Origin of the sequence: Cellulomonas algicola (assembly GCF_019024305.1) — a bacterium.
GTDB classification, from domain to species: Bacteria; Actinomycetota; Actinomycetes; order Actinomycetales; family Cellulomonadaceae; genus Cellulomonas; species Cellulomonas algicola.
In genome coordinates, this window is the sequence record NZ_JAHKSJ010000018.1 from 1 (window position 1) to 57,671 (window position 57,671).

Annotated in this window: 52 protein-coding genes (1 of these 52 running past the window's edge); 32 read left to right on the forward strand and 20 right to left on the reverse strand. The window is 74.4% G+C overall.

Annotated elements, in window-relative coordinates:
* Nucleotides 1–1,642 precede the first annotated feature (1,642 nt).
* From KOV94_RS14605 to KOV94_RS14660, 12 genes are all read left to right on the forward strand, one after another.
* Nucleotides 1,643–2,878 (forward strand): tetratricopeptide repeat protein, encoded by a 1,236-nt coding sequence (locus tag KOV94_RS14605; protein WP_218052446.1) that lies wholly within the window; start codon nucleotides 1,643–1,645, stop codon nucleotides 2,876–2,878.
* A complete protein-coding gene (locus tag KOV94_RS14610) occupies nucleotides 2,875–3,915 on the forward strand; it encodes an HAD-IIA family hydrolase (RefSeq protein WP_218052447.1) in 1,041 nt (346 codons plus the stop codon). The genes KOV94_RS14605 and KOV94_RS14610 overlap by 4 nt, the downstream gene beginning before the upstream one ends.
* A gap of 336 nt (nucleotides 3,916–4,251) precedes the next feature.
* Complete coding sequence (locus KOV94_RS14615; RefSeq protein WP_200829843.1) at nucleotides 4,252–4,428, forward strand: hypothetical protein; 177 nt, start codon at nucleotides 4,252–4,254, stop codon at nucleotides 4,426–4,428.
* Nucleotides 4,429–4,434: 6 nt separating this feature from the next.
* Nucleotides 4,435–5,289 (forward strand): TlyA family RNA methyltransferase, encoded by an 855-nt coding sequence (locus KOV94_RS14620; protein ID WP_218052448.1) that lies wholly within the window; start codon nucleotides 4,435–4,437, stop codon nucleotides 5,287–5,289.
* Nucleotides 5,286–6,164 carry an NAD kinase gene (locus tag KOV94_RS14625; RefSeq protein ID WP_218052449.1) on the forward strand — a complete coding sequence of 293 codons (879 nt, stop codon included), beginning with the start codon at nucleotides 5,286–5,288 and terminating at the stop codon, nucleotides 6,162–6,164. Before KOV94_RS14620 ends, KOV94_RS14625 begins: the two co-directional genes overlap by 4 nt.
* Nucleotide 6,165: 1 nt before the next feature.
* Nucleotides 6,166–7,902: a DNA repair protein RecN gene (gene recN, locus KOV94_RS14630; RefSeq protein WP_124344519.1), complete on the forward strand. Its 1,737-nt coding sequence runs from the start codon at nucleotides 6,166–6,168 to the stop codon at nucleotides 7,900–7,902.
* A gap of 6 nt (nucleotides 7,903–7,908) precedes the next feature.
* Entirely contained in the window at nucleotides 7,909–9,096 is a 1,188-nt protein-coding gene (steA, locus tag KOV94_RS14635; protein ID WP_124344518.1) for a putative cytokinetic ring protein SteA, read from the forward strand.
* A gap of 118 nt (nucleotides 9,097–9,214) precedes the next feature.
* Entirely contained in the window at nucleotides 9,215–10,246 is a 1,032-nt protein-coding gene (locus tag KOV94_RS14640) for a copper transporter (RefSeq protein WP_218052450.1), read from the forward strand.
* Entirely contained in the window at nucleotides 10,243–11,247 is a 1,005-nt protein-coding gene (locus KOV94_RS14645; RefSeq protein ID WP_225916749.1) for a hypothetical protein, read from the forward strand. The genes KOV94_RS14640 and KOV94_RS14645 overlap by 4 nt, the downstream gene beginning before the upstream one ends.
* A complete protein-coding gene (murJ, locus tag KOV94_RS14650) occupies nucleotides 11,244–12,911 on the forward strand; it encodes a murein biosynthesis integral membrane protein MurJ (protein WP_218052451.1) in 1,668 nt (555 codons plus the stop codon). Before KOV94_RS14645 ends, murJ begins: the two co-directional genes overlap by 4 nt.
* 79 nt (nucleotides 12,912–12,990) lie before the next feature.
* Entirely contained in the window at nucleotides 12,991–14,661 is a 1,671-nt protein-coding gene (pyrG, locus tag KOV94_RS14655) for a CTP synthase (RefSeq protein WP_124343651.1), read from the forward strand.
* Complete coding sequence (locus KOV94_RS14660; protein WP_218052452.1) at nucleotides 14,661–15,275, forward strand: NUDIX domain-containing protein; 615 nt, start codon at nucleotides 14,661–14,663, stop codon at nucleotides 15,273–15,275. The genes pyrG and KOV94_RS14660 overlap by 1 nt, the downstream gene beginning before the upstream one ends.
* Nucleotides 15,276–15,357: 82 nt before the next feature.
* Here the strand turns inward: KOV94_RS14660 and KOV94_RS14665 are convergent, their stop codons facing one another.
* Together KOV94_RS14665 and KOV94_RS14670 are read right to left on the reverse strand one after the other, a co-directional pair.
* Nucleotides 15,358–16,170, reverse strand: a complete 813-nt coding sequence (locus KOV94_RS14665) for an ABC transporter permease (protein ID WP_124343649.1) — start codon at nucleotides 16,168–16,170, stop codon at nucleotides 15,358–15,360.
* The gene (locus tag KOV94_RS14670) at nucleotides 16,170–17,192 is read right to left on the reverse strand and encodes an ATP-binding cassette domain-containing protein (RefSeq protein ID WP_124343648.1); all 1,023 of its coding nucleotides are present in this window, start codon (nucleotides 17,190–17,192) and stop codon (nucleotides 16,170–16,172) included. The genes KOV94_RS14665 and KOV94_RS14670 overlap by 1 nt, the downstream gene beginning before the upstream one ends.
* Nucleotides 17,193–17,396: 204 nt before the next feature.
* Here KOV94_RS14670 and KOV94_RS14675 point away from each other — a divergent pair, with 204 nt between their 5' ends.
* Nucleotides 17,397–20,768, forward strand: coding sequence for an AfsR/SARP family transcriptional regulator (locus KOV94_RS14675; protein ID WP_218052453.1), 3,372 nt, complete (start codon nucleotides 17,397–17,399; stop codon nucleotides 20,766–20,768).
* A gap of 58 nt (nucleotides 20,769–20,826) precedes the next feature.
* Here KOV94_RS14675 and KOV94_RS14680 read toward each other — a convergent pair whose 3' ends face one another.
* The 5 genes from KOV94_RS14680 to KOV94_RS14700 all read right to left on the reverse strand — a co-directional run bounded on the left by KOV94_RS14680 (nucleotide 20,827) and on the right by KOV94_RS14700 (nucleotide 25,556).
* Nucleotides 20,827–21,648 carry an ABC transporter permease gene (locus tag KOV94_RS14680; protein ID WP_124343627.1) on the reverse strand — a complete coding sequence of 274 codons (822 nt, stop codon included), beginning with the start codon at nucleotides 21,646–21,648 and terminating at the stop codon, nucleotides 20,827–20,829.
* Complete coding sequence (locus KOV94_RS14685; RefSeq protein WP_218052454.1) at nucleotides 21,645–22,661, reverse strand: ATP-binding cassette domain-containing protein; 1,017 nt, start codon at nucleotides 22,659–22,661, stop codon at nucleotides 21,645–21,647. Before KOV94_RS14685 ends, KOV94_RS14680 begins: the two co-directional genes overlap by 4 nt.
* A gap of 100 nt (nucleotides 22,662–22,761) precedes the next feature.
* Nucleotides 22,762–23,742, reverse strand: a complete 981-nt coding sequence (locus KOV94_RS14690; RefSeq protein WP_124343625.1) for a COX15/CtaA family protein — start codon at nucleotides 23,740–23,742, stop codon at nucleotides 22,762–22,764.
* A 114-nt stretch (nucleotides 23,743–23,856) separates the two neighbouring features.
* A complete protein-coding gene (locus KOV94_RS14695) occupies nucleotides 23,857–24,636 on the reverse strand; it encodes an ABC transporter permease (protein WP_124343624.1) in 780 nt (259 codons plus the stop codon).
* Entirely contained in the window at nucleotides 24,633–25,556 is a 924-nt protein-coding gene (locus KOV94_RS14700; RefSeq protein ID WP_124343623.1) for an ABC transporter ATP-binding protein, read from the reverse strand. The genes KOV94_RS14695 and KOV94_RS14700 overlap by 4 nt, the downstream gene beginning before the upstream one ends.
* Nucleotides 25,557–25,829: 273 nt before the next feature.
* Here KOV94_RS14700 and KOV94_RS14705 point away from each other — a divergent pair, with 273 nt between their 5' ends.
* From KOV94_RS14705 to KOV94_RS14740, 8 genes are all read left to right on the forward strand, one after another.
* Entirely contained in the window at nucleotides 25,830–26,567 is a 738-nt protein-coding gene (locus KOV94_RS14705; protein ID WP_124343622.1) for a helix-turn-helix transcriptional regulator, read from the forward strand.
* Complete coding sequence (gene sufB, locus KOV94_RS14710; RefSeq protein ID WP_124343621.1) at nucleotides 26,564–28,009, forward strand: Fe-S cluster assembly protein SufB; 1,446 nt, start codon at nucleotides 26,564–26,566, stop codon at nucleotides 28,007–28,009. The genes KOV94_RS14705 and sufB overlap by 4 nt, the downstream gene beginning before the upstream one ends.
* The gene (gene sufD, locus KOV94_RS14715) at nucleotides 28,009–29,310 is read left to right on the forward strand and encodes a Fe-S cluster assembly protein SufD (protein ID WP_124343620.1); all 1,302 of its coding nucleotides are present in this window, start codon (nucleotides 28,009–28,011) and stop codon (nucleotides 29,308–29,310) included. The genes sufB and sufD overlap by 1 nt, the downstream gene beginning before the upstream one ends.
* Nucleotides 29,307–29,639 (forward strand): non-heme iron oxygenase ferredoxin subunit, encoded by a 333-nt coding sequence (locus KOV94_RS14720; RefSeq protein WP_124343619.1) that lies wholly within the window; start codon nucleotides 29,307–29,309, stop codon nucleotides 29,637–29,639. The genes sufD and KOV94_RS14720 overlap by 4 nt, the downstream gene beginning before the upstream one ends.
* A gap of 16 nt (nucleotides 29,640–29,655) precedes the next feature.
* Nucleotides 29,656–30,414 (forward strand): Fe-S cluster assembly ATPase SufC, encoded by a 759-nt coding sequence (gene sufC / locus KOV94_RS14725; RefSeq protein WP_124343618.1) that lies wholly within the window; start codon nucleotides 29,656–29,658, stop codon nucleotides 30,412–30,414.
* 95 nt (nucleotides 30,415–30,509) lie between these two features.
* Nucleotides 30,510–31,856, forward strand: coding sequence for a SufS family cysteine desulfurase (locus tag KOV94_RS14730; RefSeq protein WP_218052455.1), 1,347 nt, complete (start codon nucleotides 30,510–30,512; stop codon nucleotides 31,854–31,856).
* Nucleotides 31,853–32,338, forward strand: a complete 486-nt coding sequence (gene sufU / locus KOV94_RS14735; RefSeq protein WP_124343616.1) for a Fe-S cluster assembly sulfur transfer protein SufU — start codon at nucleotides 31,853–31,855, stop codon at nucleotides 32,336–32,338. The genes KOV94_RS14730 and sufU overlap by 4 nt, the downstream gene beginning before the upstream one ends.
* Nucleotides 32,335–32,661, forward strand: a complete 327-nt coding sequence (locus KOV94_RS14740) for a metal-sulfur cluster assembly factor (RefSeq protein WP_124343615.1) — start codon at nucleotides 32,335–32,337, stop codon at nucleotides 32,659–32,661. The genes sufU and KOV94_RS14740 overlap by 4 nt, the downstream gene beginning before the upstream one ends.
* A gap of 89 nt (nucleotides 32,662–32,750) precedes the next feature.
* On the opposite strand, the gene KOV94_RS14745 is transcribed toward KOV94_RS14740, so the two are convergent.
* The gene (locus tag KOV94_RS14745) at nucleotides 32,751–33,290 is read right to left on the reverse strand and encodes a GNAT family N-acetyltransferase (protein ID WP_308160567.1); all 540 of its coding nucleotides are present in this window, start codon (nucleotides 33,288–33,290) and stop codon (nucleotides 32,751–32,753) included.
* 55 nt (nucleotides 33,291–33,345) lie between these two features.
* On the reverse strand, nucleotides 33,346–34,329 hold the full coding sequence (locus tag KOV94_RS14750; protein WP_235843496.1) for a LacI family DNA-binding transcriptional regulator: 984 nt from the start codon (nucleotides 34,327–34,329) through the stop codon (nucleotides 33,346–33,348).
* 388 nt (nucleotides 34,330–34,717) lie between these two features.
* Here KOV94_RS14750 and KOV94_RS14755 point away from each other — a divergent pair, with 388 nt between their 5' ends.
* Nucleotides 34,718–38,026 (forward strand): glycoside hydrolase family 9 protein, encoded by a 3,309-nt coding sequence (locus tag KOV94_RS14755; protein ID WP_218052457.1) that lies wholly within the window; start codon nucleotides 34,718–34,720, stop codon nucleotides 38,024–38,026.
* 232 nt (nucleotides 38,027–38,258) lie between these two features.
* Here the strand turns inward: KOV94_RS14755 and ypfJ are convergent, their stop codons facing one another.
* The 4 genes from ypfJ to KOV94_RS14775 form a co-directional block, all read right to left on the reverse strand.
* On the reverse strand, nucleotides 38,259–39,146 hold the full coding sequence (gene ypfJ, locus KOV94_RS14760) for a KPN_02809 family neutral zinc metallopeptidase (RefSeq protein WP_218052458.1): 888 nt from the start codon (nucleotides 39,144–39,146) through the stop codon (nucleotides 38,259–38,261).
* Between the two features lie 93 nt (nucleotides 39,147–39,239).
* Entirely contained in the window at nucleotides 39,240–39,884 is a 645-nt protein-coding gene (locus KOV94_RS14765; RefSeq protein ID WP_124343611.1) for an energy-coupling factor transporter transmembrane component T family protein, read from the reverse strand.
* Nucleotides 39,881–40,600: an energy-coupling factor ABC transporter ATP-binding protein gene (locus tag KOV94_RS14770; protein ID WP_218052459.1), complete on the reverse strand. Its 720-nt coding sequence runs from the start codon at nucleotides 40,598–40,600 to the stop codon at nucleotides 39,881–39,883. The genes KOV94_RS14765 and KOV94_RS14770 overlap by 4 nt, the downstream gene beginning before the upstream one ends.
* Before the next feature lie 13 nt (nucleotides 40,601–40,613).
* Nucleotides 40,614–41,252, reverse strand: a complete 639-nt coding sequence (locus tag KOV94_RS14775) for a biotin transporter BioY (protein ID WP_124343609.1) — start codon at nucleotides 41,250–41,252, stop codon at nucleotides 40,614–40,616.
* A 133-nt stretch (nucleotides 41,253–41,385) separates the two neighbouring features.
* On the opposite strand from KOV94_RS14775, the gene KOV94_RS14780 reads away from it, so the two are divergent.
* A complete protein-coding gene (locus KOV94_RS14780) occupies nucleotides 41,386–42,984 on the forward strand; it encodes an ABC-F family ATP-binding cassette domain-containing protein (RefSeq protein ID WP_124343608.1) in 1,599 nt (532 codons plus the stop codon).
* Here the strand turns inward: KOV94_RS14780 and KOV94_RS14785 are convergent.
* The 3 genes from KOV94_RS14785 to KOV94_RS14795 are packed head-to-tail and all read right to left on the reverse strand — an operon-like array spanning nucleotide 42,968 to nucleotide 44,570.
* Nucleotides 42,968–43,984, reverse strand: a complete 1,017-nt coding sequence (locus tag KOV94_RS14785; RefSeq protein WP_218052460.1) for an SURF1 family cytochrome oxidase biogenesis protein — start codon at nucleotides 43,982–43,984, stop codon at nucleotides 42,968–42,970. The two genes, KOV94_RS14780 and KOV94_RS14785, sit on opposite strands and share 17 nt — an antisense overlap.
* The gene (locus tag KOV94_RS14790) at nucleotides 43,981–44,223 is read right to left on the reverse strand and encodes a hypothetical protein (protein ID WP_218052461.1); all 243 of its coding nucleotides are present in this window, start codon (nucleotides 44,221–44,223) and stop codon (nucleotides 43,981–43,983) included. Before KOV94_RS14790 ends, KOV94_RS14785 begins: the two co-directional genes overlap by 4 nt.
* Nucleotides 44,220–44,570: a DUF3099 domain-containing protein gene (locus KOV94_RS14795; protein WP_218052462.1), complete on the reverse strand. Its 351-nt coding sequence runs from the start codon at nucleotides 44,568–44,570 to the stop codon at nucleotides 44,220–44,222. Before KOV94_RS14795 ends, KOV94_RS14790 begins: the two co-directional genes overlap by 4 nt.
* 134 nt (nucleotides 44,571–44,704) lie before the next feature.
* Between KOV94_RS14795 and KOV94_RS14800 the strand changes: the two genes are divergently transcribed.
* From KOV94_RS14800 to KOV94_RS14810, 3 genes are read left to right on the forward strand one after another with little or no spacing between them, the layout of a single operon-like run.
* A complete protein-coding gene (locus KOV94_RS14800; RefSeq protein WP_124343604.1) occupies nucleotides 44,705–45,457 on the forward strand; it encodes a beta-ketoacyl-ACP reductase in 753 nt (250 codons plus the stop codon).
* A 45-nt stretch (nucleotides 45,458–45,502) separates the two neighbouring features.
* Complete coding sequence (gene fabI, locus KOV94_RS14805) at nucleotides 45,503–46,273, forward strand: enoyl-ACP reductase FabI (protein ID WP_124343603.1); 771 nt, start codon at nucleotides 45,503–45,505, stop codon at nucleotides 46,271–46,273.
* Between the two features lie 15 nt (nucleotides 46,274–46,288).
* Nucleotides 46,289–46,807: a SixA phosphatase family protein gene (locus tag KOV94_RS14810; protein WP_218052463.1), complete on the forward strand. Its 519-nt coding sequence runs from the start codon at nucleotides 46,289–46,291 to the stop codon at nucleotides 46,805–46,807.
* Between the two features lie 48 nt (nucleotides 46,808–46,855).
* Here the strand turns inward: KOV94_RS14810 and KOV94_RS21325 are convergent, their stop codons facing one another.
* From KOV94_RS21325 to glgC, 3 genes are all read right to left on the reverse strand, one after another.
* On the reverse strand, nucleotides 46,856–47,941 hold the full coding sequence (locus KOV94_RS21325) for a DUF4037 domain-containing protein (RefSeq protein WP_218052464.1): 1,086 nt from the start codon (nucleotides 47,939–47,941) through the stop codon (nucleotides 46,856–46,858).
* The gene (gene serB, locus KOV94_RS14820; RefSeq protein WP_268904341.1) at nucleotides 47,938–48,612 is read right to left on the reverse strand and encodes a phosphoserine phosphatase SerB; all 675 of its coding nucleotides are present in this window, start codon (nucleotides 48,610–48,612) and stop codon (nucleotides 47,938–47,940) included. Before serB ends, KOV94_RS21325 begins: the two co-directional genes overlap by 4 nt.
* A gap of 149 nt (nucleotides 48,613–48,761) precedes the next feature.
* Nucleotides 48,762–50,003: a glucose-1-phosphate adenylyltransferase gene (gene glgC / locus KOV94_RS14825; RefSeq protein ID WP_124343600.1), complete on the reverse strand. Its 1,242-nt coding sequence runs from the start codon at nucleotides 50,001–50,003 to the stop codon at nucleotides 48,762–48,764.
* Between the two features lie 111 nt (nucleotides 50,004–50,114).
* Between glgC and glgA the strand changes: the two genes are divergently transcribed.
* Nucleotides 50,115–51,338, forward strand: a complete 1,224-nt coding sequence (gene glgA / locus KOV94_RS14830) for a glycogen synthase (protein WP_218052465.1) — start codon at nucleotides 50,115–50,117, stop codon at nucleotides 51,336–51,338.
* Between the two features lie 6 nt (nucleotides 51,339–51,344).
* On the opposite strand, the gene KOV94_RS14835 is transcribed toward glgA, so the two are convergent.
* Nucleotides 51,345–52,115, reverse strand: coding sequence for an Rv1486c family protein (locus KOV94_RS14835; protein ID WP_124343598.1), 771 nt, complete (start codon nucleotides 52,113–52,115; stop codon nucleotides 51,345–51,347).
* 112 nt (nucleotides 52,116–52,227) lie between these two features.
* Here KOV94_RS14835 and KOV94_RS14840 point away from each other — a divergent pair, with 112 nt between their 5' ends.
* From KOV94_RS14840 to KOV94_RS14860, 5 genes are all read left to right on the forward strand, one after another.
* Complete coding sequence (locus KOV94_RS14840) at nucleotides 52,228–53,013, forward strand: ABC transporter ATP-binding protein (protein WP_124343597.1); 786 nt, start codon at nucleotides 52,228–52,230, stop codon at nucleotides 53,011–53,013.
* Between the two features lie 120 nt (nucleotides 53,014–53,133).
* Nucleotides 53,134–53,604, forward strand: coding sequence for an NfeD family protein (locus KOV94_RS14845; RefSeq protein WP_124343596.1), 471 nt, complete (start codon nucleotides 53,134–53,136; stop codon nucleotides 53,602–53,604).
* A gap of 49 nt (nucleotides 53,605–53,653) precedes the next feature.
* Nucleotides 53,654–54,814 carry an SPFH domain-containing protein gene (locus KOV94_RS14850; protein WP_124343595.1) on the forward strand — a complete coding sequence of 387 codons (1,161 nt, stop codon included), beginning with the start codon at nucleotides 53,654–53,656 and terminating at the stop codon, nucleotides 54,812–54,814.
* Between the two features lie 214 nt (nucleotides 54,815–55,028).
* Nucleotides 55,029–56,774 (forward strand): ABC transporter ATP-binding protein, encoded by a 1,746-nt coding sequence (locus tag KOV94_RS14855; protein ID WP_124343594.1) that lies wholly within the window; start codon nucleotides 55,029–55,031, stop codon nucleotides 56,772–56,774.
* On the forward strand, nucleotides 56,771–57,671 hold the start of the coding sequence (locus KOV94_RS14860) for an ABC transporter ATP-binding protein (RefSeq protein WP_124343593.1). The gene runs 1,118 nt beyond the window's last position; the window shows 901 of its 2,019 coding nt (coding positions 1–901); its start codon is at nucleotides 56,771–56,773; its stop codon lies off the right edge, out of view. Before KOV94_RS14855 ends, KOV94_RS14860 begins: the two co-directional genes overlap by 4 nt.

Genomic DNA, 57,671 nt, shown 5'->3' on the forward strand with positions numbered 1-57,671 from the left:
AGAAAGAGCCACCCCAGCAATGGGGTGGCTCTTTCTGTTTCCGGCGGCATTCGTCCGCCCGTATCGCGTATACCCAGAGTGCAGCGTCGTGTGTCGACGTGCGTCCCGCTGCGGCGTGTTCCGCTACGGGCGGCGCTTGCGCGAGGCGTCTGGCCGCGATGTCGTGGGCGTCACGGCGCCGAGGGGATCCGGCGCCATCCGGGATGAGACCATGGTGCCGTCGTTTGCGACGAGGAGAGAGCCACACATGAACAGCGATCACCGGTCCGCTCAGCCCGAGCGTCGAGGACCGTCACGTCCAGGTCAGGAGACCTCGAGGGGCGGGCGGTCCGGCTCGACGTCCGGCGGGTCCGGCGACCGGCGGGGCGGTGGCTACCGCGGGTCGTCGGAGGGCTCGAGCCCTTCGGCCGGCGACCGCGGGCGTCGCGAGGGCGGCGACCGAGCGGCTCGCGGCTCGTCGTGGTCGGATCGCCAGTCCGGCGGTGCTCCTCGCGGCGGCGGGCGACCGGGATCGCGGGCGTTCGACGAGCGACCTGATCGCTCCGGCGGGTTCGCGGGCGGTGGCGCGCGCAGCTCGGCCGCCCGCGGTCAGGACCGCGGCGACGCACCGAGGGCGGGATCGGACCGTCCGAGTCGCGGGGGCTCTGGTGAGAGCTCGCGCGGTGGGTACTCGGCCGGTGGTTCGCGTGGTGGCTACCCCACCGGCGGCTCGCGGGCTGGCGGGTACTCCGGTGGCTTCCGCGGTTCCTCCACGGAGGGTTCGCGGGGTGCGTCCTTCGGCGAGCGGTCGCGGGGAGGGGTCTCCGGAGGAGGGGCGCGCGGCGGGTTCTCCGATGGAGCGGCGCGTCGTGAGTTCTCCGGCGGCGCCTCGCGGGGTGGCTTCGGTGGTGGTTCCGGCCGGCGGGACGACGACCGGCGCGGTGCTGGCGGCGATCGGTCGCCGCAGCGAGACGGCCGCCGTGCGGGAGACGCGCGCGACGGCGGTGCACGCAGTGGAGCTCGTGACGATCGGTCCGCCCGGTACGGGTCGGGTGCCGAGCGCAGCGGTTGGCGTGAGCGGGGCGAGGACGGTGGAGACCGTCGTCCGTACGGCGCGACCGAGCGTCGCACGTCCAGCGGTTCGCGTGCTGCGGACGAGCGTCCGGGCGGTCGCCCTGGTTCCGGTGGGCACGGTCGTCCGCGTGTCGCGGGTGAGCGCCCGGGGGACCGGGCAGGCCGTGGCGCGGGTCAGGCGCGCGGCTGGTCCGGACGGAGCGGTGAGCGTCCGGCCGAGCGATCCGGTGAGTCGCGCCGTGAGCCGTCCACGGGTGTCGGTGACCGGTCCGGTGGGTACTCGGAACGCTCCGGTGAGAGGACCGGCGGGTACTCGCAGCGTTCGACGGGTCGCTCGGAGCGGGCTGGGGGGTATTCGGGTGAGCGCACCGGTCAGCGTGCCGGTGGGCACTCGGGTGCACGTGCTGGTGGTCGCGACGAGGAGCGCTCGGGCGGCCGCGGCGGTGGCTCGTGGTCGCGGGACGGTGGTCCTCGGCACGGTGACGCCGGTCGTGGCGGTGACGCGCGGCGGCCCGGCGGGCCACCCCGCGGGCGGGACGACGTGCGTGGTGACGACCAGCGGGCCACGCGGCCCCCGCAGGACGAGCGTGTGCCCGCGCCGCCGGTGCCGGACGACGTCGTCTTCGGTGACCTCGACCGGTCGGTGCGCGCGCGGCTGCGGTCGCTGACCAAGGACAACGCGGAGCGCGTCGGTCGGCACCTGGTGGTCGTGGGACAGCTGCTCGACACCGACCCGGAGCTCGCGTACGAGCACGCCCAGGCCGCCGTCCGGCGTGCCGGGCGGATCGACGTCGTACGGGAGGCCGCGGGCCTCGCGGCGTACCGGACCGGGCGGTTCGCGGAGGCGCTGCGCGAGCTGCGCACCGTGCGACGGCTGAACGGCTCGTCGGAGCACCTGCCGATCATGGCGGACTGCGAGCGCGGGCTCGGGCGGCCTGAGCGCACGATCGCCCTCGCCAACGAGCCGGAGGCGGAGACGCTGGACGCCGACGCTCGCATCGAGCTGGCGATCGTCGTGTCCGGTGCCCGGCTCGACCTCGGTCAGTCGGAGGTGGCCGTCGCCGTGCTGTCGAGCCCTGCCGTGCAGCAGGCGACCGGCGTGCTGGCCGTCCGGGTCGCGCAGGCGCGAGCCACGGCTCTCGAGGCGGCGGGGCGGGCCGACGAGGCAGCGACGCTGCTCGCGCGGTACTCGGCCGCCGAGCTCGCCGAGGCCGCAGGGGAGGTCGACGAGGAGGTCGTCGTCTTCGACCTGGACGACGAGGACGACACGGACGACGAGGACGACACGGACGACGACGGCGCAGGGTCGCGCGTCGACGAGACGTCGACGGGCGTGGCTGGTGCAGGTCCCGACGCGTCCGGCGCGCTGGAGGCGGCTGACGACGGACCGGCAGGGGACGACGGCGACGACGGCCTCGACGGCGACGACGGCCTCGACGGGGACGACGAGCCTGCCGGGGACGAGCCCGACCGGGGCGATGTTCCGGTCGGCGACGGCGGGCTCGACGGCGACGACGAGCTCGACGAGGACGATGTCCTCGAAGACGACGACCTCGACGAGGACGATGCCCTCGACGGAGACGACGCGCTCTCCGGTGCCGATGACGTCGACGAGGCGCGCGACGAGCTCGAGCGGGTCGACGCGTCGGACGGCAACAGTCATCTCGACGATGCGGGCGACGCCGACCAGGTCGATTCCGACGCGGGCACGGACGAGCCCGCGCTCGGCGCAGGCGGGGCCGATGGCGGGCTCGACGCCGACGTCGTGGATCGCCAGGTCGCGGACCGCGAGGGCGTGGCACGCAGCGAGGAGGAGGAGGCGTGAGCGGAGGACTCATCGGGTCGGACGTGCCGCTCGCGGATCGGTTCGACCTCGCGCTCGTCGACCTCGACGGCGTCGCGTACCGAGGGCACGAGCCCATCGACGGTGCGGCCGACGGGCTGACGTCGGCGCGCGCCCGCGGGATGCGGCTGGTGTTCGTCACGAACAACGCGTCGCGGGAGCCGGAGTCCGTCGCGGACCAGCTGACGGAGCTCGGGATCCCGACCCGGTCCGGCGAGGTCATGACGGCGGCCCAGGCCGCGGCGCAGCTGCTGCGCACGCGGCTCGAACCGGGCGCGAAGGTGCTCGTCGTCGGTGGCGCGGGTCTCGTCACCGCCGTGCGGTCCGCCGGGTTCGTGGTCGTGGAGTCCGCGGACGACGAGCCCGCCGCGGTCGCGCAGGGCTTCGCGCCCGACGTCGGCTGGGCGCAGCTCGCGGAGGCGGCGTACGCGGTCGAGCGCGGGGCGTGGCACGTCGCGTCGAACCTCGACCTCAGCCTGCCGACGGCCCGCGGCTTCGCACCCGGCAACGGGTCGCTCGTGGGGGCGGTGCGCAACGCGTCGGGCGTCGTCCCGGACAGCGCGGGCAAGCCGTCGCCGACGATGTACCGGATGGCCGTCGACCGGGCGGGGGCGCGCGAGACGCTCGTCATCGGTGACCGGCTCGACACCGACCTCGCGGGCGCGCGCGCCGGTGGCTACGTCGGCCTGCACGTCCTGACCGGTGTGAGCACGGCGCGCGACGACGTCCTGGCGGCGCCGACCGAGCGACCGCACCTCATCGGTGCCGATCTGCTGTCCCTGCTCGAGCCGCACCCGGTGCCGCGTCGGGACGCCGACGGGTGGTGGGCGTGCCGGGAGGTCGCCGCGCGCGTCGTCGACGGCGCGCTGGACCTCGGACGGGCGACACCCGGCTCTCCTGCGGCCCAGCTCGACCTCGTGCGGGCCGCCTGCGCGGCTGCGTGGGACGCCGTCGACAGCGGCGGCTCGCTCGACCCGGCCACGGTGCCTGAGCTGCGCGTCGACGCACCGGCTCGCTGAGGGCACTCGCCCGTGTCGTGGCCGGTGCGGGCCCCGTGCGCCGGCCGGTGCGGGCCCCGTGCGTCGGCCGGTGCGGGCCCCGTGCGTCGGGCGGTGCGGGCCCCGTGCGTCGGGCGGTGCGGGCCCCGTGCGTCGGGCGGTGCGGGCCCCGTGCGTCGGGCGGTGCGGGACACGTGCGCCGGGCGGCTGCGACGCGACCGGATGTCCCGTGCCTGTGGGTGCGTCGGGACGCGCTGTGGGCCTCGGCAGGTACCGTGGGCGCGGTCGTCGGGGAGCACGGCGTGACCGTCGGGACCGTCAGCGTGCGGCGGTCGGAACGCACGAGGAGGTACACCGGTGAGCGAGACGTCCGCGGTCGGGTCGTACGACGGCCCGACGACGGGGGACGCGCAGGTCGACGAGGCGTTGACGCGTCTTGCCGGGCTCGACGACGCCCCGGTGCGTGACCACGTCGCCGTCTTCGAGGCGGTCCACGGGGCGCTGCAGGACCGGCTGGCGGACGCGGAGGGCTGAGAGGTCGTGACGACACGCCTCGACAGCGAGCTCGTGCGCCGCGGGCTGGCCCGGTCGCGCGGGCACGCGGGCGAGCTCATCGCCGCCGGGCGTGTCTCGGTCGGCGGCCGGGCGGTGGCTCGTGCGTCGGTGCAGGTGTCCGACGAGGACGCGGTCGACGTCGCGCTGGATCCCGACGACCCCGGGTACGCCTCGCGCGCCGCGCACAAGCTCGCGGGCGTGCTGGACCAGCTCGGGCCGGACGGCCCCCGCGTCGAGGGGGCGTTGTGCCTCGACGCGGGCGCGAGCACCGGCGGGTTCACGGACGTGCTGCTGCGTCGCGGCGCGCGACGCGTGGTCGCGGTCGACGTGGGCCACGACCAGCTCGTCCCGGCGCTGCGGGAGGACCCGCGGGTCGAGGTGCGCGAGGGCGTCAACGTCCGCTCGCTCGCGGTGGGCGACGTCGACCCGGCGCCGGGCGTCGTGGTCGCGGACCTGTCGTTCATCTCGCTGACGCTGGTGCTGCCGGCGCTCGCGTCGGTCGCGACGCCGGGCGCTGACCTGCTGGTGCTGGTGAAGCCGCAGTTCGAGGTCGGCCGGGAGCGACTCGGTTCGGGCGGCGTGGTGCGCGACGCCGGGCTGCGCGCACGGGCCGTGCGGGACGTCGCGCGGGCAGCGGGTGCCGCTGGGCTCGCGGTGCGCGCGGTCGCGCGCAGCGTCCTGCCCGGCCCGAGCGGGAACGTGGAGTACTTCCTGTGGCTCGTCGCGGGTGACGCGCCGCCGGAGCCGGACGGCGTCCCGCTCGACGACGCCGTGCGGGAGGTCGTCGAGGGCGGGATCGAGATGCGTCGCGTGCGCGCGGCGCTCGGAGGTGAGGCGTGACCAGACGAGCGCTCGTCGTGACCCACGGCGGTCGGGAGGAGGCGGTCGCAGCGACGCAGGAGGCCGTCCGTGAGCTGGAGGCAGCCGGTGTCGAGCCCGTGCTCGCGCCCGACGACTGCGGTCCCGACGACCTGCCGTCGTTCGAGCTCGCGATCGTGCTGGGCGGCGACGGGACGATCCTGCGTGCCGCCGAGCTCACGCGTGGCACGGACGTGCCCGTCCTCGGGGTGAACCTCGGGCACGTCGGCTTCCTCGCGGAGGCCGAGCGGGACGACGTCGGCGAGGCGGTGCGCCGGCTGACCGCGGGCGACTTCGAGGTCGAGGAGCGCGGGACGCTCGACGTGCGCGTCCTCCACCCGGACGGGACGGTCGGCACGGGCTGGGCGCTCAACGAGGCGGCGATCGAGAAGGCGGACCGGTCGCGCATGCTCGAGGTGATGCTCGAGGTCGACGGGCACCCGTTGTCGTCGTTCGGCTGCGACGGGGTCGTCGCGTCGACCGCGACCGGGTCGACCGCGCACGCGTTCTCGGCCGGAGGTCCGGTGGTCTGGCCGGACGTCGACGGGATGATCCTCGTGCCGATCTCGGCGCACGCGCTGTTCGCGCGGCCCCTCGTCGTCGGTCCGCGCAGCCGTCTCGCGGTGGAGGTGCTCGACCGGTCGTCGGCGCGCGGGCTCGTCACGTGCGACGGGCGGCGGCAGCTCGACGTACCGCGTGGCGCTCGCGTCGAGGTGACGCGCAGCGACGTCCCGGTCCGGCTCGCACGGCTGTCGCTCGCGCCGTTCACGACGCGGCTGGTGCACAAGTTCGGGCTCCCCGTGAGCGGCTGGCGCGGCCGGCCCGCGGGCGGCGGCTCGGCCAGGACGGGGGCGTGACGTGATCGAGGAGATCCGGATCGACAACCTGGGCGTCATCACGCGGGCGCACGTCGAGCTCGGGCCTGGCCTCACGGTCCTCACCGGCGAGACCGGTGCGGGCAAGACGATGGTGCTCACGGCACTGTCACTGCTGCTCGGCGGCAAGGCGGACCCCGCGACCGTACGGCGCGGAGCCGCGTCGGCTGCGGTCGAGGGTCGGGTGCTGCTCCCAGGCGACGCGCCGGCCGTCGCACGCGCGGCGGAGGCGGGCGCCGAGCTCGACGACGACGGCAGCCTGCTGCTGGTGCGGACGGTCGGCGCCGGGAGCGACGGTGTCGCCGGCCGGTCGCGCGCCTACGTCGGCGGTCGCTCGGTGCCGCAGGCCGTCCTCGCGGACCTCGCGGAGGCGCTCGTCACGGTGCACGGCCAGGCGGACCAGGCGCGGCTGCGGTCGCCGGCGCACCAGCGGGAGGCGCTCGACGCGTTCGTCGGCGAGGCGCACCGCGACACGCTGGCGCGGTACCGCGCGGCGTGGGCGGAGCGGGCCCGCGTCGTCGAGGAGCTCGACGACCTGGTCGCGCGCACGCAGGAGCGCGCGCGTGAGGCCGAACTCCTGCGGCTCGGGCTCGCGGAGGTGGAGCGGGTCGACCCGCAGCCGGGCGAGGACGTCGCGCTCGCCGAGGAGGCGGACCGGCTGTCGCACGCGGAGGACCTGCGGGCGGCCGCGTCGGGCGCGCACGAGGCGCTCGCCGGCGAGGCGGACGCGTCGGGTGACGCGCTCGCCGCGACCGAGGTCGTCGACCGCGCGAAGCGCCTGCTCGAGCAGGCGGGCGGGCACGACCAGGCGCTCGCCGCGCTCGCGACGCGCGTGGCGGAGGCGGGGTACCTGCTCGCGGACGTGGCCGCGGAGCTGTCGTCGTACATGGAGGACCTGCAGGCCGACCCGTTGCGGCTCGAGGCCGTGCAGCAGCGCCGCGCGGCGCTGGCGCAGCTCACGCGCAGCTACGGCTCCGACGTGGCGCAGGTGCTCGCGTGGGCGGAGGACGCCGGGCGACGGCTCCTCGACCTCGACGGCGGCGACCAGCGGCTCGACGACCTGCGGGCGCGGGTGCACGAGCTCGACGAGGCGGTGGCCGCGCTCGCCGCCGACCTCACGCAGGGCCGGACGGAGGCCGCGAGCCGGCTGGCGGCCGCGGTGTCCGCGGAGCTCTCGGGACTCGCGATGGCGGGGGCCGAGCTGCAGGTGACCGTCGAACCCGCCGAGCCCGGGCCGTACGGCGCGGACCGGGTCGAGATGCTGCTCGTCCCGCACGCGGGTGCGCCCGCGCGGCCGCTCGGCAAGGGCGCGTCCGGCGGTGAGCTCTCGCGCGTCATGCTCGCGATCGAGGTCACGCTCGCGACGGCCCCCGACTCGGGCGCCGCACGACCCGGGACGTTCGTGTTCGACGAGGTCGACGCGGGTGTCGGCGGGCGCGCGGCGATCGAGGTCGGCCGGCGGCTCGCGGACGTCGCGCGGTCCGCCCAGGTGCTCGTCGTCACGCACCTCGCGCAGGTCGCCGCGTTCGCGGACCGGCACCTCGTCGTCACCAAGTCGACCGCCGACGGCGTGGACGTCGTCACCGAGTCGGATGTGCGCCTGGTCACAGACGAGGCCCGCGTGCGCGAGCTCGCCCGCATGCTGTCCGGCCAGGACGACTCGGAGGCGGCGCGCACGCACGCAGCCGAGCTCCTGGAGCTCTCGACCGTGGGACGATGAGGCACGATGAGAGCTTCCCTGCGCAGACGGACCCCCGCGCCCGAGGCCGGCGTCATCGCCGGTCCGGCCCGGGTCGACCCTCGGACCAAGGCCCTCACCAAGCGCCTGCGGCCGGGTGACGTCGCCGTCATCGACCACCTCGACCTCGACCGCGTCTCCGCAGAGGCGCTCGTCGCGTGCCAGCCGGCGGCCGTGCTCAACGCCGCGCGGTCGACGTCAGGCCGGTACCCGAACCTCGGGCCCGAGATCCTCGTGTCCGCCGGCGTGCCGCTCGTCGACGACCTCGGCGCGGACGTCATGGCGCTCCCCGAGGGACACCAGCTGCGCGTGGTCGACGGGTGCGTCTACGACGGCGAGACGCTCGTCGCCGAGGGCGTCGAGCAGACGCCGCAGACCGTCGCGGCGACCATGGAAGAGGCCCGCGCCGGGCTGTCCGTCCAGCTCGAGTCGTTCGCGGCGAACACGATGGACTACCTGCGCCGCGAGCGCGAGCTGCTGCTCGACGGCGTCGGCGTGCCGGACATCGACACCGAGATCGACGGCCGTCAGGTGCTGATCGTGGTGCGCGGTTACCACTACAAGGAGGACCTGGTCACCCTCCGCCCGTACATCCGCGAGTACCGGCCCGTGCTCATCGGGGTCGACGGCGGCGCCGACGCGATCCTCGACGCCGGCTGGAAGCCCGACATGATCGTCGGCGACATGGACTCGGTGTCCGACCGCGCGCTGACGTGCGGCGCGGAGGTCGTCGTGCACGCCTACCGCGACGGTCGCGCGCCCGGCCTCGCGCGCGTCGAGCAGCTCGGCGTCCGGCACGTCGTCTTCCCCGCGACGGGGACCAGCGAGGACGTCGCGATGCTGCTCGCCGACGACAAGGGCGCGGAGCTGATCGTCGCCGTCGGCACGCACGCGACGCTCGTCGAGTTCCTCGACAAGGGCCGGTCCGGCATGGCCAGCACGTTCCTCACGCGGCTGCGCGTGGGCGGCAAGCTCGTCGACGCCAAGGGCGTGTCCCGCCTCTACAAGCACCGGATCTCGAACCTCCAGGTCGCGCTGCTCATCCTCGCGGGCCTCTTCGCGCTCGGCGTCGCGCTCGCCTCGACCGCAGCCGGGCAGACGCTGCTCGGCCTCCTCGGCGCGCGCATCGACGACGTCACGTCCTGGATCGGCTCGTTGTTCGGAGGGTCGTCGTGACGCTCCGGCGCGTCCCCGCCCGACCCGCGCCGCGACCCGTGACCCACCCCGCCCCGCTCGCCCGCCGCCTCGCGGCCGCGGCGACGCCTGCCGCCGCCCCCGACGGAGATGCCGCACCGTGATCGACTTCCGCTACCACATCGTCTCGCTGATCTCCGTGTTCCTGGCGCTCGCGGTCGGCATCGCGCTCGGCGCCGGGCCGCTCAAGGAGACCATCGGCGACACGCTCACGGGTCAGGTGCAGCAGCTGCGCACCGAGAAGGACGAGCTGCGGTCGCAGCTGGACAGCGCGTCCGACGACCTCGGCCACGCCGTCACGTACATCGACGCCGCCGGTCCGCGCCTGCTCGAGGGTGCGCTCACCGACCGCCGCGTCGCGGTCGTCGCGCTGGGCGAGGTCGACGAGTCCGTCCGCACCGCGGTCGACGAGCGCTTCGCCCAGGCGGGCGCGACCGTGACCGCGCACGTGACGCTCAACGACGCCTGGACGGACACCGGGCTGGACTCGTTCCGGCAGGCGCTCGGCGGGCAGCTCGTCCAGTACCTCTCGCCCGCACCGGCCGACGGCGCCGGCGTGCAGGAGGAGCTCGCGGCGGCGCTCGTGCAGGGCCTCGTCGCTGCCGACCCGGCGGCGCCCGACACGCTCGCGTCCGACTCCGCCTTCCTGCTCGAGCTCCTGTCGGGCGGCGACTACCCGCTCGTCACGCTCCAGGACCCGGTGGAGGTGCCGGCCGACGCGATCGTCGTCCTCGCGCCGTCCGAGCGGTCCGGCACGTCGGCCTCGGCCGACACCGACGAGGTCGAGCAGACGCAGGCGGCGTGGCTCGCGGTGCTCACGGCCGCGCAGGAGCGGTCCGAGGGTGCCGTCCTCGCGGACGGGCCCCGCGGCGACGGCAGCCTGACCGACGCGATCCTCGGCGACGACCAGCTCGCCGGCGCGCTCACCACGGTCTCCGACACGCAGGTCGTCACCGGTCAGGTGTCCACGCCGCTCGCGCTCGCCGTGCGGATCTCCGGCGAGAACGGCCACTACGGCTTCGGTGACGGCGAGACGCCGCTGCCCGACGCGGTGACGCTCACGCCCGTCGATCGCACGCCCGCCAGCGCGGACGCCGGTGCGGGGGCGAGGACCGACGGGACCCAGGGTTGAGCGTGCTGCGGCGAGCCGCCGCGGCCGTCGTCGCCGGAGGCGTGACCGCGGTCGTCCGCGGTGTGCTGGACATGAGCCCTCCGGGCGGCGCGGCGCGCTGGACGCGGACCAACCACCGCGGTGAGCCCGTGAGCATGCTCGAGGGCCCCGCGGTCGCCGCCGGGCTGCTCGCGGGCGGGATCGTCGGGGCGCCGTCCGCGCGCGCCGCGGTCGCGCTCACCGTCGCGACGGGTGCCGGCGCGGCGTTCGGCGTGATCGACGACCTCACCGAGGACACCGAGGTCCGTCGCAAGGGCCTGCGCGGGCACCTCGGTGCGCTGTCGCGGGGCGAGCTCACGACCGGTGGGCTCAAGGTCCTCGGGATCGGCGCGGCGTCGCTCGTCGCCGCCGCGGTCGCGACGCCCGTGCGCGACGCGTCGGGTGCACGCCGTTCCGCGGCCGGCTGGGCCGTCGACGTGGCCGTCTCGGGTGCGCTCGTCGCCGCGAGCGCGAACCTGCTCAACCTCCTGGACCTGCGCCCGGGCCGTGCGCTCAAGGCGGCGTCGCTCGTCGCGGCACCCCTGGCGGTCGCGGGCGGTGCGGGCGCGGGCGCCGCGGCCGGCGTGCTCGGCACCGCGGGTGCGGCGGGGGAGCAGGACCTCGCGGAGCACGACATGCTCGGCGACGGGGGAGCGAACGCCCTCGGCGCGACGCTCGGCACGGCGCTCGTGCTCGCCGCGCCGCGACCGGTGCGCTGGGCGGCCCTCGGTGTCGTCACCGCGCTCACGCTCGCGAGCGAGAAGGTCAGCTTCACGCAGGTCATCGAGCGCACGCCGGTGCTGCGCGAGATCGACGCGTGGGGACGGCGTCCGGTGGCAGCCACGACCGGTCCTGCGGCGCCCGACGAGGTGCCCGACGCCGAGCCGGCGTCCCCGACCAGCGGCACGGCCGCGGGAGCCGGCCCCGACGGCCGTGACGGGACGGGCGAGGGCGCGGCGTCGTCGACGACCGGACCGCGGTGAGCCCCACCGCTCGCCGCGTCCTGGGCGGGCTCGGCGGTGCCGCGGCGATGATCGCCGCGATCACCGTGCTGAGCCGCGTGCTCGGGTTCGGGCGCTACCTCGTGCAGGCCAGCGCGTTCGGCGTCGGCGCGATCGGCAGCACCTACAACTCCGCCAACCTGCTGCCGAACGTGCTGTTCGAGGCCGCCGCGGGAGGCGCGCTCGCGGGCGCGCTCGTCCCGCTGCTCGCGCTGCCCGTCGCGAAGAACCTCCGCGAGGACGTGGACGCGGTCGCGTCGGCCGCGCTCGGGTGGACGCTCGCGGTGCTCGTGCCGCTCGGGGCGCTGCTCGCGGCGCTCGCGGGACCGATCGCGGCCGTCTGGCCCGACCTCGCCGACCCGCAGCGGGACCTGCTGCGGTACTTCGTCACCGTCTTCGCGGTCCAGGTGCCGCTGTACGGCGTCGCGGTGCTGCTGTACGCGGTGCTGCAGGCGCACAAGCGGTTCTTCTGGCCCGCGTTCGCCCCCGTGATGTCGTCGGTCGTGGTGATCGCGGTGTACGCGACCTACGGGCACCTCGCCGGGGGCGAGCTGAACGACCCTGGGGCCGCGGGTGACGCCGCCCTCACAGTGCTCGCGTGGGGCACGACGGCGGGCGTCGCGGTCATGGCCCTGCCGATGTTCTGGCCCGTGCACCGGCTCGGTGTCCGCCTGCGGCCGACGCTGCGGTTCCCGCCCGGGGTCGCGCGCCCGTTCGCCGCGCTGGCGTTCGCCGGCGTCGGGTCGCTCGTCGCGCAGCAGCTCACGACCCTCGTCGTCATGCTCGTCGCGTCGTGGCGCGGCGGTGACGGGACGTTCTCGCTCTACGTCTGGTCCCAGCAGGTGTACCTGCTGCCGTACGCCGTGCTCGTCGTCCCGCTCGCGACCTCGACGTTCCCGCGCCTCGCCGCCCGTGCGAAGGACGGCCGCCTCGGCGAGTACGCGACGATGGCGTCCGCCACGACGCGAGCGGTCGTCGCCGCGGCCGGTGTCGGCGCGGCAGCCGTCGCGGCCGCGGCCCCTGCGGTGGCGGACGTGTTCGGGACGATCGGACGGGACCGCTCCGGCATCGGGGCGATGGCGCCGACGATCACGCTGATGATGCCCGGTCTCGTCGGCTTCTCCGTGATGTTCCACGTGTCGCGCGCGCTGTACGCGCTCGAGCGCGGGCGGGCGGCTGTGACGGCCAACGTGATCGGGTGGGCGACCGCCGCCGTCGGGTCGGTCGCGCTCGCCGTGGTGCTCGTGCCCGACGGCAAGGACCTCGCGCGCACGCTCGCGGCCGTCGCGATCGCCGGGAGCGCCGGGATGCTCGTCGGCGGTGTCGCCGCCGTCGTGGCGCTCGCACGGGCCGCCGGCGGGACGTCCGTCGCCGGCCTCGCCCGGACGACCGCCGTCGTCGCCGTGGCCGGCGTCCTCGCGGCGCTCGCGGGTCGGTGGGTCGTCGACACGGTCGGCTCGCTCGTCGGGCACGACGTCTGGGCAGCCGTCGGCGCGGCGGCCGGTGGCGGAGTCGTCGCGCTCGTCGTCCTGGGCGGCGCGCTCGCCGTCCTGGACCGTCGCACGCTCACCGACGTCGTGCGCGTCGAGCGCACCCCCGTCCCCGCGGAGGCCGCCGTGCCGGCCGCTCCCGACCCGACCGACTGACCGACCGACGCCCTGCGTGGCGGGACTCACCCCGCGCGCCTGACCAGACCGACCGTCGCGTCGGGTAGATTGGAAGCCCGTGACAGAGCGCGCGCATCGACTCTCCGGGCGGTCGGACTCCACGACCCGGCACATCTTCGTCACCGGGGGCGTCGCCTCCTCCCTCGGCAAGGGCCTGACGGCATCGAGCCTCGGCCGCCTCCTCCGCTCTCGCGGCCTCCGGGTCACGATGCAGAAGCTCGACCCGTACCTGAACGTCGACCCCGGGACGATGAACCCGTTCCAGCACGGCGAGGTCTTCGTGACCGAGGACGGCGCCGAGACGGACCTCGACGTCGGCCACTACGAGCGGTTCCTCGACGTCGACCTCGTCGGCTCCGCCAACGTGACGACCGGCCAGGTCTACTCGCAGGTGATCGCCAAGGAGCGCCGCGGCGAGTACCTCGGCGACACGGTGCAGGTCATCCCGCACATCACCGACGAGATCAAGACCCGCATGCGCTCGCAGGCGAGCGACGACGTCGACGTGATCATCACCGAGATCGGCGGGACCGTCGGCGACATCGAGTCGCTGCCGTTCCTCGAGGCCGCGCGCCAGGTGCGTCACGACCTCGGCCGCTCCAACGTCTTCTTCCTGCACGTCTCGCTGCTGCCGTACATCGGCCCGTCGGGCGAGCTCAAGACGAAGCCCACCCAGCACTCGGTGGCCGCGCTGCGCAGCATCGGCATCCAGCCGGACGCGATCGTCCTGCGCGCAGACCGCGACGTCCCCGAGGGCACCAAGCGGAAGATCGCGCTGTTCTGCGACGTCGACGTCGAGGGCGTCGTCACCGCGAAGGACGCGCCGAGCATCTACGACATCCCGCGGGTGCTGCACTCCGAGGGGCTCGACGCGTACGTCGTGCAGCGCCTCGGCCTGCCGTTCCGCGACGTCGACTGGTCCGGGTGGGACGAGCTGCTGCACCGCGTGCACCAGCCCGCGCACCAGGTCGAGGTCGCGCTCGTCGGCAAGTACATCGACCTGCCCGACGCGTACCTGTCGGTCACCGAGGCGCTGCGCGCCGGTGGCTTCCACCACGACGCGCGCGTCGTGATCCGGTGGGTCCGGTCCGACGACTGCCAGACCCCCGAGGGTGCCCGGCTCGCGCTCGAGGGCGTGGACGCGGTGCTCGTGCCCGGCGGGTTCGGCGTGCGTGGCATCGAGGGCAAGCTCGGCGCGCTGCGCTGGGCGCGCGAGAACCGGGTGCCGACCCTCGGCATCTGCCTCGGTCTGCAGTGCATGGTCATCGAGTACTCGCGCAACGTGCTGGGCCTCGAGGGTGCGTCGTCGTCCGAGTTCGACGAGAACCCGGCGTACCCCGTCATCGCGACGATGGCCGAGCAGCTCGCGATCGTCGGCGGCGCCGGCGACCTGGGCGGCACCATGCGGCTCGGCTCCTACGAGGCGCGGCTCACGCCCGGCTCGGTCGTCGCGGAGGCGTACGGCAGCGAGACGGTCTCCGAGCGCCACCGGCACCGCTACGAGGTGAACAACGCGTACCGCGACAAGCTCGAGGAGGCCGGGTTCGTCATCTCGGGCGTCTCGCCCGACACGTCGCTGGTCGAGTTCGTGGAGCTCCCGCGCGAGACGCACCCGTACTTCGTCGCGACGCAGGCGCACCCCGAGTTCAAGTCGCGGCCGACGCGCGCGCACCCGCTGTTCGCGGGGCTCGTCGGCGCGGCCCTCGAGCAGCGCACCGACGAGGCCTGATGACAGGCCCGACGGGTCCCGTGGAGGACCGGCACGCACCGCGGCCGGTCGTCTCGCACGAGGTCATCCACCACGGCAAGGTCTGGGACCTCGCGGGGGACGTCGTCGACCTCGGTGACAGCCAGGTGCTGCGCGAGTACGTCGACCACCCCGGCGCGGTCGCAGTCATCGCGCTCGACGACGAGGACCGGGTGCTGCTGCTGTCGCAGTACCGGCACCCCGTGCGGCACGAGCTGTGGGAACCGCCCGCCGGTCTGCTCGACGTCGAGGGTGAGGACCTCGTCGTCGCCGCGGCGCGCGAGCTCGCGGAGGAAGCCGACCTCGTGGCCGGCTCGTGGTGGCGGCTCACGGAGTTCTTCTCGTCACCGGGCGGCTCCGACGAGCGGATCGTCGTGTTCCTCGCGCGGGACCTGTCGCCCGTGCCCGAGGTCGACCGCTATGCGCGGGTCGACGAGGAGGCCGCGATGGTGCCCGTGTGGGTCCCGCTCGACGAGGCCGTGGACGCGGTGCTCGCGGGCCGCCTGCACAGCCCGACGACGGTCTCCGGGGTCCTGGCGGCTGCGGCCGCGCGCGCCCGGGACTGGTCGACGCTCATCGACGCGTCGCCCGCCTGACGCACGACACGAAGCGGCGCCGCCCCCCGACCTCGCGGTTCGGGGGGCGGCGCCGCGTCGTTCCTGGCCGCGTCGTTCCTGTTCAGCGGCTCGCCGACCGGCGGTACTGCAGGTTGGCGAGCGGGATGAACACGAGCAGGAAGATGCCCGCCCAGATGAGCGTGTAGAGCTCGGCGTGCTGCAGGGGCCACGAGTCCGGCGGCGGGACCTGCGGCGGGATGTTGCCGAACAGCTCGCGCGACGCCTGGGTCACGGCGGAGACCGGGTTCCACTCGGCGAACGTCTGCAGCGGCGCCGGCAGCGTGTTCAGGGGCACGAACGTGTTCGCCACGAACGTCAGCGGGAAGATCACGATGAACGTCGCGTTGTTGAACACCTCCACGCTCGGGACGAGCATGCCGAGCCACGCCATCACCCACGAGATCGCGTAGGCGAACACCAGCAGCAGCAGGAACCCGAGGGCCGCCTCCGCGACCGAGCTGTGGATGCCCCAGCCCACGAGGAGCCCCGTGAGGCTCATGACGACGAGCACGAGGACGTTGTTGACGACGTCCGACAGCGTGCGGCCCGTGAGCACGGCGGACGGCGCCATGGGCAGCGAGCGGAAGCGGTCGATGATGCCCTTCTTGATGTCCTCCGCGAGGCCCGCGCCCGTGATGGTGGCGCCGAAGATGACCGTCTGGGCGAAGATCCCCGCCATGAGGAACTCGCGGTACGCGCCGGGGTCCGCGCCGCCGGGGACGTCGATCGCGCCGCCGAACACGTACGCGAACAGCAGCACGAACATGATGGGCGAGAGCGTGGTGAAGACGAGCAGGTCGGGGACCCGCTTGATCTTGATGATGTTCCGCTTGGCGACGACGTAGGCGTCGGACAGCACGATCGGGGTGGCCATCACTCGCCTCCGGAGGTGGGTCGCAGACCGGTCGTGACGCCGGCGGGCGGCTCCTCGTCGGTCGGGCGGCCGTCGCCCTCGTCCTCGGCCGTCCTGCCGGTGAGCGAGAGGAACACGTCGTCGAGGGTCGGGCGCCGCAGGCCCACGTCGTCGAGCGTGACGCCCGCGTCGCCGAGCACCCGCAGCGACTCGGTCAGGGTGCTCGGGCCGCCGTCGACGGGCATGAGCAACGAGCGGCGGCCGTGGTCGAGCGTCGCCGCGCCGACGCCGAGCGGCTCGAGCAGGCGTCGCGCGTCGTCGAGCCGGGCGGGGTCGCGCACCGTGAGCTCGAGGCGCTCGCCGCCGACCTGCAGCTTGAGCTCGTCCGACGTGCCCTGCGCGATGATGCGGCCGTGGTCGATGACCACGATCTCGTCCGCGAGCAGGTCGGCCTCCTCCAGGTACTGCGTCGTGAGCAGCAGCGTCGTGCCGCCCGCGACGAGGTCCTGGATGACCTCCCACATGTCGGCGCGGCCCCGCGGGTCGAGGCCCGTCGTGGGCTCGTCGAGGAAGATCACCGGCGGGTCGGCCACGAGCGCGCCCGCGAGGTCGAGGCGTCGCCGCATGCCGCCGGAGTACGTCTTCGACGGGCGGTCGGCGGCGTCCTCCAGCCGGAACGCGGCCAGGAGCTCACGCGCACGTGCCTGCGACCTCTTCGCGCCCAGGTGGTAGAGGCGGCCGATCATGTCGAGGTTCTCGAAGCCCGTGAGGTACTCGTCGACCGCCGCGTACTGGCCGGACAGGCCGATGCGGCGACGCACCTCGCGCGGGTGGGTCCGCACGTCCACGCCCGCGACGGTCGCGGAGCCCGCGTCGGGCTGCAGCAGCGTCGCGAGGATGCGGACGATGGTGGTCTTGCCCGCCCCGTTGGGGCCGAGCAGACCGAGCACCGAGCCGGTCGGCACGGTGAGGTCGACGCCGTCGAGCGCCGTGACGTCCTTGTACCGCTTCACCAGGCCGGTGGCGGTGATCGCGTCGGTCATGGCACAGCAGCGTAGGTACCACCGCCCACATTCGTCCCGGTTCCTCCTGCTCGTGCCGGTGAGGGCGGTGCGGACCGCCGCCGCGGGCAGGGCGACGCCACGCAGCAGCGCGTGCCGGACGGCCCGGGTGCCGCCGGACCGTCCGGGCAGGTCACGTCGTCGCGCCGCGACGGACGCGCGCACGCGCGGACCTAGAGTGGTCCGGTGCCCGCAGTCGTCGCCTCCGTGCTGGGCCCCGTGCTCGTGGCCGCCGGCGACCGGTCCGTCTCGCCGGGCGGGCCGCGCGCCCGCGCGCTCGTGGTCGCCCTCGCGCTCGCCGACGGCGCGACGGTGCCGTGGCGCGCGCTCGCGGACGAGCTGTGGCCCGACGACCCGCCGGCCGACCCGCGAGGGGCGCTCCAGACCGTCGTCTCGCGCACGCGTGCCGCGGCGAGCCCGCAGGTCGTCGAGTCGCAGGACGGCGGGTACCGGCTCGGCGGACCGTCGGACCTGTCGGTCGTCCGCCAGGCGTCCGCCGACGCCCGTGCCCTGCTCGTGCGCGACCCGGACGCGGCGCTCGCGCAGGCGCGCGAGGCCGCGGCCCTGTGGCGCGGCTCGGCGGGGCCGGACGTCGCGGACGCCGCGCCGGGCCTCGCGGACGCGCTGACCGCGGCCGCCCGTTCCGCCCGGGACGCGCTCACGGCCGTCGAGGTGGAGGCCCTGCTCGCGCTCGGCCGGCCGGACGAGGCGCTGGAGCTCGCCGTCGGGGCGGCCAGGGCGGCACCCGCCGACGAGGACGCGCAGCTGCGGCTCATGCGGGTCCAGGCGGCGGCGGGACGGACCACCGACGCCCTGCGCACGTTCGCGCGGGTCCGTGACGTGCTCGCCGACGAGCTCGGCGCCGATCCGCGGCCGGACCTGGTCGCGCTCAACGAGCAGCTGCTCGCGCGGTCCACCGACGCGTCGCCGGGACGGACGGCGGCGGCGAGGCGGACCGTGGGCGACGCCGCGACGAGCGCGCACCGGCGCACGCCCGTCCGGCACCCGGTCGGCCTGCGCGCCGCGCGGCACGCGCTGCTGGGACGCGCCCGCGACCTGGCCGCCGTCGACGCCGCGTGGGCCGACGCCCGCCTCGTCACCGTGCTCGGCACGGGCGGGCTGGGCAAGACGACGCTCGTGCAGGAGGTCGGCCGGCGCGCGCAGGACGACGCGTGGGTCGTCGTCGTCGAGCTCGCGGGCGTGCGCTCGGACGCCGACGTGGAGACCGCGATCGCGTCGGCGCTCGGCCTCGCGCACGCGCGCAGCGCGCGGCTGGGCGACCGGCTCCCCGCGACGACCGACGCGACCGGCCGGATCGCCGAGCGGTTGGGCGAGGTCCCGACCCTGCTCGTGCTCGACAACTGCGAGCACGTCGTCGCGGGGGCCGCGCAGTGCGCGGACGCGCTGCTGGCCGCCGTGCCGGGCCTCCGGGTCCTCACCACGAGCCGTACGCCGTTGCTCGTGGCAGGCGAGCGCGTGCACCCGCTCGCGCCGCTGCCGGTCGACGGCGGTCACGGCGCCGCCGTCGAGCTGTTCCGCGAGCGGGCGCGCGCCGCCCGGCCCGGGGTCGCCCTGCCGCTCGAGGTGGTCGCGCGCATCGCGACGCGGCTCGACGGGCTGCCGCTCGCGATCGAGCTCGCCGCCGCGCGCGTGCGCACCATGACGGTCGAGGAGGTGGAGCGTCGCCTCGACGCCCGGTTCGCGCTGCTGCGGTCCGGGGACCGGCTGGCGCCCGACCGCCACCGCACGCTGGAGGCCGTCATCGACTGGAGCTGGCACCTGCTGGGCGACGACGAGCAGCGCGTGCTGCGCCGTCTGTCCGTGCTGCCCGACGGGTTCGACCTCGACGCGGCCGCGGCGCTCGGCCGGCTGACGACCGCGCCCGCCGTCACCGGGGACGGGGCCGTCGCCACGGACGGAGCCGGCACCGACGACGCCTGGGACGTGCTCGACGCCCTCGACGGTCTCGTGCTGCAGTCCCTGTGCAGCGTCGTGGAGGACCGCGGCGAGGGCGACGACGAGCCGGTCGTCCGGTACCGCATGCTGGAGACGGTCCGCGAGTTCGGCCACCTGCGCCTGACCGAGGCGGGCGAGCACGACGCCGCCCTCGACGCGATGCTCGCGTGGGCGCTCGCGTTCGCCGACCGCTGGGCACCCGCGCTCGTCGACGGCGACCAGCCCGCGGCGATGCGCGCGCTGCGCCGCGAGCAGGACAACCTGCTGCTCGCGTTCCGCACGGCACTGGACCGCGGCCTGACGGGCGAGGCGTACGCGCTGTACGTCGCGCTCACCGGGTACTGGAGCCTGCGCGGGGCGCACGAGCAGGTCTTCGGCCTCGGCATCGACCTGCTGGCGGGCACGCACGGGTGGCGGGTCGCGCCACGGCACGCGGACGCGGCGGCGCTCGCGCTCACGGAGCTCGCCGCGATGGGCATCTTCGGGGACGCGGGGAGCACCGCGCGTGCGCTCGCGCGCCTGCGGCTGGTCGTGCGGGAGCTCGGGTCGCACCTCGGCCCCCGGACGCGCGCGTTCGCGGGGCTCGCGCTCGCGGGGTCGGTCGCCGGGATGGCGCGCGAGCTCGCGGACCTCCGACGGTCGAGCGACACCTACCTGGCGATGCTGGGCCACATGCTCTCGGCGCAGCTCGCGGAGAACTCGGGCCGGCTCGAGGTGGCGCGGCGATGGGTCGAGGAGGCGTACGCGCTGGGCGTCGCCCGGGGCGACGTCTGGGCGGAGGCGAACAACGCGTCGTTCCTCGCGCAGCTCGCGGCCGAGGAAGGGCTCGCGCAGGAGGCGCTGCGATGGGTGTCGGTGGCGCGCACCGGGATGGGCCGCCTGGTCGCCGAGGAGGAGCTGCACCAGGTCGCGTGGCTCGAGCTCGCGGCCTCGGTGGGCGTCGGCGACCTGGCGACGGCGCGGGACCGGTGCGACGCGCTCGCGGAGGTCGCGGCGTCGGGCCGCATGGGCCGCACCACCTGGCAGTCGCCCGAGCTCGTGGCCCTCGAGCGGGCCGGACGGGGTGAGATCGCGGCCGCGGAGGGCGACGTCGCCGCCGCGCTCGACGACCTCCAGGCCGCGTACGACGCGTTCGGGCCCGACGGCGGAGGGGAGCGGACGTCGCCGTGGTTCATCATGATCACGGTCGGCTGGATCGCCCGCCTCGTGCTCGCACCGGAGGCGGTCCGCGCCGCCCGGCCCGCGCCGAGCACGCCAGCGCCGGCCCTCGCGCGGCACGTGCACGAGTGGCAGCGCGTGCGCGCTGCCGACGCCGTCGACCACCCGGTCCTCGGCACCGCGGCCGTCGGTCTCGGCACGGCCGCGTGGGCGGGGTCGGGCGACGCGTCACGGGTCGACGACGGGCTCGAGCTCTTCTTCCTCGCCGAGCTGCTCGGCTCACGCCAGGACCTGCCCATGCTGCACCGCGCACCGCTCGACGCGCGTGCCCGCGAGCTGCTGGGCACGGACCGGACGGACGCCGCACGCGTGCGGGCGCGGGCCGTCGGGCGTCGCCACGCCGCGGCGCGGGCGCTGGCGCTGGTCGACGCCCTCTGGCGCTGAGCGGCACACGCGACGGACGCCCCGGGGAGAGGTCCCCAGGGCGTCCGTCGTCCTGCTCTCAGGCCTTGCGCATGTACGCCCGCACCGCGAGGGGCGCGAAGACCGCGACGACGATCGCGGAGCCCAGCAGCGCCAGGCCCACCTCGTGCGTCACGGTCGCCGTGTTGGCGAGCTCGCGCACGGCCGTGACCAGGTGCGACACCGGGTTCGCCTCGGCGAACACCTGCAGGGGCCGTGGCATCGTCGACGGGTCGACGAACGCGTTCGAGAGGAACGTCAGCGGGAAGAGCACGAGGAACGAGATGCCCTGGACGGACGACGCGGTGCGCCCGACGACCCCGAAGAACGCGAAGATCCAGCTGAGCGACCACGAGCACAGGATCACGAGCAGGCCCGCGAGCACGACGCCGCCGATCCCGCCGCCGGGCCGGTAGCCCATGACGTAGCCCATCGTGAAGGTCAGCGTCGTCGCGATGAGGTACCGGACCGCGTCGGCGACGAGCGCGCCCGCGAGGGGTGCGACGCGCGCGATGGGCAGCGACTTGAACCGGTCGAACACGCCCTTGTCCATGTCCTCGCGGAGCTGGACGCCCGTGACGACCGACGTCGTCAGGACGGTCTGGACGAGGATGCCCGGGATGATGATCGGCAGGTAGTCGCGCACGCTGCCGGAGATCGCGCCGCCGAAGATGTACGTGAACATCAGCGTGAAGATGATCGGCTGCAGCGTCACGTCGAAGAGCTGCTCGGGCGTGCGGCGGACCTTGAGCAGCCCGCGCCACGCCATGGTGAGCGACTGCTTCACCGCGACGGGCCACGAGACGGTGCGCGCGAGGTCGGCGGGGACGCCGGTGGTGGGGGTCAGGGTCGTGGCGCTCATGCGTTCACCGTCGTTCCTGCGGCGTCGGCCGCGTGCTCGGGCGCGGACGCGTCCGCGTCGTCGGACGCCTCGGCCGGGTGGCCGGTGAGCGTGAGGAAGACCTCGTCGAGCGAGGGCTTCTGCATGGACAGCTCGTCGACGGCGAGGCCGCGCTCGCGCAGCAGCACGAGCAGGTCGGTCACCGCGGCGGGGTCGTCCAGCGGGAGGGTGAGGCGCGCGGCCTCGGGGGAGACCGTCGGCTCGACGCGGAACCGGTCGCGGATCGTCGCCGCGGCGGCCAGCACCTGGCCGGGGTCGGCGAGCCGCAGCTGCAGCGACTGCGTCCCGACCGCCGACTTGAGCTCGTCGGCGGTGCCCTCGGCGACGACGCGGCCGCGGTCGATGACCGCGATGCGGTCCGCGAGCTGGTCGGCCTCGTCGAGGTACTGGGTCGTGAGCAGGACCGTCGAACCGGTCGCGACGAGCTCGCGGATCGTGTCCCACATCTGCGCGCGGGTGCGCGGGTCGAGGCCCGTCGTCGGCTCGTCGAGGAAGATGAGCGGCGGCTGCGCGATGAGGCTCGCCGCGAGGTCCAGCCGGCGCCGCATGCCGCCGGAGAAGTTCCGCAGCGGCTTGTTCGCCGCCTCCGTCAGGCCGAACCGCTCCAGCAGGTCCGCGGACTTGGCGCGCGCGGCGGTGCGGGACAGGCCGTGCAGGCGCGAGAAGAGCACGAGGTTCTCGGTCGCGCTCAGCGTCTCGTCGACCGACGCGTACTGGCCCGTGACGCCGATGAGCTGGCGCACGACGTGCGGCTCGCGCGCCACGTCGTGCCCGAAGATGCGGGCCGTGCCGGCGTCGGGGCGCAGGAGCGTGGCGAGCATGCGGATCGTCGTCGTCTTGCCGGCACCGTTCGGGCCGAGCACGCCGTAGACGGTGCCGGTCCGGACGGTGAGGTCGACGCCGTCGACGGCACGCTGCTCGCCGAACGTCTTGACGAGGCCCTCGGCCTCGATGGCCCAGGTGTGGTGGGTCATGGTGTCCTCCCTGGTCGTTGTCGTGACCAGGGTGGACGGACCCCGCTGTCAGCCCGCTGTCAGCGCGTGGCGCCACCGGCGGGCCGCTGTCGGTCCGCTGTCAGACCGCCGTCAGCGGCGCGGCCGCGGGCGCACCGGCGCCCGGGACGACGGGCACCGGCCCGCGCGTGCGGAGCGTGCCGCAGAACGACACGACGCCCGCGGCGAGCAGCGCCGCCCCCACCATGTGCAGGTTGACGAGCGCGATCGGCAGGCCGGTGAAGAGCTGGACGTACCCGATCAGCCCCTGCCCGAGCGTCACGCCGAGCAGCACGAGCCCGACCGTGCGGGGTCGACCGCCGACCTGCGACCGCAGGACCCGCCACAGCATGACGGCGAGGACCGCGACGAAGAGCCACACGGACGCCGCGTGCACGCGAGCCATCGCGTACGGGTCGACCGCGAACCGGTAGCCGACCTCCTCGTCGCCCGAGTGCGGCCCGGCGCCGGTGACGACGACCCCGAGCACGAGGACGACGACGGTGAGCGCGGCGAGCAGCCAGCGCAGGCCGTACGTCGTGCGGTCGACGAGCGGCTCGGGTCGCGCGTCGCCCTCGGCGGACCGCACGAGCAGCCACGTCGACGCGGCGATCAGCGCCATCGAGATGAGCAGGTGGCCGCCGACGATCGCCGGGTGCAGGTCGACGAGCACGGTGATCCCGCCGACGACGGCCTGCACCGCGACCCCGGCGAGCGGCGCGAGGCCGAGCCAGCGGTAGGCGGCCGAGCGGCTCCGGTCGGAGAAGACGAGGAGCGCGACGACGATCGCGAGGATGCCCAGCACGCCGGTGATCGTCCGGTTGCCGAACTCGATGAACGGGTGGATCGACGTGGCCTCGTGGAACCGGGGCGTGAACTCGCCCGGCTCGCACTGCGGCCACGTCGAGCAGCCGAGCCCCGACCCGGTGAGCCGCACGGCGCCGCCGGTGCCGACGATGACGATCTGCCCGATCAGGTTCGCGACGATCGCGGGCCGGGTCCAGCGCGGCCGCAGGCGGTCGAGCAGGGGCGGCCGGACGGGGGCGGTGGCGGGCGTCGTCACGCGTCCCAGGGTAGTTCGGCGCGATGGACGGTCCGACCGTGCGGGGCGCGAGCCGCGTCACACGTCACGACGCCGGCAGCCGGGCGCCCGTCCCTCGCGCGTGCCGGTCGGCCGTCAGTGCCAGCGGAACAGGCGTCCCGCGCCCCAGCCGAGCGCGGCGGTCCAGCCGAGCAGCACGACGACCGACCACGGCGGCAGGACGCCGTGCAGCAGCGTCTCGCGCATGGCCTCGCCGAGCGCGCCCGACGGCAGCAGCAGCGCGACGTGCTGGAGCGGGCCGGGCAGGCTGCTCGCGGGCACGATCACGCCGCCCGCGACCGCGAGCACGAGCAGCGCGAGGTTGGCGACGGCGAGCACGGCCTCGGCGCGCAGCGTGCCGGCGACGAGCATCGCGAGCGACGTGAACGCCGCAGTGCCGAGCACGACGGCGACGGCGGCGAGCGGGATCCCGGCGGGGTCCGGACGCCAGCCGAGCACGACGGCCGCGGCGCCGATGACGAGCACCTGCACGAGCTCGACGACGAGCACGCCGAGCACCTTGCCCGCGAGCAGCCCGCCGCGACCGAGCGGCGTCGTGGACAGCAGCCGCAGCACGCCGTTGCGCCGGTCGAACGACGACGCGATGGCCTGCGACGTGAACGACGTCGTCATGACGGCGAGCGCCAGGACGCCGGGTGCGAGGAAGTCGATGCGGCTCGCGCCGCCGGTGTCGAGCTCGACGAACGTGCCGCGCGTCAGCCCGACGAGCACGAGGACGGGCACGACGACCGTGACGAGCAGCTGCTCGCCGTTGCGCAGGATCGCGCGGGCCTCGAACGACGTCTGCGCGAGGACCCGACGCCACGTGGGGGCGGCTCCGGCGTGCGCGCGGCGGTCGGCGGTGGTCGTCGTCATCGCAGGTCCCGTCCCGTCAGGTCGAGGAAGACGTCCTCGAGCGTCGAGCGGCCCACCGACAGGCGCGTCGCGAGCACGTCGCCCGCGGCGAGCCAGGCCGTGACGGCCGCGACGGTCGCGGGCTCGACCGCGCCGGAGACGACGTACGTGCCGGGCGCGGCCTCGGCGACGGCGAACCCGTCGCCGAGCGCGGTGCGCAGGCCGTCCAGGTCGAGACCGGCGCGCGTCTCCAGGCGGAGCGAGCGGTCGTCCGCCGACGCCAGCAGGTCCGCGACCGACCCCTCGGCGAGGACGCGGCCCTGGTCGACGACGACCACGTGGTCCGCGAGGTCCTCGGCCTCGTCCATGAGGTGGGTCGTGAGCAGCACGGCGACACCCTCGGCCCGCAGCTCGCGCACGAGCTCCCACACGGCGAGCCGTGCCTGCGGGTCCATGCCGGCGCTGGGCTCGTCGAGGAACACGACGTCGGGCCGGCCGACGACCGCGGCGGCGAGCGCGAGACGCTGCCGCTGCCCGCCGGACAGGCGCCGGACCGTGGTGCGCGCGAACGACCCGAGCCCGAGCCGTTCGGTGAGCTCGCCGAGGTCGCGCGGGTCGGCGTACATGCGCGCGACGTGCGCGAGCATGTCGGCGGCGCGGATCGACGTCGGCAGGCCGCCGTCCTGGAGCATGACGCCCACGCGCGGGCGGAGCTCGCGGGCCTGCGTGCGCGGGTCGAGCCCGAGGACGCGCACGGCACCCTCGTCGGGCGTGCGCAGCCCCTCGCAGCACTCGATGGTCGTCGTCTTGCCGGCGCCGTTGGGCCCGAGCACGGCCGTGACCTGGCCGGGGAGCGCGGCGAGGTCGAGCCCGTCGACGACGGCGCGACCGCCGTACCGCTTGACGAGCCCACGGACCTCCAGCGCGGGGGAGTCGGGCACGAGAGGGGAGTCTAGGCGCGCGGTCCGGCCGGCCCGGAGCCTCCGCCCTCCGGGGTGACGTCCGCCACAGCCGGCCTCGCGGGCGTCGCGTCCTCGCCGGTGGGCACCGGCGCCCGTCGCGCGTCGCGACCTGCGGGAAGGTCACCCTTGCTTGCAGGGATGGATTTCGGCAACAAGGATGTTGCCAATATCGCGACCATCCCCCGGTCGTGCCCTCGGTCGGTCCACCCGGTCGCGCGGCGTGGGGGAGGCCCCACGATCCGGGAGGTGACCATGAGCGCGACGCTGCCCGTCGCCGCCGTGAGCACCGCGGCGACGCCCGAGTCCGACGCCGGCACGCGCGAGCGCGTCCTGCGGCTCGTCGCCGCGCAGGGTCCGGTGTCCGCCACCGAGCTCGCCGCCCGGCTCGACCTCACGACCACCGGCATCCGCCGGCACCTCGCGGTGCTCGAGTCCGGCGACCAGATCGCCGTGCACGACGGGGTCGGCCTCGGCCCGGCGCGTCGCGGTCGCCCGGCCCGCCGCTACGTCGTGACCAGCCGCGGCCAGGCCGCGCTCTCGCACCGCTACTCCGAGCTCGCCGCGCAGGCGCTGCGCTTCCTCGCCGAGACGGGCGGCCCCGCCGCGGTCGAGAGCTTCGCCGAGCAGCGCGTCCGTGACCTCGAGCAGCGCCTCGTGGCGGTCGTCGACGCGGCCGGCGAGGACGTCACCGCCCGCGCCCGCTCGCTCGCCGACGGCCTGACCGCCGACGGGTACGCCGCGTCCGCGCGGCCCGTCCCCGGCGCGCGGGCCGTCCAGCTCTGCCAGGGGCACTGCCCCGTCCAGGACGTCGCGCACGAGTTCCCGCAGCTCTGCGAGGCCGAGGCCCGCGCGTTCTCGCGCATCCTCGGCGTCCACGTGCAGCGCCTCGCCACCCTCGCCGGTGGTGGGCACGTCTGCACCACGAACATCCCGACGACCGCACCGACCCCCGCAGCCCCCGTGCTCGCCCCGGAAGGACCGACAGCATGAGTGCACCCACCGAGAACGCGGCAGCCGCCGCGCCCCTCACGCAGGACGAGGCCATCGCCTCGATCGGCAACTACAACTACGGCTGGCACGACACCGACGTGGCCGGCGCCACGGCGAAGCGCGGCCTGTCCGAGGCCGTCGTGCGGGAGATCTCGGCGCTGAAGAACGAGCCCGAGTGGATGCTCAAGACGCGCCTGAAGTCGCTGCGCCTGTTCGAGAAGAAGCCCATGCCGTGGTGGGGCTCCGACCTGTCGGGCATCGACTTCGACAACATCAAGTACTTCGTGCGCTCGACGGAGAAGCAGGCCGCCAGCTGGGAGGACCTGCCCGAGGACATCAAGAACACGTACGACCGCCTCGGCATCCCGGAGGCGGAGAAGCAGCGCCTCGTCGCGGGCGTCGCCGCGCAGTACGAGTCCGAGGTCGTCTACCACCAGATCCAGGAGTCGCTCGAGGAGCAGGGCGTCATCTTCCTCGACACCGACACGGGCCTGCGCGAGCACCCCGAGATCTTCGAGCAGTACTTCGGCTCCGTGATCCCCCCGGGCGACAACAAGTTCGCGTCGCTCAACACCGCCGTGTGGTCGGGCGGGTCGTTCGTCTACGTGCCGCCGGGCGTGCACGTCGAGATCCCGCTGCAGGCCTACTTCCGCATCAACACGGAGAACATGGGCCAGTTCGAGCGGACGCTGATCATCGCCGACGAGGGCTCGTACGTGCACTACGTCGAGGGCTGCACCGCGCCCGTCTACTCATCGGACTCGCTGCACTCCGCGGTCGTCGAGATCATCGTCAAGAAGAACGCCCGCGTGCGGTACACGACGATCCAGAACTGGTCGAACAACGTGTACAACCTCGTCACCAAGCGGGCGACCGCCGCCGAGGGCGCGACCATGGAGTGGGTCGACGGCAACATCGGCTCCAAGGTCACGATGAAGTACCCGGCGATCTACCTCATGGGCGAGCACGCGCGCGGCGAGACGCTGTCGATCGCGTTCGCGGGCGAGGGTCAGCACCAGGACGCGGGCGCCAAGATGGTGCACGCCGCGCCGCACACGTCGTCGTCGATCGTCTCGAAGTCGGTCGCGCGCGGCGGTGGCCGCACGTCCTACCGCGGGCTCGTGCAGGTGCTGGAGGGTGCGAGCCACTCCGCGTCGAACGTGCTCTGCGACGCGCTGCTCGTCGACCAGATCTCGCGCTCCGACACCTACCCGTACGTCGACGTCCGCGAGGACGACGTGTCGATGGGCCACGAGGCCACGGTGTCGCGCGTGAGCGAGGACCAGCTGTTCTACCTGATGTCCCGGGGCATGCCCGAGACCGAGGCGATGGCCATGATCGTGCGCGGGTTCGTCGAGCCCATCGCGCGCGAGCTGCCCATGGAGTACGCCCTCGAGCTCAACCGCCTCATCGAGCTGCAGATGGAAGGGGCCGTCGGCTGATGACGACCACCACGGAGAACCTGTCGACCGACCACTCGCGGGCGGTCGCCGACGGGGCCCACACGCACGGCACCGGGGGCACCCCGGAGGCGTCCCGCGCCGCGCGTCCGACGTCCTTCGACGTCGCCGACTTCGCGGTCCCCACGGGCCGCGAGGAGGAGTGGCGGTTCTCGCCCGTCGACCGCCTCGCGCCGCTGTTCGCCGCGACGAGCGAGGGCGTGCTCACGGGTCACGGCGTGCTGACGACCGTCGTCGAGGCGCCCGAGGTCAGGGTCGAGATCGTCGACCGCGATGACGAGCGCCTCGGCCGCGCGGGCGAGCCCGGCGACCGCACCGCCGCCGTCGCGTGGGCGTCGTTCCCGCGTGCGACCGTCGTGACGGTCCCGCGCGAGAAGGTCGCGTCCACCGTGACGTCGATCAAGATCGAGGGCGTCGAGGGTGCGGGCACGCACGACGCGCCGCTCGAGCCGTCGGCGACGCACCTGCTGGTGCACGCCGAGGCGCTGTCCGAGGGCGTCGTCGTCATCGACCACGTCGGGCACGCGTCGCTCACCGAGACCGTCGAGATCGTCGCGGACGAGGGTGCGCACCTCACCGTCGTCACGGTGCACGACTGGGCCGAGGGCTCGGTCCACGCGTCGTCGCACCGGCTGCGGATCGGTCGCGACGCGACCGTCAAGCACATCGCGGTGACGCTCGGCGGCGACGTCGTGCGCATCACGCCCGACGCCGCGTTCGTCGGCGAGGGGGCGTCGGTCAACCTGCTCGGCCTGTACTTCGCCGACGCGGGCCAGCACCAGGAGCAGCGCCTGTTCGTCGACCACGCGGTCCCCAACTGCGTGAGCCGTGTGACCTACAAGGGCGCGCTGCAGGGCGCGGGCGCGCACACCGTGTGGGTCGGCGACGTGCTGATCCGCGCGGCTGCCGAGGGCACCGACACGTACGAGCTCAACCGCAACCTCGTCCTCACCGACGGGGCGCGCGCGGACTCGGTGCCGAACCTCGAGATCGAGACGGGCGTCATCGAGGGTGCGGGCCACGCGTCCGCGACCGGCCGCTTCGACGACGAGCAGCTCTTCTACCTGCGCGCCCGCGGCATCCCCGAGGCCGACGCGCGTCGGCTCGTCGTGCGCGGCTTCTTCGCGGAGCTGGTCCACGAGATCGGCGTCCCCGCGGTCGAGGAGCGGCTCATCGGTGCGATCGAGAAGGAGCTCGAGGCGTCCATGTCGGCGCTCGACGGGCTCGCCGACCGTCCGCACGTCGACGGTTCCGAGTCGTCCGTCCACACGGAGCGCGCATGACCGCACAGCTCGCCTGCTACGACGAGGACGTGCCGGCCGCCGGCACGCTCCGCGTCGAGCTCGAGGGCGAGTCCGGACCCGTCGAGGTCGCGATCGTCCGCGACGAGGACGGCGAGCTGCACGCCATCAGCGACATCTGCTCGCACGGCGCGGTCTCGCTGTCCGACGGCGAGGTCGAGGACTGCTCGATCGAGTGCTGGCTGCACGGGTCGCGGTTCGACCTGCGCACCGGCAAGCCGCTCGGCCCGCCCGCGGTCCGGCCCGTCCCCGTCTACCCCGTGACCGTCGACGGCCAGCGCGTGCTGGTCGACGTCGACGCCCCCCTCTGACCTAGGAGTACCCCGCATGGCCACCCTGGAGATCCGCGACCTGCACGTCAGCGTCGAGACCAAGGAGGGCGCCAAGCCCATCCTGCGCGGTGTCGACCTGACCGTGAACAGCGGCGAGACGCACGCGATCATGGGCCCCAACGGGTCCGGCAAGTCCACGCTCGCGTACTCGCTCGCGGGCCACCCGAAGTACCAGATCACCTCCGGCACCGTGACGCTCGACGGCGAGGACGTCCTCGCCCTGTCCGTCGACGAGCGCGCCCGCGCGGGCCTGTTCCTCGCGATGCAGTACCCCGTCGAGGTGCCCGGCGTCTCGGTGTCGAACTTCCTGCGCACCGCGAAGACCGCGATCGACGGCGAGGCCCCGCCGCTGCGCACCTGGGTCAAGGACGTCCGCACCGCGATGGACGACCTCCGCATGGACCCGGCGTTCGCGGACCGCTCCGTGAACGAGGGCTTCTCCGGCGGTGAGAAGAAGCGCCACGAGATCCTCCAGATGGAGCTCCTCAAGCCGAAGTTCGCGATCCTCGACGAGACCGACTCGGGCCTCGACGTCGACGCGCTGCGCGTCGTGTCGGAGGGCGTCAACCGCGTCCGCCAGAACCCGGACGTCGGCGTGCTGCTCATCACGCACTACACGCGCATCCTGCGCTACATCCAGCCCGACTTCGTGCACGTCTTCGTCGACGGCAAGGTCGCCGAGGAGGGCGGGCCCGAGCTCGCCGAGCGCCTCGAGAACGAGGGCTACGACCGGTTCCTCACGTCGGCGGTCTGACGACCGACGACCACCGTCCCCGGGAGCGTCCGTGCGACGCCCCCGGGGACTCCTGACCCGGTAGACGCACACACCCACGACGAAGGGCGGACGACGTGACCAGCACGCTCGACACCGCGACCCCGCACGGCGGGGCGCCGGCCGCGGCCGGCACGCTCGGTCCCGCCGAGCTCGCGGCGGTCCGTGCGGACTTCCCGCTGCTCGCGCGCACCCTGCGCGGCGGACGCCCGCTCGTCTACCTCGACTCCGGGGCGACGTCGCAGAAGCCCGAGGTCGTCCTCGACGCCGAGCAGGACTTCTACGTGCAGCGCAACGCCGCCGTGCACCGCGGCGCGCACCAGCTCGCGGAGGAGGCCACGGAGGCGTTCGAGGACGCGCGCGCCCGGGTCGCGTCGTTCGTCGGCGTCTCGCCCGGCGAGCTCGTCTGGACGTCGAACGCGACCGCGGCGATCAACCTCGTCGCGTACGCGATGTCGAACGCGTCGCTGGGCCGCGGCGGCTCGGAGTCGGCGCGCTTCGCGCTCCGTCCGGGCGACGAGATCGTCGTGACCGAGCTCGAGCACCACGCGAACCTCGTGCCGTGGCAGGAGCTCGCCGCGCGGACGGGTGCGACGCTGCGCTGGATCGGTGTCGACGACGACGGGCGGCTGCGCCTCGACGACCTGGCGACGGTCGTGGGGGAGCGGACGCGCGTGCTCGCGTTCACGCACGCGTCGAACGTGACGGGTGCGATCACGCCCGTGCGCGCGTTCGTGGACCGTGCGCGTGCCGTCGGGGCGCTGACGGTGCTCGACGCGTGCCAGTCCGTGCCGCACCTGCCCGTCGACCTGCACGCGCTGGGCGTCGACTTCGCCGCGTTCTCCGGCCACAAGATGCTCGGCCCGACGGGCGTCGGCGCGCTCTACGGGCGGCGTGAGCTGCTCGAGGCCATGCCGCCCGTCACGACCGGCGGGTCGATGGTCGAGGTCGTCACGATGGAGCGCACGACGTACGCGCCGCCGCCGCAGCGGTTCGAGGCCGGCACGCAGATGGTGTCGCAGGCCGTGGGCATGGGCGCCGCCGCGTCCTACCTCGCCGAGCTCGGCATGGACGCCGTCGCCGCGCACGAGGCCCACCTCACGCAGCTGCTGCTCGACGCGGTCGCGTCCGTGCCGGGCGTCCGCGTGATCGGCCCGACCGACGCGCGCGACCGGCTCGCGAACGTGTCGTTCGTCGTCGACGGCGTGCACGCGCACGACGTCGGCCAGGTGCTCGACGACGCCGGCGTCGCCGTCCGCGTCGGGCACCACTGCGCGCAGCCGCTGCACCGCCGGTTCGGCGTCGCCGCGACCGCGCGCGCGTCGGCCGCCGTCTACACGACCGACGAGGAGATCGAGGTGTTCCGGGAAGCACTCGCGGGGGTGCGGACGTTCTTCGGTCTGGAGGACGGGAGCAACGCATGAGCACCTCGATGGAACAGCTGTACCAGCAGGTCATCCTCGACCACGCGAAGCACCCGCACGGGCGGGGCCTCGGCGAGGTCGCGGTGGCCGAGGCCCGCACGGCCCAGTCGCACCAGGTCAACCCGACCTGTGGCGACGAGGTGACCTTGCAGGTCGACGTCGACCTCTCGGGGGTCGTCCGCGACGTGCGCTGGGAGGGGCAGGGCTGCAGCATCTCGCAGGCCTCTGTCTCCGTGCTGCACGACCTCGTCGTCGACCAGGACCTGACGACCGTCGACGACCTCGCGGGCACGTTCCGCGCCCTCATGCAGTCGAAGGGCGCCGGGCTCGGTGACGAGGTGGAGGACAAGCTCGGAGACGCCGCCGCCTTCACGGGCGTCGGCCGCTACTCGGCCCGCGTGAAGTGCGCCCTGCTCGGCTGGGTCGCCCTGAACGACGCACTCATCAAGACCGGCGCGACGCGCACCAAGGAGGACGCATGAGCACCGAGACCAACCCGACCACGGTCGCCGACGTCGAGGAGGCCATGCGGGACGTCATCGACCCCGAGCTCGGCATCAACGTCGTCGACCTCGGCCTCGTCTACGGCGTCGTCATCGACCAGACGAACACCGCCGTGATCGACATGACCCTCACCTCCGCGGCGTGCCCGCTGACCGACGTCATCGAGGACCAGTCCGCGCAGGCGCTCGACGGCATCGTCGACGGCTTCCGCATCAACTGGGTCTGGATGCCGCCGTGGGGCCCGGAGAAGATCACCGACGACGGCCGCGCCCAGATGCGCGCCCTCGGCTTCAACATCTGACCAGTCGAGCAGCACGTCCACGACGACGCCCGCCTCCCGCCGGAGGCCGGGCGTCGTCGTGCGTCTGCCGGGAGCGGCGCCGCGGTCCGTCAGACGCGAGGGACGTCGTTGATCGCGAGCAGGGGAGCGGGCAGCGTCGTCGCACCCGTCATCCAGGGCTCGTGCGCGGGCAGGAGCGCGACCTGCCACGCGCCCGGCGGGATGAGGGGTGACGGCGACGCGAGCCCGACCGGGTCGGCGGCGACGAAGCCGCGGCGGCCGTAGTAGCGGGGGTCGCCCTCGAGGACGACGAGCGGCCATCCCGCGGCCGAGGCACTGTCGAGCGCGGCCGCGACGAGAGCCGTGCCGATACCGCGTCGCTGCGCGGCAGGGGCGACGGAGAGCGGGGAGAGCGTGAGTGCGGGCACGGGCCCCCGCGCCGAGGCGATCGTGACGCGCGTGAGCAGGACGTGGCCGACGATGCCCCCGTCGTCCTCGACCGCGGCGAGCGACAGGCCCTCGACCCACGCCGGGTCGGCGCGCAGCGCGGCGAGCATGGTCAGGACGTGGTCGGCGTGCTCGCCGAACGCGGAGCCGACGACCTCCCGCACGGCATCGACGTCAGCAGGGGTCTCGGAGCGGATCAGCACGCGCGCGACCGTAGCCCGGCGCCGGGCCTGGGCGCAGGTCGACATCAACTGGTCGCTAGGTCGGGAGCGGGGCCGACTCGCGGACCACGAGCCGTGTCGGCAGCAGGAGCGAGCTGGGCGTCTCGCCGTCGACGACCGCGAGGAGGACCCGCGCCATCTCCTGCCCGAGCGAGCGGATCGGCTGCTGGACCGTGGTGAGCGGCGGGTAGGCGAGCTCGGCGATCGGCAGGTCGTCGAAGCCCACGACGGCGACGTCCTCGGGCACGCGTCGTCCGTGCAGCGCGAGGGTCCGGACCGCTCCGACGGCCATGTTGTCGGACGCGACGGCCACGGCGTCGATGTCGGGATCGCGGTCGAGCAGGCGCTCCATCGCGCGCGCGCCGCCCTCCCGCGTGAAGTCGGCGCGCTCGACGAGCGTGGGGTCGAGGTTCGCGACGGACAGGGCGTCGGTGACGCCCTCGAGGCGCGCGACGGCCGCGTGCGAGTCCTCGGGTCCGGCGATCGTGGCGATGCGTCGGCGGCCGAGCCGGACGAGGTGCTCGGCCGCGGTCCGGCCGCCGCCCCTGTTGTCGACGTCGACGAACAGCTCGGGCTGGCCGTGCAGGGGCCGGCCGCCGTACACCGCGGGCAGCCCCGACTCTTCGACCATCCGCTGGAGGGGGTCGTCGCCGCGCAGCGCCATGACCATGACCCCGTCGGCACGGGGGCGTCGCAGCATGCGCCGGACGCGGTCGTGGCCGCGCTCGGGGTGGCACAGGAGGAGCTTGAGGTCGAGCTCGGTGTTCTCGAGCGCCGTCGTGACCCCCACGATCACCTGGCCGATGAACGGGTCCCCGAGGAGGTCCGGGTTGTCGTGCGACGCGGCGAGGACGACGGCGCCGACCTTCTGGCGCGCGAGCGCCTGCGCGGTGACGTTCGGGACGTAGCCCAGCTCGCGCACCGCGCGGTCGACCGCGCGACGCGTCGCGGGGCTGACGTGGACGGCGTTGTTGATGGCGCGCGACGCCGCGGAGCGCGAGACACCGGCGCGTTCGGCCACCTCGTCGAGGGTGGGAGGGCGTCCGGTCCGACCTGTCATGGTTCCCCTCGTCCGCGTGCTGAACCCGCGTGAGGCTACCACCGGGGATGCTGCGGCGGGCAGCGCTCCCGGCGGGATCACGGTGCACGCTCGCTCACTCCTTAGAGCGATGACCTGCCGCTTCGTCTTGACATCGAAAGGCGTCGCCCGGACCATCAAGCGCGGAACTGGAAGCGCGTCCAGTCAGTCGGGGAGCGCCACCGTGACGATGTGGCGCGAGCGGCGAGCGACGTCGACCTTCGTGCGGTGTGTCCGTCTCGGCCGTCGTGGAAGCGCTACCAGTTCTCACTGCCCGCACCACCAGACATCGCGCCCCGACGGCGCCCGCCCTCACCCCTCCGGAGACACCGTGGTCCCCACACCCGCCCCGCGCCCACGCCGGCGCCGCCGGTGGCTGGCCGGCTCGACGTCGGCCGCCCTGCTCGTCGTCGCGGCCGTCGCGTCGACTGCGACCGCCGCCCCCCTGACGGACGAGCACGGCTTCGCCGACGGCGACGCGCAGGGCTGGTTCACCTACGCGAACGCCGGGTCCGTGTCGTCGTCCGTGACCGGCGGGGAGATGTGCGCGGCGGTCGACGGTGGCGTCAACCCCTGGGACATCGCGCTGCAGCACGACGACGTGACGTACGACCGCGACACCACGTACACGGTGTCGTTCGAGGCGCACGCGTCCGCGCCGGTCACCGTCCCGGTGCAGGGTGGGCTCGGGTACCCGGCCGCGTTCGGCCACCAGGTCGTGCTCGACGGCACCGCGACGCCCCAGCACGTCGAGTTCACGTTCACCCCCGCCGACTGGCCCACGCGTCCGGGCACCCCGGGCTCGCCGGTCGCCGACGACTGGACGACCGGGACCGGCCAGGTGTCGTTCCAGCTCGGCGGGCAGGCCGCGCCGTACACGTTCTGCGTCGACGACTTCTCCGTCACGTCGGGCGCCCGCATCGACCACTCGTTCGCGGGCGGCGACCTCGGGGCGTTCTCGCTGTACGACGCCGCCGGTGGCGGGACGGCCCGCGCCGGGGCCGACGGGCTCAGCGCGTGCATCGACCTGCGCGGCGGCTACGCCAACCCGTACGAGGCCGGTCTCGAGCTCAAGCACGTCGAGGTCGTCGAGGGCCGCAGCTACGTCCTCGAGCTCACCGCCTACGCGAGCGACCCGGCGCCCGTCAACGTGCTCGTCGGCCAGTTCGGCGAACCGTGGCACCGCGTGCTCGACGACGACGCGGCACTGACGACGACGCCGACGACCTTCACCTACGCCTTCACGGCCGACGCCTCGTTCAGCGCCGACCCGTCGGCGGCGTACGGCCGCATCCAGCTCGAGCTCGGTCGACGCACGGCGCCGTACACGTTCTGCATCACCGAGCTGTCGTTCGCCGAGACGACGGAGCCGCCGCCGCCGTACGCGCCCGAGACCGGCTCGCGCGTGCGCGTGAACCAGGTCGGGTACCTGACCGACGGGCCCAAGCGCGCGACGCTCGTCACGACGCAGACCGACCCCGTCGACTGGGAGCTCCGCTCCGGCAGCACCGTGGTCGCGTCCGGCACGTCGACGCCGCGCGGCGTCGACCCGACGGCCGGCGTCAACGTGCACGTCGTGGACTTCGGCGACGTCACCACGCCCGGCACCTACACGCTGCGCGCGGACGGCGAGACCAGCCACCCGTTCGTCGTCGGCGACGACCTGTACGACAGCCTGCGCCACGACGCGCTCGACTACTTCTACCCGGTGCGCAGCGGCATCGCGATCGACGGGTCGATCATGGGCGACGGGCGCTACACGCGCCCTGCGGGCCACGTCGGACGGCCGGGTGACGCAGGCGCCAACCAGGGCGACCACGCCGTCCCCTGCATCACGCCGGCAGAGGCGCAGAACCTCTACGGCGACTGGACGTGCGACTACACGCTCGACGTCGTCGGCGGCTGGTACGACGCGGGCGACCACGGCAAGTACGTCGTCAACGGCGGCATCGCCGTCGCGCAGGTCATGAGCACCTACGAGCGTGCCCTGCACGCGCCGACGGGCGACGTCGCGGCCCTCGGGGACGGCTCCCTCGACATCCCGCTCGTCGAGCAGACCAACGGCGTCCCCGACGCGCTGGACGAGGCGCGGTGGGAGCTCGAGTGGATGCTGCGCATGCAGGTCCCGGCCGGGGAGCCGCTCGCCGGCATGGTCCACCACAAGGTGCACGACGTGGACTGGACCGGTCTGCCGCTGCTGCCGTCCGACGACCCGCAGGAGCGCCGGCTGCACCGCCCGTCGACCGCGGCGACGCTGAACCTCGCGGCCGCCGCGGCGCAGGGCGCCCGGCTGTGGGAGCCGTACGACGCCGAGTTCGCCGCCGAGCTGCTCGCCGCCGCCCGCACCGCGTACGCCGCCGCGGTCGCCACGCCCGACCTGTACGCGCCGGCGCCGAACGCCGACCCGAGCCCGGGTGGCGGTCCGTACGACGACACGGACGTGACCGACGAGTTCTACTGGGCGGCTGCGGAGCTGTTCCTCACGACGGGGGAGCCGCAGTTCCGGGACGCGGTGCTCGCGAGCGAGCTCCACACCGCGGACATCTTCACCGCGGGCGGCATGTACTGGGGCGAGACCGCAGCCCTCGGGCGCCTGGACCTCGCCGTCGTGGAGTCCGACATCCCCGGACGGACCGCGATCCGCCAGTCGGTCGTGGACGGTGCGGAGACGTACCTCGAGCGGCAGGCGGCCGAGCCGTTCGGCACCGCGTACAGCGGCGACGACGACGGCGTGTACGAGTGGGGGTCGAACTCCGCGGTCCTCAACAACCAGGTGGTCCTCGGCACCGCGTTCGACCTCACGGGCGACCAGCGGTTCGCGGACGCCGTGCTCGAGTCGATGGACTACCTGCTCGGCCGCAACGCGCTCAACATCTCGTACGTCACGGGCTACGGCGACGTGTTCTCCGACGACCAGCACAGCCGGTGGTTCGCGCACTCGCTCACCGACGCGCTGCCCAACCCGCCGGTCGGGTCGGTGTCGGGCGGGCCGAACTCGGACGTCGGCACGTGGGACCCGGTCATCAGCGGTCTCTACGGCCCCGACCACATGTGCGCACCGCAGCTCTGCTACGTCGACGACATCCAGTCGTGGTCGACCAACGAGATCACCGTGAACTGGAACTCGGCCCTGTCGTGGGTGGCGTCGTTCGTCGCCGACCAGCGCGGCGGAGCGTCGGCCGCGGGCACGGTCGCGTGGGTCCGTACCGGACCTGCGGACGTCACGGTCGCCGACGGCGCGCAGGCCCGCTTCACCGTCGCCGCGTCGGGCTCGCCGACCCCGACCGTGCAGTGGCAGCGGCTCGTCGACGGGACGTGGACCGACGTGCCGGGGGCGACGGAGGCGACGCTCGCGTTCACGGCGCGCACCGCCGACTCGGGGGCGCGGTTCCGGGCGTACGTGGCGAACTCCTTCGGTGGCGCCTACTCCGACCCGGCGACCCTCACGGTGGCCGCGCCCGGCGCACCGGGCGGCGGGGCGGGGGGCACCTCGAGCGGCGTCGCCCCGGCGGCGGCCCGTCCGGGTCCCCTCGCCGTCACGGGCGCCGACCCGTGGGCGCTCCTCGGCATCGGGCTGCTGCTCGTCGCCGCAGGCGCGGGTGCGGTCGTCCTGACCCGGAGAGCGCGCACGACCGGCTGACGACCTGCGTGCCGGTCGGCACCTGTGGGACCACGTCGCTCCCGTGACCTCAGTGCCGCGGGAGCGACGTGCGTCGGCCGCTCTGGACGCAGCCGCGTCGCAGGGGGTCACCTCAGGTGCCAGACGCGTCGCAGGGCGGGGTCACCTCAGGTGCCAGACGCGTCGGAGCGCGTGGGTCACCGCGGGCGGCCGATGCGTCAGCAGCGCACCACCGCCCCGCGGGGCGCGGGTGTCAGAGCTCGTCGGTCGCGAAGGTGTCGCACGCGGCGAGGGTGCCCTGCTCGTAGCCGGTGGTGAACCAGCGCTGACGCTGCTCGGACGAGCCGTGGGTCCACGAGTCGGGGTTCACGCCGCCGCCGGACTGCTGCTGGATGTGGTCGTCGCCGACGGCCTCCGCGGCGGACAGCGCCTGCTGGAGCTGCTCGGCGGTGATCGGCTCGAGGAACGTCACGCCGGTGTCCGGGTCGACCTCGGTCGCAGCGCTGCCGACCCACATGCCCGCGTAGCAGTCGGCCTGGAGCTCGACGCGCACGGAGTCGGACTCCGCGCCGGTGCCCTGCCGCTGCGCGCGGTCCATGACGCCGGTGAGGTTCTGGACGTGGTGCCCGTACTCGTGCGCCGTCACGTACATCTCCGCGAGCGGGCCGTCCTCGGCGCCGAACTGGCTCTGCAGGAGGTCGTAGAAGCCGAGGTCGAGGTAGATGGTCTGGTCGGGAGGGCAGTAGAACGGCCCGGTCGACGCCGATGCGGCGCCGCAGCCCGTCGTGGTCTGACCCTCGAACGCCTCGGCGGCGGGCTGCGCGAACTGCGCGCCCTGCGCGGGGAGCTCGTCCGCCCAGTAGGCGTCGAGCGCCTGGAGCGTCGCGGAGAGGCGGCAGTCGCGCTGCTCGTTGGCCTGCTCCGCGGTGCAGTCGCCGACGACGCCCTGCTCCGCCTGCTGGCCGCTGCCGCCGGCCGCGCCCTGCAGGACGTTCGCGAGGTCGCCGTTGCCCGACTGGTTGAGGAAGATCGCGAGCACGGCGACGACGAGCGCGCCGATCCCGCCGCCCACGGCGACCTTGCCGCCGCGGCTCGTGCGCACGCGACCGCCCTCGAACTGACCACCCTCACCGAACGTCACGGAGGGGAACTTAACGCCGCGTCCCTCGGTCCGCGCGTCGGGACGGCGGCGCCACCCGTTCGTGCACGTCGGGCACCCGGGGCCGAGCAGGCGTCAGTCGTCGGCGAGACCGCGCGCGGCGAGCGCGTCGCCCGTCGCGCGCGCGTGCGCGACCATCCGGACCGCCGCGGGTACGACGAGCGCACGGGGGTCGCGGTCGAGCCCGCGGGCTCGGGCGGCGGCGCGGACGTCGAGCGAGGACTGCGCGAGCACCGGGATCGTGCGCAGGAACAGGCCGACGGCGAGCGCGGCGGTCTCGGGGTGCAGCCCGACGTGCCGCAGGGGCCGCGTCACGCGCGCGAGGACGTCGAGCAGCGCGTCGGACCGGGTGGTCGCGGTGACGACCGTCCCGAGGACGACGAGCGCGAGCAGCTCGGCCGCGACCTCGACACCGACCTCCCAGCCGCGCGACCACGTCTGGTAGAGACCGAGGACCAGGGCGAGGACGGTGACGGGCAGCAGGCCGCGGGTCGTGCGGTGCAGCGGGACGCGTGCGACGAGCAGCACGCCGACCGCGACGACGAGGGCGCCGACGGCCGAGCGTGGGCCGTCGAGCAGCAGCACCGCGACGCCGGCCAGGGCGAGGCCGGCGAGCTTCGCGCCCGCAGGCAGGCGGTGCACGACCGTCGTGCCGGGGTGGTAGAGGCCCAGCGGACCGGCCCAGGGTGGACGGAGCGGGCCCCGCTCGCGGCGCGTCACGGCACGCCCGCCTGACCCATGAGCGCCTCGTAGTGCGCGACGGCCTCGTGCGGGTCGCCGTCGTGCACGACGAGCCCGTCGTCGACGACGAGGACGCGGTCGGCACGGCGGGCGGCGTCGAGGTCGTGCGTGACGACGACGACCTGCTGGTCGAGGTCGGCGAGCAGGTCGTCCACGACGCGTCGCCAGCGCAGGTCGAGCAGCGTCGTCGGCTCGTCGCACACCAGGACCGCGGGCTCGACGGCCAGCACGGCCGCGATCGCGAGCAGCTGACGCTGGCCACCGGACAGCGCGTGCACGGACACGTCCGCCCGCTCGCCGAGCCCGAACCGACGCAGCGCGGCCCGCGCGGCCTCGAGTCGCTCCACCTTGTCGGGGAACCGCCGCCGCAACGACAGCGCGACGTCCTCGAGCGGTGTCGGCAGGACGATCTGCGCGTTGGGGTCGGTGAACACGAACCCGACGCGCTGCCGCACCGCGGCACCGTCGGCGGCCGTGTCGAGCCCGTCGACGCGCACCGTCCCGCTCGACGGCAGCACGAGCCCGTTGAGCAGCCGCGCGAGCGTCGACTTGCCCGAGCCGTTGGCCCCGACGACGGCGATCCGGCGCTCGGCGAGCCGCAGCGTCACCGGCCCGAGCAGCCGCACGACGCGGTCGGCTCCACCGGCCGGGTCGGGGCTCCAGGCGGTGACGACGACGTCGTCGAGCTCGATCATCCGGTGCCTGCCGTCAGCGGCGCGAGCGCAGGAGGTCGGGGAACGCGCGGAACACGGCGAGCGCGACCGCCGCCGCGAGCAGGTTCTTCACGAGGTCGCCGGGCCAGTACACGACGTCGATCGCGAAGGCCTCGCCGAAGGAGACGCCCAGCCGGGCCATGAGGCCCACGATGCCCGCGGGGTGGATGGTGAGGAAGCTCGCACCGAGACCGGCCCCGACGAGCGCCAGGTAGCGCAGGGCACCCGTGAGGCGCAGCGCACGTCCGGCGAGGAGGCCCGCGACGGCCGCGGCGAACGGGAATGCGAGCAGGTAGCCGACGGACGGCTTGGTCAGCACGACGAGGCCGCCGGTGCCGTCCGCGAACACGGGCACGCCCGCGAGGCCGACGACCAGGTACAGGAGGACGGCGAGCGCGCCGCGCCGCCAGCCCAGCACGAGGCCGGCGAGCACCACGCCGAACGTCTGCAGCGTGATCGGCACGCCGGACGGCGTCGGGATGCCCGGGAGGATCGCGCACACCGCGATGAACGCCGCGAACGTCGAGACGAGCGCGACGTCCGTGGCGACGCTGGAGCGGACGACGGGTGCGGGATGGACGGCCGCCGCGGCGGCGGAGTCGGTCGACAGGTGCTTCTCGGGCGCGTCGGTCATGGGTCCCCCAGGGGCCTCGTGGCGTCGTGGCGTCGGAAATCAGCGCGGATCGTCACGCTAGCGGCTAGGTAGAATCGGGGTCCTTCGCGTCCGTGGCCAACGCCGGGACGCATTTCTCGGAGGAAACCACCACGTGATCACCGCTCAGGCCGTCGAGCTGCGCGTCGGCGCCCGTGTGCTGCTCGAGCCGACGACCTTCCGCATCGCCTCCGGCGACCGCATCGGGCTCGTCGGACGCAACGGCGCCGGCAAGACGACCCTCACCCGCACGCTGTCGGGGGAGACCCAGCCGACGGGCGGCACGATCTCCCGCTCGGGCGACATCGGCTACCTCCCGCAGGACCCGAGCCACGGCGACCTGGCGCAGCTCGCGATGGACCGCGTGCTGTCGGCCCGGGGCCTCGACGAGATCGTCAGCGCGATGCGCGTGACCGAGGGCGCGATGGCCGCTGCGGACGACGACGTGCGCGAGACGGCGATGGCCCGGTACGCGCGCCTCGAGGCCCGCTTCACCGCGGCCGGCGGCTACGCGGCCGAGAGCGAGGCGCACCGCATCACGTCCAACCTCGGGCTCGACGACCGCGTGCTCGCGCAGCCCATGGGGACGCTGTCCGGCGGTCAGCGGCGACGGGTCGAGCTCGCGCGGATCCTGTTCTCGGGCGTCGACACGCTCCTGCTCGACGAGCCGACGAACCACCTCGACGCCGACTCGATCACGTGGCTGCGCGACTACCTCAAGCAGTACTCGGGCGGCTTCGTCGTCATCTCGCACGACGTCGAGCTGCTCCGGGCGACCGTCAACAAGGTCTTCCACCTCGACGCGAACCGGTCGCAGCTCGACCAGTACAACCTCGGCTGGGACGCGTACCTGCAGCAGCGCGAGACCGACGAGAAGCGCCGCCGTCGCGAGCGCGCGAACGCCGAGAAGAAGGCGTCGGTGCTCCTCGCGCAGGCGGACAAGATGCGCGCGAAGGCCACGAAGGCCGTCGCGGCGCAGAACATGGCGCGGCGCGCCGAGCGCATGCTGTCCGGGCTCGAGGAGGTGCGCGCCCAGGACAAGGTCGCGCGCCTGCGGTTCCCCGACCCGGCGCCCTGCGGTCGCACGCCCATCACGGCCGAAGGGCTGTCGAAGTCGTACGGCTCGCTCGAGGTGTTCACCGACGTGGACCTCGCGATCGACCGCGGCTCGAAGGTCGTCGTGCTGGGCCTCAACGGCGCGGGCAAGACGACGCTGCTGCGCATCCTCGGCGGCATCGAGGCGTCCGACACGGGTGAGGTGAAGCCCGGGCACGGGCTCAAGCTCGGGTACTACGCGCAGGAGCACGAGACCCTCGACCTCGACCGCACCGTCGTCGAGAACCTGCGCACCGCGGCACCCGACCTCACCGACACGCAGGTCCGCTCGGTGCTCGGGTCCTTCCTGTTCTCGGGCGACGACGCCGACAAGCCGGCGCGCGTCCTGTCGGGCGGGGAGAAGACGCGTCTCGCGCTCGCGACGCTCGTCGTCTCGTCGGCGAACGTGCTGCTGCTCGACGAGCCCACGAACAACCTTGACCCCGCGTCGCGCGAGGAGATCCTCGCGGCGCTGCGCACCTACAAGGGCGCGGTCGTGCTGGTCTCCCACGACGAGGGCGCCGTGGCCGCGCTCGACCCCGAGCGCGTGCTGCTGCTGCCCGACGGCGCCGAGGACCTGTGGGGTCCGGACTACCTGGACCTCATCGCGCTGGCCTGACCGGCCCGTCGCGGCCGTCGGTCCCGCCGCGCGCGGCGAGCTGCGCATCGATGAGCGCGTCCTCCTCGTCCTCGGCGCGGCCGCCGCGTCGGCGGGGTGCCGGTCGGACGGGTGCGCGGCCGGCCGGTGCGGCACCGGCACCGGGGCGGACGGACCGTCGGTCCGTGTCCTCCGACGCGCCGTCGCCCGGGGGAGCCGTGCTCGGCTCGCCGCCGGAGACGCCGTCGCCGGTCGCGGCCTCCGTCAGGAGGGCCGCCTCGCGGCGCGCGACGACCACCGACCCGCCGAGGATCAGCAGCGCGAACGCCCACCACTGGAACGCGTACGACAGGTGCGAGCCCGGGTCGGTGCTCGGCGGCGGAAGGGTGCCGGGCACCTGGGCGGGTGCCGGGTCCTCCGCCAGCCGCTGCGCGTAGGCGGCGTAGGGGACCGCGTCCAGCCTGCCCGCCGCGAGGACCTGCGACGACGCGACCGCCTGCACCTGGCCCGGCGGAGCCGTGCGGGTCGTCTCGCGCTCGTCGAGCCGCAGGCGCGCGGTGAGCGTCACGGTGCCGGTCGGGGGAGCGGGCACGTCGACGGCGGCGCTCGCGTCCTCCCCGGTCGGCACCCAGCCGCGGTCGACGACGAGGACCCCTCCCGCGCCCGTCGGGTCGTCCGCGGTGCCCGCGGAGGCGTCCGACACCACGAACGGGACGAGCACGTGGTACGCCGGGTGACCGTCGACCGGGCGGTTGCGCAGCAGGACGGTCGCGTCGGAGTCGTACCGCCCGACGACCTCGACGGTGCGCCACTCGTCGGCCTTCCCGAGCGTCTCGTCCGTCGAGGCGAGCACGTCGTCGAGCGGCACGGGGTCGGCGGCGTAGTTGGTCGTCACGACCGCGATCGCCGCGTCACGCCACACGTGCCGGTTCCACTGCCACCGGCCCAGGAACACGCACGCGGTCGCGAGGACGATCCCGACGCAGACGATCCCGACGGCCCGGCGAGCGGCCGCACTCACGACGGCGCCACCCGGTCGAGGTCGCCGGCGGGGACGACGTCACGCAGGAAGCCGCGCACGTCGAGGTACTGCGACAGGTGCTCGCGGTGCTCGTCGCACGCGAGCCACACCTTGCGGCGCTCGGGCGTGTGCAGCTTCGGGTTGTTCCACAGCAGGCCCCACGCGGCGTCGGCGCGGCACCTGCGGGCCGAGCAGACGAGCTCGTCGACGGCGTCGGGCACGCCGCCCAGCAGGCTCACGTGCCGCCCCCGACCTGGTGGTGCGGACCCGAGCCCGGCCCGATCTCGCGGTACTGCATGAACGACGCGTCGTCCGTGTCGCGCCGCTCGCGCCCCGCGTTGGCGAACAGGACCGCGACGTACGGCAGCACGACGGCCGCGATCAGCAGGATGATCGGCACCACGACCGGCAGGTGCCCCCAGGTGAAGAAGGCGGCCGCGAAGCACACCATGCGGACGCCCATCTGGGCGAGGTAGCGGCGCTGCCGGCGGGCCATGTCGTCGGCCAGGGACTCGGGCGCGGACGTGATGCGCTGGACGTCGTCGCCCGGCGCGTCGTGCGCTCTGGGGGTCCTGCGGCTGCTCACCACCTGATGGTAGTCCGGTCGACGGACACCTACCGTCGGGGGCCGCCGTTGTCCGGTTCCCACAACATGCCGGGGTGTTCCTGTGCCGGGCCGGACCGGCGTCGCTCCGGGGACGTCGGATAGCGTCGGGTTCCGTGCCTGAGACTTCCGACAACGCCACGCCTCCCACGCGGTCCGAGCACCGCCCGCGCAGCGTCCTCGTGACCGGCGCGAACCGCGGCATCGGCCGCTCCATCGCGGAGCGCTTCGTGGCGGCCGGCGACAAGGTCGCGACGATCTACCGCTCGGGCGACCTGCCCGACGGCGTGCTGGGTGCGGTGGCCGACGTGCGGGACACCGTCGCGGTCGACGCGGCGTTCACCGAGATCGAGGCCGCGCACGGCCCGGTCGAGGTCGTCGTCGCGAACGCGGGCGTCACGCGCGACCAGCTGCTGCTGCGCATGACCGACGAGGAGTTCACCGACGTCCTCGACGTCAACCTCACGGGCGCGTTCCGCGTCGTGCGGCGCGCGTCCAAGGGCATGATCCGGCTGCGTCGCGGCCGCATCGTGCTCATCTCGTCGGTCGTCGGTCTGTACGGCGGGCCCGGCCAGGTGAACTACTCCGCGTCGAAGGCGGCGCTCGTCGGCATGGCGCGGTCGATCACGCGCGAGCTGGGCGGTCGCGGCATCACCGCGAACGTCGTCGCGCCCGGCTTCATCGACACCGACATGACGCGCGCGCTGCCCGAGGACCGCCAGAAGGCCTACCTCGCGACGATCCCCGCCGGGCGCTTCGCGCAGCCCGAGGAGGTCGCCGCGGCCGTCGAGTTCGTCGCCTCCGACGCCGCCGGCTACATCTCGGGCGCCGTGATCCCCGTCGACGGCGGCCTCGGCATGGGTCACTGACCCCCCACGACCTTTCCCCACGCACCGCAACAGGACGGAACTCCCATGGGTCTGCTCGACGGCAAGAAGCTCCTCGTCACCGGCGTCCTCACCGACGGCTCGATCGCGTTCCACGTCGCGCGCCTCGCGCAGGAGCAGGGCGCGCAGGTCGTGCTCACCTCGTTCGGCCGGCAGTTCCGGCTGACCCAGGCCATCGCCCGGCGCCTGCCCGTCGAGGCGCAGGTCCTGCAGCTCGACGCGACGTCGCAGGAGGACCTCGACGCGCTCGCGGACCGCGTGCGTGCGGCCGGGCTCGACAGCCTCGACGGGGTCGTGCACTCCATCGGCTTCGCGCCGCAGTCCGTCATGGGCGGCAACTTCCTCGCGGGCGAGTGGGACGACGTCGCGACCGCGCTGCACGTCAGCGCGTACTCGCTGAAGTCGCTCGCCGTCGCCGCGCAGCCGCTCCTGGCCCGCGGCTCGGCCGTCGTCGGCCTCACGTTCGACGCGCGGTACGCGTGGCCGGTCTACGACTGGATGGGTGTCGCCAAGGCCGCCTTCGAGTCGACCGCCCGGTACCTCGCGCGCGACCTCGGCCCGCACGGCGTGCGCGTCAACCTCGTGTCCGCGGGCCCGATCCGCACGACGGCCGCGAAGTCGATCCCGGGCTTCGAGGCCATGGAGGGCGGCTGGCCCGACCGTGCGCCGCTCGGCTGGGACGTCTCCGACCCCGAGCCCACGGCCCGCGCCGTCGCCGCGCTCCTGTCCGACTGGTTCCCGGCGACGACCGGGGAGATCGTGCACGTCGACGGCGGCGTGCACGCGATGGGCCTGTGATGGGACGCTGAGCCGGTGACGTCCGACTCCACCCACCGACTGCTCCTGCTCCGGCACGCCAAGGCCGAGCACCCCGAGGGCCTTCCCGACCCCCAGCGGCCGCTGTCGCTCGTGGGCCGCAAGCAGTCCGGTCAGGTCGGCGCGCAGCTCGCCGAGGCGGGGCTCGTCCCCGACCTCGTGCTGTGCTCGACCAGCCTGCGCACCCGGCAGACGTGGGAGCTCGTGCGCGGCACGCTCGGCGCGGACCCCGCGCTCGAGCTGCGCGACGAGGTGTACGACGCGGGTGTCTCGACGCTGCTCGACGTCGTGCGGGCCGTGGGCGACGACGTGGCGACCGTGCTGGTCGTCGGGCACGAGCCCACGATGAGCCGCGCCGCCGCCACGCTCGCGGGTCCCGACTCCGACGGCGCCGCCCTGTCGCGCGTGCAGGTCGGCGTGCCGACCGCGAGCTGGTCCGTGCTCGGGTTCACCGGCCCGTGGTCGGGCCTGGCACCGGCGGGCGCGACGCTCGAGCGCCTCGGCCTGCCGGGCTGACCGTCCGGGCTCGCCCGGCGTCGGTACGCGGCGTCGGGCGCGCCGTCGTCAGCGGTACAGGCCCCGCAGCGCCGCGGTGCGCGTGACGTCCGTCGCGAGGGCCGCGCTCTGCGTGACCAGGTCGATCCCGCCGACCAGGCGTCGCCGTCCCAGCGACCGCACCGCGGGATCGACCACCGCGCCGACCAGGAGGTCGGCGACACCCTCCGCGTCGACGACCTCGAACGGGCGGGCGTGGAACGGCACCGTCTCCTCGGGGACCGGCGCCGTCAGGCCGAGCGCGTTGTGCCCGCGCAGCAGCGCGACGAGCACCTGGCCCAGCGCGCGCTGGCGCGCCTCCCAGTCCGCGGCCGCCAGCGCGGCGTCGAGCGGGCCGAGCAGGTCGCGCGACGACGGAAGCCGCCGGAACGCCGTGCCGAGCCACTTGTCGTAGGGCGCGTACGTCCGCGCCTGGAGGAACGCGAGCAGGACCGCCGTGCGGCAGACCCGCGCCGTCACCAGCCGCGAGCCGAGGTCGTCGCCCGCCATCCCGGCGCGTGGCGCCAGGTGGGAGTCCTCGGCGACCGCCCACCACGCCGACGCCTGCTGGTAGAGCCACACGTCGTGCGGGTAGGACGCGAGGTCCGCGCGCACGCGCGCCAGGCCCAGGTCGTCGTGCAGCACGACGCCCGCCGTGAGCGACAGCAGGCGCTGCTGCGGGATGACGAGCCAGTCGGCGACCGTCAGGGGCGGGCGGACGTGCCCGAGCACGCGCGTCAGCAGGGTGTCGAGCGTGAGGATCTCGACCCGGTGCTCGACCGGGCTGCCCGGGCAGCCCACCCCCGGGCCGCGCGTGCCGTCGTCCGCCGGGGGCGCCGCGCGCGTCGTCCAGCCGCCCACCTGCTCCGGCAGGACGTGCCGCAGCTCCTCGTGCAGGGCGGCGGCGTGCGCCGCGTGGTCGTCGGGGGAGAGCAGCACCTGCAGGCGCGGACCCCAGTCGTGGTCGGTCGACGTCGCGTCGTCGTGGCCCAGCACGTCCGACCCCGGCCCGACGAGCGCCGCCGTGTGCGCCAGCCCGCGCGCCGCGAGCACGGGCGCGACGTACGCGTACAGCAGGCGCGCGAGCTCCCGCCCCGGGACGAACGCGGGAGTCACGTGCCGACGGTGAACGGCGGCAGGTCGAGGACCGCGTCCAGGCGGTCCGTGACGACGGCGTCCGCCGACGCGGCGACGAGCGGCTTGGCGTTGAACGCGATGCCGAAGCCCGCCGCGGCCAGCATGTCGAGGTCGTTGGCGCCGTCGCCGATCGCGATCGTGCGCTCCATCGGGACGCCGACCCGCACGGCGTACTCGCGCAGCGTCTGCGCCTTCGCCGCGCGGTCGACCACGGGCCCGGCGACGCGGCCCGTGAGGCGACCGTCCGCGACCTCGAGCCGGTTCGCGTGCACGAGCCGGATGCCGACCCGCGCGGCCAGCGGCTCGACGATCTCGAGGAACCCGCCCGACACCAGCCCGACGGGCCACCCGCGCGCGTCGAGCTCCGCGACGAGCTCGACGGCACCGGGCGACAGCTCGACCTGGGCGAGCACGTCCTCGCACACCGTCGCCGGCAGCCCGGCAAGGGTCGCGACGCGCTCGTGCAGCGACGCGGCGAAGTCGATCTCGCCGCGCATCGCGCGCTCGGTGATCTCGGTGACGAGCTCCTCCGTCCCGGCGTGCGCCGCGAGCATCTCGACGACCTCGCCCGTGATGAACGTCGAGTCGACGTCCATGACGACGAGCCGACGCGTGTCCTCGACGGCGTCGGCGCTCGCGCCGGGCTCGATCACGGCGGCCGTTGCGGGCTCGGTGTCGTCGGCGGGCACCGTGATGTCGGCGGGCACGGCGGTGCGGGGCGCGGGGGTGCTCACGCCTCGCAGGCTAGTGCGACGGTCCGCAGCGTCGTCGTGGGTGCCCGCCTGGTGTCCGGACGTCGTCAGTCGGAGACGACGGCGCCCTTCGGCACGACGGTGATGCCCGACTCGGTGATCGTGAATCCGCGCGCGAGGTCGTGCTCGCGGTCGAGCCCGATCCGCGCGCGCTCCGGGACGATGACGTTCTTGTCGATGATCGCGCGGTGCACCTGCGCGTAGCGGTGCACGTGCACGTCGTCCATGAGCACGGAGTCCGTGACCTGCGCCCAGGAGTGCAGCCGCACGCCGGGCGAGATGACGGACCCGGAGACGGTCGCACCGGAGACGAGCACGCCCGGGGACACGATCGAGTCGGCCGCGTGGCCGAGGCGACCGGCGCCCGCGTGCACGAACTTGGCCGGCGGGAGGCCCGTGTAGCCGGTGTAGAGCGGCCACTCGTCGTTGTAGAGGTTGAACACCGGCTCGATCGAGATGAGGTCGGTGTTCGCCTCGTAGAACGCGTCGATCGTCCCGACGTCCCGCCAGTAGTCGCGGTCGCGCGGCGTCGAGCCGGGCACGTCGTTGCGGATGAAGTCGTAGACCGCGGCGGTGCCGCGCGCGACGAACGCCGGGACGATGTCGCCGCCCATGTCGTGCCGCGACGTCGGGTTCTCGGCGTCCTCGGTGACCGCGCGGACGAGCGCGTCGGTGTTCGCGACGTAGTTGCCCATCGACGCGAGGATCTCGAGCGGCGAGTCGGGCAGGCCGACGGGGTCGGTCGGCTTCTCGCGGAACGCCGCGATCTTCGTCGGGTCGCTCGGGTGCGTCTCGATGACGCCGAACTGGTCGGCCTCGTGGATCGGCTGCCGGATCGCCGCGACGGTCAGCTCGGCACCGGACTCCCGGTGCGCGTCGACCATCTGCGAGAAGTCCATCCGGTACACGTGGTCGGCGCCGACCACGACGACGATGTCGGGGCGCTCGTCCTCGATGATGTTGAGGCACTGGTAGATCGCGTCCGCGGACCCCAGGTACCAGTGCTTGCCGACGCGCTGCTGCGCGGGCACCGCGGCCACGTAGTTCCCCAGGAGCGGCGACATGCGCCACGTCTTCGACACGTGCCGGTCGAGGCTGTGCGACTTGTACTGCGTGAGGACGATGACGTGCAGGTAGCGCGAGTTGATGACGTTCGACAGCGCGAAGTCGACGAGCCGGTAGATGCCCCCGAACGGGACGGCGGGCTTCGCGCGGTGCGCCGTGAGCGGCATGAGTCGTTTGCCCTCTCCACCTGCGAGGACGATTGCGAGAACACGCGGCGCTGCCATGCGACGACCCTAGGCCCACGGGGCGTCCTCCGGCGAGGCGAGCGGCCCGTCTCGCGCTAGCGTGTCGCGGAGAGAGCCGGTCGCCGACCGGACCCGACAGTGGAGGTCCTGGTGCGTGTCGACCTGCTGACCCGCGAGTACCCGCCGCACGTCTACGGCGGTGCCGGGGTCCACGTCGCGGGGCTCACCCGCGTCCTGCGCCACAAGGTCGACGTGCGCGTGCACGCCTTCGACGGACCGCGCGACGAGCCGGGCGTCGAGGGGTACACCGTCCCCGCCGGGCTGGCGTCCGCGAACGCGGCGCTGCAGACGCTCGGCGTCGACCTCGAGATGGTCGACGCGGTCGGCCGGGTCGGCGACGACGGCGTCGTGAGCTCGCTCGTGCACTCCCACACCTGGTACGCGAATCTCGCCGGGCACCTCGCGTCGCTCCTGCACGGCGTCCCGCACGTCCTCACCGCGCACAGCCTCGAGCCGCTGCGCCCGTGGAAGGCCGAGCAGCTCGGCGGCGGGTACGCGATCTCCTCGTGGGCCGAGCGCACCGCGTACGAGGCGGCGGCCGCCGTCATCGCCGTGTCGGGCGGCATGCGCGAGGACATCCTGCGGTCGTACCCGGCGGTCGACCCGTCGCGCGTGCACGTCGTGCACAACGGCATCGACCTCGACGGCTGGCGCCGCCCGACCGGCGACGACGCCGAGCGAGCCGAGGCCACCGTGCGGGCGCTCGGCATCGACCCGACGCGGCCGGCCGTCGTGTTCGTCGGGCGCATCACGCGCCAGAAGGGCCTGCCGTACTTCCTGCGCGCCGCCGAGCGCCTGCCCGCGGACGTGCAGCTCGTGCTCTGCGCGGGCGCGCCCGACACCCCCCAGATCGCCGCCGAGGTCGAGGGCCTCGTCGCGCAGCTGCGCGAGAAGCGCTCGGGCGTCGTGTGGATCGACCGCATGCTGCCGCGCGCCGACGTCGTCGCGATCCTCGCGCACGGCACGGTGTTCGTCTGCCCGTCGGTCTACGAGCCGCTCGGCATCGTCAACCTCGAGGCCATGGCCGTCGGCCTGCCCGTCGTCGGCACCGCCACGGGCGGCATCCCCGAGGTCATCGTCGACGGCGTCACGGGCACGCTCGTCCCGATCGACCAGGTGCAGGACGGCACCGGCACACCCGTCGATCCCGACCGGTTCGTCGGCGACCTCGCGGACGCGCTGACCGCGCTCGTCCAGGACCCCGACCGCGCCGCCGCCTGGGGTCGCGCCGCACGCACGCGCGTCGAGGACCACTTCTCGTGGGAGGCGATCGGCGAGCGCACGCTCACCGTCTACCGCGACGTCCTGGGCTGAGCCGGGTCAGGGTCCGATCGACGTCGCCGCGGCCGCCATCGCGCGGCGGGCGACGCGGTCGACCTCGCGCAGCGCCGTCGAGCGCTGGTCGGCCTGCCACAGGTTGACCGCGCCGCCGTCGTCCTGCGTCGCGAGCGCGACGATGCCGCGCAGCCGGGCCGCCGACGCGAGCACCCGGACCCGGCGGCCGTCGATGCCGTCGGGCAGCCGCCACGCCGGCAGGTCCAGGTCGCGCAGCCCGGCGATCTGCTCGGCCGCGTCGGGCCGCCACCGGGCCACGTCGAGCCGCACGAGCGCCTCGGTCGCGTCGATGAGCCCCTGCCGCAGCGCGCGCTCGGCGTCGGACAGCGAGCCCGCCGCACCGAGCACCGCGGTGCGCCAGTCGGCGACGCCGTGCACGTCCCAGGTGACCAGGTGACCCGGCTCGAGGTCGGACCCGAACCGCTCGACGCCCGGCACCGCCGCGACGCACGCGAGCTCGCTGCGGACGAGGAGCGCCTCACCCGCCGTGGTCGCGGCGGCGCTCACGGCCGGGGGAGCGCCCGACGCGTCGCCCGGCGCGGGCACGAGGGCGGCGACGTCGCGCTGCCCGGGACCGCACACGTCGAGCAGCAGCGACAGGGGACCGTCGACGTGCTCCGACCCGTCGACGGTCGCGCGGACCGTGTGCGGCTCGTCGTCGACCTGCACCGCGCGGGCCATCGCGGCGCGGTCCACCCCGTCCTGCGCGAGCCACAGCGCGAGGACCACGGAGCGGGGCAGGTCGAGCGTCGTCACGCCTCCACCGTAGGGCCGGTCCGGGTCCGTCCCGCGCACGTGACCGAGGCCACGCCGGGCGACCCGCCGGTGCGTGCCGAGGACGTTCGTCCCGTTGGTTAGGGTCGTCACCATGACCGACGTGCTCGACCTGCAGGCCGTGACGATCCGCCGGGGGACGACGACGATCCTCGACGACGTGTCGTGGACGGTCCGGGAGGGCGAGCGCTGGGTCGTGCTCGGCCGCAACGGCGCCGGCAAGACGACGATGCTCCAGGTCGCGTCGGGCCGCATGCACCCGTCCCAGGGCACCGCCGACGTGCTCGGGTCGCGGCTCGGCCGGGTCGACGTGTTCGAGCTGCGACCGCGCGTGGGCCTGTCCAGCGCGGCGCTCGCGGACCGCATCCCGTCGGGCGAGACCGTGCGCGACGTCGTGCTGACCGCCGCGTACGGCGTGACGGGCCGCTGGCGCGAGTCGTACGAGGAGCTCGACGAGCAGCGTGCCGCGGACCTGCTGCGCGCGTTCGGCGTCGAGCGTCTGGCCGACCGGTTCTTCGGCACGCTGAGCGAGGGGGAGCGCAAGCGCGTGCAGATCGCGCGGTCGCTCATGACGGACCCGGAGCTGCTGCTGCTCGACGAGCCCGCGGCCGGCCTGGACCTGGGCGGCCGCGAGGAGCTCGTCGCGGCGCTGTCCGAGCTGGCCGCGGACCCGCGCTCGCCCGTCCTCGTGCTGGTCACGCACCACGTCGAGGAGATCCCGCCGGGCTTCACGCACCTCCTGCTGCTGCGCGACGGGCGCGTGCACGCGGCGGGCCCGCTCGACGAGGTGCTGACGGCCGAGAACCTGTCCGGCGCGTTCGGCCTCGACCTCGAGGTGGACCACGTCGGGGGCCGGTGGGCGGCGCGCGCGGCGCGCTGACGTCGCCGCTCGTCCGGGTGACCGGGCGGGCGTCTGCCCCACGCCAGGGCAAAGTGATCGTCTAGGATCGGTGTACAGCGCGGTCATTCGACGACCGCGCCGGGACCGGGAGGTTCGGCCGTGCCGGACTGGCTGTGGTGGCTCAGCGGGGCGCTCGCGCTCGGCATCCTCGAGATGCTCACCCTCGACCTCGTCTTCATCATGCTCGCGGGTGGTGCCCTCGGCGGGGCGCTCTCCGCGGGCCTCGGCGCACCGGTGCCCGTCCAGATCGTCGTCGCCTGCGCGACCGCGGCGCTCCTGCTGCTCGCGCTGCGCCCGTGGCTGCTGCGCCACCTGCGCGGCCGGATGCCGCTCGTCGAGACCAACACCGCGGCGCTCGTCGGCCGCGAGGCCGTCGTCATGTCGACCGTCACGGTCGAGGGCGGCCGCGTGAAGCTCGCGGGCGAGGTGTGGAGCGCGCGCGCCGACGCCGGCACCGCGATCGCCCCCGGCACCCCCGTCCGCGTCGCCCGCATCGACGGTGCGACGGCCGTCGTCGCCCCGGCCGGGACGGGGCAGCCGCCCGTGCCCGGCGTCGCTCCCGCGCACTGACCACCGCCCTGCCGCCCGGAGACTCCGGGCACCACCCGAGGAGGACCTCTTGGACGACACGTCGAACGTGGGCACGATCGCCTTCTACCTGGTCGCGGGGCTCGTCCTGCTGTTCCTCGTCGTCGCGCTCGTCCGCTCGGTGCGGATCGTGCCGCAGACCGTCGCGATCATCGTCGAGCGCCTCGGCCGCTACTCGCGCACGCTCGACGCGGGCCTGCACCTGCTGATCCCGTTCGTGGACCGCGTGCGCGCGGGCGTCGACCTGCGCGAGCAGGTCGTGTCGTTCCCGCCGCAGCCCGTGATCACCTCGGACAACCTCGTGGTGAGCATCGACACGGTCATCTACTTCCAGGTCACCGACCCGAAGTCCGCGGTCTACGAGATCGCGAACTACATCACCGGCATCGAGCAGCTCACCGTCACGACGCTCCGCAACGTCATCGGGTCGATGGACCTCGAGCAGACGCTCACGAGCCGTGACCAGATCAACGGCCAGCTGCGCGGCGTCCTCGACGAGGCGACCGGCCGCTGGGGCATCCGCGTCAACCGCGTCGAGCTCAAGGCGATCGACCCGCCTGCCTCGGTGCAGGGCTCGATGGAGCAGCAGATGCGCGCCGAGCGTGACCGTCGTGCCGCGATCCTCACCGCCGAGGGCGTCAAGCAGTCGCAGATCCTCACGGCGGAGGGCGAGAAGCAGGCCGCGATCCTCCGCGCCGAGGGTGCCGCGCAGGCCGCGATCCTCACCGCCGAGGGTGAGGCGCGCGCGATCCTCCAGGTCTTCGACGCGGTCCACCGCGGCGACGCCGACCCGAAGCTGCTCGCGTACCAGTACCTGCAGATCCTGCCGAAGATCGCGCAGAGCCCGTCGAGCAAGATGTGGTTCCTGCCGTCGGAGCTCACGGGCGCCCTCGGCCAGCTGGCACGCGGGTTCAGCGGTGCCGGCGACACGGGCGGCCCGGCGCGGCCTGCGGGCGAGTCCCCGCTCGGCGAGGACCTGCCGCCCGTCGCGCTGACGGACCCGGCCGAGGCCCTCGCGGAGGCGCGGCGCGAGTCGGCCGCCGCGACCGCGGACGCCACGAGCGCGGGCACGCTCAGCGGTCGTCCGTTCGACCCGACGGTCGAGCTCGGTCAGCGCCCGGGCGGCGGTGCGGTGCCGCCGCCGCTGCAGAAGCCGGCCACGCCGCCCGCCCCGGAGGAGCCGACCGCCTGACGACCGGGCAGCCCCTGGTCGGACGACCCGCGCGGGACGACCGCATCTCCCGAAGAGCCCCGTGGCTGTCGCCGCGGGGCTCTTCGCCTGCGGCGAACGCGGGCACGACACGGGCCCTTTGCCGTTGTCCGGGGCAAGCCGGGAGTTCTAGCGTCGCCAGAGCGGACGACGGTGCACGAGAGCCCGACCTCCGCCCGACCAGGGAGAAGGTCCCGTGCTCGTCACGCTCCTGCGCCACCACCTGAGGCCGTACCGCTCCGCCGTCGTCGCGGTCGTCGTCCTGCAGCTGGTCCAGACGCTCGCCACGCTCTACCTGCCCAGCCTCAACGCCCGCATCATCGACGACGGCGTCGCCACGGGCGACACGACGCAGATCCTCCGGCTCGGCGGCGTCATGCTCGCCGTCAGCCTGGTCCAGGTGGTGTGCGCCGTCGCCGCCGTCTACTTCGGCGCCAAGGCCGCGATGGCGTTCGGTCGCGACGTGCGCGGCCGGCTGTTCGGCCACGTGCAGACGTTCTCCGCGCAGGAGATCGGCCACTTCGGCGCCCCCACGCTCATCACCCGGACCACGAACGACGTGCAGCAGGTCCAGATGGTCGTGCTGTTCACGTTCACGCTCATGATCGTCGCGCCGATCATGCTGGTCGGCGGCGTCGTCATGGCGCTGCAGGAGGACGTCGGGCTGTCCGGGATCCTGCTGTTCGCCGTCCCGGTGCTCGCGGCCGTCATCGCGGCGATCGTCGTGCGGATGGTGCCGTACTTCCGGTCCATGCAGAAGCGCATCGACGCGATCAACCGGGTGCTGCGCGAGCAGATCACGGGCATCCGCGTCGTGCGGGCGTTCGTGCGCGAGGAGCGCGAGTCGCAGCGGTTCGCCGCCGCGAACACGGACCTGTTCGACACGTCGCTGCGCGTCGGCCGGCTCATGGCGCTCATGTTCCCGGCCGTCATGCTCGTGCTCAACGTCACGAGCGTCGGGGTCCTGTGGTTCGGCGGGCAGCGCGTCGACGCGGGGGAGATGCAGATCGGGGCGCTCACCGCGTTCCTGTCCTACATCGCCTACATCCTGGTCGCGGTCATGATGTCGACGATGATGTTCGTGATGTTCCCGCGGGCCGTGGTGTCCGCGGAGCGCATCGGCGAGGTGCTGTCGACGACGACGAGCGTCGAGCCGCCGGCGAAGCCCGTCGGGCTCCCGGTCGGGCCGACGTCGCGACCCGGGCTGGTCGAGCTGCGCGGCGTGGAGTTCCGGTACCCGGGCGCGGAGCAGGCGGTCCTGCACGGTGTCGACCTGGTCGCGGAGCCCGGCCGGACGACCGCGATCATCGGCTCGACCGGCTCCGGCAAGACGACGCTGCTCAACCTCGTCCCGCGCCTGTTCGACGCGACCGGCGGTGCCGTCCTGCTCGACGGCGTCGACGTGCGCGACCTGGACCCGGACGTGCTGTGGACGCAGATCGGGCTCGTCCCGCAGAAGCCGTACCTCTTCTCGGGGACGGTGCGCAGCAACCTCGAGTTCGGGCGGCCCGGCGCGACGGACGACGAGCTGTGGCACGCGCTCGAGGTCGCGCAGGCGCGCGGGTTCGTCGAGGAGCTCGCCGACGGGCTCGACGCCCCGATCAGTCAGGGCGGCACGAACGTGTCGGGTGGTCAGCGACAACGGCTCGCCATCGCGCGCGCGCTCGTCCGACGTCCGCACGTGTACCTGTTCGACGACTCGTTCTCGGCCCTCGACTACGCGACCGACGCGGCCCTGCGCGCCGCGCTGGTCCCCGAGACGCGCGACGCGACCGTCCTCGTCGTCGCGCAGCGGGTCGCGACCATCCGGCACGCCGACCGCATCGTCGTGCTCGAGGAGGGCGCCGTCGTCGGCGTCGGCACCCACCACGAGCTGCTGGAGACGTCGGAGACGTACCGCGAGATCGTCTACTCGCAGGTGAGCGCGGAGGAGGCGGCGTGAGCGAGCAGGAGCGTCCCGCCCCCACCGCCGACCCGGCGGTGCCCACGGCCCGTCCCGGGCAGGCCGTCGCCGTGCCCCGCCGGCCGCCGCGCGGCGGTCCGGGCCCGATGGGCGGCATGGGCATGCCCGGCGAGAAGTCGATGGACTTCCGCGGCTCCGGCCGGCGGTTCCTCACCGAGCTGCGCCCCGAGCGCGTGCCGCTCGTCGCGGTGATCGTGCTCGGTGTCGCGTCCGTCGTGCTCGCCGTCATCGGACCCAAGCTGCTGGGCAACGCGACCAACCTCATCTTCGACGGCTGGATCGGCGGCCAGCTGCCCGCAGGCCTCACCAAGCAGCAGGCCATCGACGGCCTGCGCGCCGAGGGGCAGACGCAGTTCGCCGACATGCTTCAGGGCACCGACGTCGTGCCCGGGCAGGGCGTCGACTTCACGCAGCTGCGCAACCTGCTGCTCGTCGTCGTGGTCATCTACGTCGGGTCGTTCCTGTTCGGCTGGCTGCAGGGCCGCATCACCGCGGGCGTCGTGCAGCGGACCGTCTACCGGCTGCGCGAGCGCGTCGAGAAGAAGCTGTCCCGGCTGCCCCTGTCGTACGTCGACGGCCAGCCGCGCGGCGAGCTGCTCAGCCGCGTCACCAACGACATCGACAACGTCGCGCAGTCCTTGCAGCAGACGCTGTCGCAGCTCATCACGTCCGTGCTCACGGTCGTCGGCGTGCTCGTCATGATGTTCTGGATCTCGCCGCTGCTCGCGGTCGTCGCGCTCGTCACCGTCCCGGCGTCGGTCATGGTCGCGGGGGCGATCGCGAAGCGGTCCCGGCCGCAGTTCATCGACCAGTGGGCGTGGACCGGCAAGCTCAACGCGCACATCGAGGAGATGTTCACCGGGCACGCGCTCGTGA

Coding starts and splice junctions, on each gene's coding strand:
- KOV94_RS14775 (WP_124343609.1), bottom strand. CDS start 41,252: ATGACCGACGCGCCCGAGAAGCACCTGTCGACCGACTCCGCCGCCGCG.
- fabI (WP_124343603.1), top strand. CDS start 45,503: ATGGGTCTGCTCGACGGCAAGAAGCTCCTCGTCACCGGCGTCCTCACC.
- KOV94_RS14770 (WP_218052459.1), bottom strand. CDS start 40,600: ATGATCGAGCTCGACGACGTCGTCGTCACCGCCTGGAGCCCCGACCCG.
- KOV94_RS14740 (WP_124343615.1), top strand. CDS start 32,335: ATGAGCACCGAGACCAACCCGACCACGGTCGCCGACGTCGAGGAGGCC.
- steA (WP_124344518.1), top strand. CDS start 7,909: ATGAGAGCTTCCCTGCGCAGACGGACCCCCGCGCCCGAGGCCGGCGTC.
- sufB (WP_124343621.1), top strand. CDS start 26,564: ATGAGTGCACCCACCGAGAACGCGGCAGCCGCCGCGCCCCTCACGCAG.
- sufC (WP_124343618.1), top strand. CDS start 29,656: ATGGCCACCCTGGAGATCCGCGACCTGCACGTCAGCGTCGAGACCAAG.
- KOV94_RS14685 (WP_218052454.1), bottom strand. CDS start 22,661: ATGACCCACCACACCTGGGCCATCGAGGCCGAGGGCCTCGTCAAGACG.
- KOV94_RS14705 (WP_124343622.1), top strand. CDS start 25,830: ATGAGCGCGACGCTGCCCGTCGCCGCCGTGAGCACCGCGGCGACGCCC.
- sufD (WP_124343620.1), top strand. CDS start 28,009: ATGACGACCACCACGGAGAACCTGTCGACCGACCACTCGCGGGCGGTC.
- KOV94_RS14680 (WP_124343627.1), bottom strand. CDS start 21,648: ATGAGCGCCACGACCCTGACCCCCACCACCGGCGTCCCCGCCGACCTC.
- KOV94_RS14720 (WP_124343619.1), top strand. CDS start 29,307: ATGACCGCACAGCTCGCCTGCTACGACGAGGACGTGCCGGCCGCCGGC.
- KOV94_RS14695 (WP_124343624.1), bottom strand. CDS start 24,636: ATGACGACGACCACCGCCGACCGCCGCGCGCACGCCGGAGCCGCCCCC.
- KOV94_RS14670 (WP_124343648.1), bottom strand. CDS start 17,192: ATGACCGACGCGATCACCGCCACCGGCCTGGTGAAGCGGTACAAGGAC.
- KOV94_RS14665 (WP_124343649.1), bottom strand. CDS start 16,170: ATGGCCACCCCGATCGTGCTGTCCGACGCCTACGTCGTCGCCAAGCGG.
- KOV94_RS14840 (WP_124343597.1), top strand. CDS start 52,228: ATGACCGACGTGCTCGACCTGCAGGCCGTGACGATCCGCCGGGGGACG.
- sufU (WP_124343616.1), top strand. CDS start 31,853: ATGAGCACCTCGATGGAACAGCTGTACCAGCAGGTCATCCTCGACCAC.
- KOV94_RS14660 (WP_218052452.1), top strand. CDS start 14,661: ATGACAGGCCCGACGGGTCCCGTGGAGGACCGGCACGCACCGCGGCCG.
- glgC (WP_124343600.1), bottom strand. CDS start 50,003: ATGGCAGCGCCGCGTGTTCTCGCAATCGTCCTCGCAGGTGGAGAGGGC.